We start from the raw sequence: 55,806 nt of genomic DNA, 5'->3' as shown, positions 1-55,806 counted from the left end.
CGGTTCAGCAGGCGTTTACGGTTCAGCAGGCGTTCAGGACGGACTGCAGCGCGCTCTTCTCGGCGGAGTCGACGGAGAGGCCCCAGCTGTGCTTCACATGCACCCACATCCGGGCGTAGGTGCAGCGGTACGCGGTGCGCGGCGGCAGCCACTCGGCCGGGTCGAGGTCGCTCTTGGCCTGGTTCACGTTGTCGGTGACGGCGATGAGCTGGGGGCGGGTCAGGTCGTTGGCGAACTGCTGGCGCTTGGAGGTGGTCCAGGAGTTGGCGCCGGAGCGCCAGGCCTCGGCCAGCGCGACGACGTGGTCGATGTCGAGGTCGGAGGCGGCGGTCCAGGTCGCGCCGTCGTACTCGGAGTACCAGCTTCCGCTGACGGCGGCACAGCTGGAGTCCTGGACGACGTTCACGCCGTCGCGCTTGAGGACGGTCTCGCGGGTGTTGCAGGCGCCCGAGACGGTGCTCCAGTGCGGGAAGAGGTCCCGGCTGTAGCCGCTGGAGGATCCCTCGGGCTTGACCGTGAGCTGACCGAGGTAGGTCCGGGCGGTGTCGGCGCTGATCGGGGTGGGCGGGGCCGCCTGGGCGGCGGGGGCGGTGGCCAGGAGGCCGGTTGCGGTCAGAACGGCCGCGGCGAGCGTGACACCTATTCGACGCGCGTAGACACCGGACATGTGAACTCCCTTGATGTGGGGGGACCTTGGCCGGACGCCCGGTCGGGCGGCTCGGCGGCTCGGTCATCGTGGCGGCGCCAGGTTTCCTGGGGGAATGCGCCAGGTAACAGCGTGGCGACATGAGCACGTCACTTCAAGGGGTTGTGACGCATCGGCAGTTCACTTCTGCGTCCGAAGTGTTGGGGTGGGTCCGTAGGGTTGGGGTGTGCTGCTGCCCGTCAACGCCACATTTGGTGCGGTTCTGGCCGCCCTGCTCGCCGTCGGCGCCACCGTCGCGGCTCTCGCCCAGCTGGGCCGGGGTCGGGCCCACCTCGCCGCGGGCGCCCGCGCCGCCGTCCAGCTGCTCGTCGTCTCGCTGGTGATCGGCTGGGTGATGCGGTCGGTGCCGCTGCTGCTCGGCTTCCTGCTGCTGATGTACGCGGTCGCGGTACGGACCGCCGGACGCCGGCTCACCACCAACGGGTCCTGGTGGTGGGCCGCGGTGCCGCTCGCGGCGGGCGTCGTCCCGGTCGTGGCCGCGCTGCTGCTCACCGGGCTCGTACCGGTCAAGGGCGTCGCCCTGATCCCGGTCACCGGCATCCTGATCGGCGGGGCGCTCACCGCGACCGTACTGGGCGGGCGCCGCGCGCTGGACGAGCTGGCGGCGCGGCGCGGGGAGGTGGAGGCGGGGCTCGCGCTCGGGCTGCCGGATCGGGACGCCCGCCTGGAGATCGCCCGACCGGCCGCGGCCGACGCGCTGCTGCCGGGGCTCGATCAGACCAGGACGGTCGGGCTCGTCACCCTGCCGGGCGCGTTCGTGGGCATGCTGCTCGGCGGCGCGTCACCCGTACAGGCGGGTGCGGTGCAGCTGTTCGTGCTGGTGGGGCTGATGGCGGTACAGGCCGTGGCGGTGGCCGCCGTCCTGGAACTGGTCGCCCGGGGCCTCCTGCACCGCGAGGAGGCGACGACGGCGGGCGCCGGGCGCGTGTGACGCGAGGGAAGAGTGCGCACCCCGGGCTATGAGCGCCCGCAGCCATGACGGCCGCGGGGCGAACCGAAGGCCTGGACGGCGTCCCGAGGTCGTGACGCGCGGCGGGGAGCCGCCCGGCCAAGGGCGCCACGGCCCGGCGGGTGCCCGACCTCGGACGCCTCACCCGGTATGTGCCGCCGAGGCGCGCTCGGACTGGGGAGTCTCGCGGCCGTGAGGGGCCGCCGGGATGCGCCCGGACGAGCATCGCGGCCGTGACGGGCCGCCGGGGCGCGCCCGGACGAGCCGCTCGCCATGGGGGTGCCGCCGGCCTCGCCGGGCCGCCTCCCGCCCGGGCCGTGCCGTCGGGCTACGCGGCGGAAGAGGCGACGTGCAGCAGGAACGAGCCGTCTGCCGTCGGCTCCACCCGCAGTTCCGTCAGGTCCTGTACGTGGACGTCGGGGGCGAAGGCCGCGGCGCGTGGGCCGACGCCCACCACCCGCATGCCGGCCGCGCGGCCCGCCTCGATGCCGGCCTGGCTGTCCTCGAAGACCAGGCAGTCCGCCGGGGCGAAGCCCAGCTCCGCCGCGCCCTTGAGGAAGCCCTCCGGGTCCGGCTTGCTGGCGCCGACCCGTTCGGCCGTGACCCGCGTCACGGGGATCGGCAGCCCGGCGGCGCCCATACGGGCCTGCGCGAGGGCTTCGTCGGCCGAGGTGACCAGGGCGTGCGGCAGCTCGGCGATGGCGGCGAGGAAGGCGGCCGCGCCGTCGACCGGGACGACCCCGTCGAGGTCCGCGGTCTCCTCGGCGAGCATCACGCGGTTGTCGGCGTGGTTCAGCTCCATGGGCCGGTCCGGCAACAGCGCCGCCATCGTGGCGTAGCCCTGGCGGCCGTGGACCACCTTCAGCGCCTCGTCCGGGTCGAGGCCGTTGCGCTCCGCCCAGCGGCGCCAGCAGCGCTCCACCACCGCGTCCGAATTGACGAGTGTGCCGTCCATGTCGAGGAGGAAGGCGCGGGCGGTCAGCATGGGCGGTCTCCTGGACAGGGGAAAAGAGAACGAAGTGGACCCGCCCGCCGGTCAGGGAGTACGAGCGGGGCCACTTTGTTTCTTCACGATACAAAACTTTGGCGGTCCCGCGCCAGTCCGCCCCCTCCGCGGCTCTCCTGCCGGGTCCTAGTCCGGCGCGCGGCCCTCAGCGGCGCTCCCGTTCGCCGGTCGTCTCGGCCTCCAGTGCCCGGCGCGTGTTCGGCCCGTAGACGCCCATGGGGTCGTCCCAGATGTCGTGCCTCCACTGGTATTCGGCCACGGCGTTCTCGACCCGTTCGCCGTACCTGCCGTTCATCGGGCCGCGGTACAGCCCCACCTCGTAGAGGCGGCTCTGGAGCTGGGCGACCTCGGGGCCGGAGTCGCCACGCCGCAGCGTGCCCGCGGCCGGGGCCGTGGTGGGCGCCTGGCTCGCCGGCTGCGACGCCGACGGCGGGGCGGAAGGCGTTGACGAGGACTTCGAGGGGGACGGTTCGGCCGGGGCGGAGGACGCGGAGGCGCTCGGTGACGCGCTCGACGGCGACGGCGAGGCGGACGGGGAGGCGGACGCCGACGCCGAGGCCGAGTCCGAGACGGACGGGGAGGCGGACGGCGAGACCGACTCCGACGGCGCCTGGGAGACGGCGGTGGCCGGCCCGCCCGTCGCCGTCGCGGGCAGTGCGGCCGGGGCGTCCTTGCTGTCGAACAGGCCTCCGGCGAACGCGGCGGCGGCGAACACGACGACCACGGCCGCCGCGACGCCCACCATGGCGCCGGTCCGCCGACGGCGCGGCTCCTCGTCGTACGTACCGAGCTCGTACGTGCCCGACTCGCACACCCCCCGCTCATGCCCACCGGGCTCGTACGCACCGGAGCCGGAGCCGGATCCATATGCACCGGAGCCCGGGCCAGGGCCAGGGCCGCCGTCACCGGTGCCGGGCGGCGGCGCGCCCAGGAACAGCGGCATCGTCTGCTCCGCGGCGGGTGCCGGTTCCGCGGGTACGGGTTCCGCGGGCCCGGTCACCAGCGGGATCGGCGCGGTGGGCGCCTCCGGTTCCTGCGGCGTCCGCGGGCCCAGATTCACGTACGGGCGGATGCGTAGCGGGTCGAAGGCCTCCGCCGCCGCGATGTCGTCCGCCTTCCGCGCCGCGAGGTCGGCCGCCCGCGCACAGCCGCAGGCCGGCCCCGGTCTGCCGTCCGGGCTCGGCGGCGTACCGCACTCAGGACACACGTGTGCCGCCACAGTGGTTTTCCCTCCCCTTGAAACTGCCAGCGATTATGCAGGCCACCCCCGGTCCGCCCAAGGCACCCGCCCTCCGGTCCCTCCTACCGCACCCCTCGGCAGGCCATAACGGGACAGAGCCACCACGATGGAGGGTGCAGTCGAAGGCCAGCGAGGCCAGCGATGGCCAGCGAAGGGGATGTCCATGGCGCAGGAAGTACGCACCCCGGCCGCCGGACCGGTGCCGGGCGAGGGCCGTAGCCACCGCACGGTGCTGGTCGCCATCGGGGCGCTGCTGCTCGGCATGCTGCTCGCCGCCCTCGACCAGACCATCGTCTCCACCGCCCTGCCGACCATCGTCAGCGAACTCGGCGGCATGGAGCATCTGTCCTGGGTGGTCACCGCCTACATGCTCGCCTCCACCGCCGCGACACCGCTGTGGGGCAAGCTCGGCGACCAGTACGGCCGCAAGAAGCTCTTCCAGGCCGCCATCGTCATCTTCCTCATCGGCTCCGCGCTCTGCGGCATCGCCCAGAACATGCCGCAGCTCATCGCCTTCCGCGCCGTCCAGGGCCTGGGCGGCGGCGGACTCATGGTGCTGTCGATGGCGATCGTCGGCGATCTCGTCTCGCCGCGCGAACGCGGGAAGTACCAGGGTCTGTTCGGCGCGGTCTTCGGTGCCACGAGTGTCCTCGGGCCACTGCTCGGCGGGCTGTTCACCGAGCACCTCTCCTGGCGCTGGGTCTTCTACATCAACCTGCCCATCGGCGTCGTCGCGCTCTTCGTCATCGCCGGCGTCCTGCACATCCCGGCGCACGGCACCCGGCACCGCATCGACTACCTCGGTACGTTCCTCATCGCCTCGGTCGCCACCTGCCTGGTCCTGGTCGCCTCACTCGGCGGCACCACCTGGGCCTGGGGCTCGGCGCAGATCATCGCCCTCGCCGTCCTCGGAGCCGTACTCCTCGTCGTCTTCGTCCTCGTCGAACGGCGCGCGGCCGAACCCGTCCTGCCGCTGAAGCTGTTCCGGATCCGCACCTTCACCCTCGTCTCCGTCATCAGCTTCGTCGTCGGCTTCGCCATGTTCGGCGCGATGACCTATCTGCCGACGTTCCTCCAGGTCGTCCAGGGCGTCACCCCCACGATGTCCGGGGTGCACATGCTGCCGATGGTGCTCGGCCTGTTCCTGACCTCCACCGGTTCCGGGCAGATCGTCGCCCGCACCGGCCGCTGGAAGGTCTTCCCCGTCGCCGGCACCGGCCTCACCGCCCTCGGGCTGCTCCTGCTCCACCAGCTCCACGAGACCAGCTCGACCTGGGAGATGAGCCTGTACTTCTTCGTCTTCGGCGCCGGTCTCGGCCTGGTCATGCAGGTCCTCGTCCTGGTCGTGCAGAACGCCGTGCCGTACGCGGACCTCGGCGTCGCCACCTCCGGAGCCACGTTCTTCCGCTCCATCGGCGCCTCCTTCGGAGTCGCCGTCTTCGGCACGGTCTTCGCCAACCGCCTCACGGACAAGCTGCGATCCGCGCTCGCCGGACAGCAGGTGCCGCCGGGCGCGGACGCCGACCAGCTAGCCGCCGACCCGCGCGCGATCGCCCAACTCCCGCCCGAGCTGCGCCCGTCGGTGCTGCACGCGTACGCGACCTCCATCACGGACGTCTTCCTGTACGCCTCGCCCGTCGTCCTGGTCGCGTTCCTCGTCGCCTGCTTCCTGCGCGAGGACAAGCTGCGTGGCTCGGTCACCGCGCCCGACACCACCCAGACCCTCGCCAGCAACCCCGTCGAGCGGTCCTCGTACGAGGAGTGCGCCCGCGCCCTGTCGGTCCTCGGCTCGCGGGAGGGACGCAAGGCGGTGTACGAGAAGATCACCCGCCGTGCCGGTCTCGACCTGCTGCCCGCCGCGAGCTGGCTGCTGCTGCGGATCAGGCGTCACGGCACGGTCGAGCCGGCCCGGCTCGCCGAGCAGACGTCCGTACCGCTGCGCGCCGTCACCGAGGCGTCGCGGCAGGTCGAGGAGCGCCGTCTTGCGCGCCGCGAAGGGCTCCAGCTGATGCTGACCGACGAGGGCGTGGAGGTCGCGGCCAGGCTGGCGAAGGCTCGCGAGGAGTCCCTCGCCCAGCTGCTCGGCGACTGGTGGAGCCCCGACCGGCCGACGGATCTGATCAAGCTCGTGGAGGAGCTGACCGCGGAGCTGAGCGGGTCGGACGACGAACGCCCCTACGGCCCGCCGCCGCCCCGCGACCACCACGCCTGACGGCCGCCGCCCCCCGGTAGGACCCCGGCCGCCTGCCCACACCTGGCCGACCGCTCACACCGCGGCTACGCCGGGCCGCCCGCTCACACCCGGGCGGCGAGCTCCTTCCCGTACCAGATCTCCATGTACGGGCCCTCGCAGTACGCGGGGATCTCCGCGTAGCCGTGCCGTGTGTACAGCGTCCGGGCCTCGATGAGGTCGAGCCGGGTGTTGAGGACCATGCGGCGGGCGCCGAGGCCCCGGGCCGCGTCCTCCAGCGCCCCGAGGAGCAGGCCCGCGCCGCCGGTGCCCCGGAACGCGGGGCGGAGGAACACCCGTGTCAGCTCGGCCCGTTCCGCGTCGAGCAGCAGCACACCACCGCAGGCCGCCGGCGATCCGCCGTACCGCCCGACGAGGAACTCACCGGTGGGCGGTGCGAGTTCCTCCGCGCCGTCGCCGGTGAGCCCTTCGTCCATCTCCGCCTCGGTCGCGGGGCGCCGCCAGTAGCGGCTCGCCACCTCGTCGTAGTAGTCACGGCGAAGGGCGGTCGCGTCGGCGGTGTCGTACCGCTCCGGGGTGATGATCCACTGCATGCGGGCATTGTGACCGGGTCTGGCCCGGCCACGCCCCTCAATTCTTCGGGCCGGCCTGCTGCACGACCTCGAAGGACCACAGCGTGGACGCGGACGCGGCCGGCTTCGGCCGCTCCCCGCCCTCGCCGCCGGGGCCGCCCTGACCGCCGCCCTGGTGGGCCGCCTTCATGGGGCCCTCCATCCACGCCTGGAAGTCCTCCTCGCTGCGCCAGCGGGTGTAGACGAGGTACTGGTCGGTGCCCTCTACCGGCCGCAGCAGCTCGAACCACTCGAACCCGTCGGACCCCTCCACGGCCCCCGCCCGCGAGGCGAACCGCTTCTCCAGGACCTCACGCTGCTCGGCCGGCACGGTCAGGACATTGATCTTCACGACGCTGGGCACATGACACCTCTCACCGAACGGGCGGGCCCACCTGGGCCCCTTCACGAGCAGTCTCTTACATCGGGCCGTCGAATCGGCGTGAGGACGAGTTGAGTTTCCTCCCCCGCTTCGTCCGTAGCAGTAGGAGCGGGGTCATGGACGCCGCGGAAGGCTCGACAGAGAGGCTCGACGAGGCTCGACCGAAAGGAACAGTTCGCATGGGTACGATCACCAATGGCCGCACCAGCAAGCCGTACGAGAACAGCAACGCCCCCGGGCTCGCCTGGCGCAAGGCGAGCCGCACGGACCTGGACCCCATCCTCAAGGACTGCGTGATCCTGGCCGTGGCACCCGCCGCCCTGGGCCATCCGCACCCTCACGTCCCGGACGGTACGCGCATGGTGGCGCTCTCGGACGACAAGGACCCCGACAGCCCGGTGCTCCTCTTCACCCGCGCCGAGCTCACCAAGTTCGTCCAGGGTGTCAAGGACGGGGAGTTCGACGACTTCCTGGCCACCGACGAGGAGATGGACGCCGCCTCCCTGGCGGCTGCGGTCTGATGCCGCCGGATCGCAGCCGCCGCCCCGGCCACCGTGGCCACGGCGGGGCGTCGTTCAGGCCCCTCAGGCCGCCGCTGCCGCGCGCCGGCGGACCCGCACGGTCACGAACGTCGCGAGCCCCGCCACCGCCACACCCGTCACGGTGAGCAGCCACGCCGGGAAGCCGCCGACCTTCAGCAGCCGGTCGCGGTAGATGGCGCGGCGGTAGGGGGTGTCCTCGGCGGTCGCGGTCAGTTCATGGTCGCCGTTGATCCGGGACGGCTCGGGGAAGTACTGCTCGACGGCGGTCAGGAAGGCCGGCTTCCCGCCGGTCAGGGCCGCGAGCGGGCTCTCCGGCTCCTCCGGCTCGACGGTCCCGGCGAACGTCACCTCCGGCGCCGCGCCGCCGATGCCGTTCTTCGGCTCCATGCGGTGCTCGGCGAGGACGTACAGGCCGAGCGACTGCGGGGACTTGGCCAGGCGGGAGAGTCGCATCGGGTATACCAGCCGGTCGCTGGCGAAGCGGATCTTCAGCGGATCGAGGGTGCCGCCGAGCGTCTGGCCCTGCTCCTTGGGGGCGAGGCGGACGGCGACGTACTCCCACTTCTGCTCGACGTACGGCTTCACCTCGGTGGCGAGCCGGTCCGGCAGTTCGAAGCCGTTCGCCTCCAGCCAGCCGCGCAGCGCCTCCGGGTCGGTGGCGGTGAGCCGGGCGACGTCGAAGGCGCCGAGGCGCTCCCGGCCGACGACACCGACCGGGGGCGCTGCGGCCATGGGCGGGGCGCCGGCCGAGGCGCCGTCGGTGTTGCCGGCGAAGGGCAGGTCGCGCCAGCGCGGCCAGAAGTAGTGGCGCGTCCGGAGCTCGGGCCGGGTCCGCCGGTAGAGGTCGCTGAAGAGGCGGTGGTCGCCGAGCTCGACGGTGGCCCGGCTGGGTACGGGCATGATCCAGGCCGCCCGCGGCGCGTTCCCGCCGACGGTGAAGCGCATCACGATCTGTTCCGTACGGCCGTCCCAGTGGACCACCGACGTCTCACGGTCGACGCCGAACCGGGTCGACGGGTCGGTGACCATGGCGCCGCAGCCGCAGGCGTACGCCGGGCTGATCAGCGACCCCAGCTGCATCGCCAGCAGCGCGAACACCAGTGTCAGGATTCTTTGTTTCCCCCGCATGACGGCTCAGACGCCGGTGAGGAAGATCCGGTTCCGGAACCTTGTGGAGGGGAGTCGCGGGAGGCGAGGGCGGGGCGTGGGGGTGAGGCCCCCGCCTCCCGAGCAGGGGGAGCGCTCCGGCGGCGCCGGTCAGCCGGGGACCCGGACGCGGAGCTCCTTGATGCCGTTGAGCCAGGCCGCGCGCAGCCGGCGCGGGTCGCCGACCGCCTCCAGGTCGGGCAGTGCGTCGGCGAGCGCGTTGAAGATGAGGTCGATCTCCTGGATGGCGAGGGACTTGCCGAGGCAGAAGTGCGGTCCGCCGCCGCCGAAGCCGAGGTGCGGGTTGGGGTCGCGGGTGATGTCGAAGACCTCGGGGTGCTCGAAGACCTCGGGGTCGTGGTTGGCGGAGGAGTAGAAGAGCCCGACCCGGTCGCCCTTCTTGATCTTCTGGCCGCCGAGTTCGGTGTCCTGGGTGGCCGTGCGCTGGAAGGACACGACGGGTGTGGCCCAGCGGACGATCTCCTCGGCGGTGGTGGCGGGGCGCTCGCGCTTGTACCGCTCCCATTCCTCGGGGTGGGTGAGGAAGGCGTGCATGCCGTGGCTGATGGCGTTACGTGTGGTCTCGTTGCCGGCGACGGCGAGGAGCAGGACGAAGAAGCCGAACTCGTCGGAGTTGAGGTTGCCTTCGCCTTCCGCCGCGACGAGCTGGGTCACGATGTCGTGGGCGGGGCACTCCTTGCGGGCGGCGGCCATGTTCATCGAGTAGCCGATGAGTTCCATGGCGGCGTCGGCGCCGACCTCCTCGGTGATCGCGTACTCGGGGTCGTCGTACGCGACCATCTTGTTCGACCAGTCGAAGATACGGGCCCGGTCCTCCTGGGGGACGCCGATGAGTTCGGCGATGGCCTGGAGGGGGAGTTCGACGGCGATCTGCGTGACGAAGTCGAAGGAGCCGTCGGCGGCGGTGTTTTCGCGCGCCTCCTCGACGATGCGGTGGGCGCGGGCGCGCAAGGCGGTTTCCAGACTCCGTATCGCCCTCGGGGTGAAGCCGCGCTGGACGATCTGGCGGACCCGGGTGTGCTCGGGCGGGTCCATGTTCAGCATGATCAGCCGCTGGACCTCGATCTGTTCGCGGGTGATGTGCTCGTTGAAGCGGATGACGGCCGTGTTGGCGGTGGAGGAGAAGAGCTCCGGGTGTGTGGAGACGTACTTGACGTCCGCGTGCCGGGTGACGGCCCAGTACCCCTCGTCGTCGAAGCCCGTGATGCCGCGCGGCTGGGCGCACCACCACACCGGAGCGGTCTGCCGCAGCTGGGCGAACTCCGGGAAGGGTATGCGGCTCTGGAGCAGATCGGGGTCGGTGAAGTCGAACCCGTCGGGGAGCGCGGGACAGGGCATCGGCGTCTCCAGTGTCTGACGGACCATCAGAAGGTGTCCGAAAGGTAGTAACGAGTTCTACAAGTAGCAAGAGCCGCAGCCGGAACTGTTGCGCGCGGAATGGCTTGTAGGGGCGTGCACAACCCTTGCGTACCGCGGGTAGCACTCATAAGACTGCACTCAGAACTAGAACGCGTACTAGTTCACCGCGCAGCGGGCGCCGGGACGCCCCCGCCGGTGTGCGAGGAGAGGACGAGCCCATGGCCGCGGAACCCGTCATCGTCGAAGCCGTACGCACCCCCATCGGCAAGCGCCACGGCGCGCTCGCCAACCTCCACCCCGCCTACCTCCTGGGCGAGACCTACCGAGAACTCCTCGGCCGGACCGCCATCCAGCCCGACTGCGTCGAGCAGATCGTCGGCGGTACGGTCACCCACGCCGGCGAGCAGTCCATGAACCCGGCGCGCAACGCCTGGCTCGCCATGGGACTGCCGTACGAGACCGCCGCGACGACCGTCGACTGTCAGTGCGGCTCCTCGCAGCAGGCCAGCCACATGGTCGCCAACATGATCTCCGCCGGGGTCGTCGACATCGGCATCAGCTGCGGGGTCGAGGCGATGTCCCGTGTGCCGCTGGGCTCCGGCTCCAAGCACGGCCCTGGGAAGCCCTGGCCGGACGAGTGGAACGTCGACCTGCCGAACCAGTTCGAGGCCGCCGAGCGGATCGCTCGCCGCCGCGGCCTGACCCGGGAGCGGGTCGACGCCCTGGGGCTGATCTCCCAGGAGCGGGCCGCCGTCGCCTGGAGCGAGGAGCGGTTCAAGCGGGAGACGTTCGCGGTCCAGGTCCCGACGACCGAGGAGGAGCAGGCCGCCGGACAGGGCATGTGGCGCCTGGTCGACCGCGACGAAGGGCTGCGCGACACGTCGATGGAGGCGCTGGCGGGGCTGAAGCCGGTCATGCCCACCGCCGTGCACACCGCCGGCAACTCCTCGCAGATCTCCGACGGGGCCGCCGCCCTGATGTGGGCGTCCAAGCGGATGGCCCGCGCGCTCAAACTGAAACCGAGGGCCAGGATCGTCGCCCAGGCCCTCGTCGGCGCCGATCCGCACTTCCATCTGGACGGGCCGATCGACGCGACCCGGGCCGTGCTCGGCAAGGCGGGGATGTCCCTCAAGGACATCGATCTGGTCGAGATCAACGAGGCGTTCGCGTCGGTGGTGCTGAGCTGGGCGCAGGTCTTCGAGCAGGACCTGGACGGGCTCACGAAGGTCAACGTCAACGGCGGCGCGATCGCCCTCGGCCATCCGGTCGGCGCGACCGGGGCCCGGCTCATCACCACGGCCCTGCACGAACTGGAGCGCAGCGACAAGGAGTTCGCGCTGATCACGATGTGCGCGGGCGGGGCGCTGGCGACCGGCACGATCATCCAGCGCCTGTGACGCCACGCACATGACCGCCTGTGAGGCCGCGCACATGACGCCGTCCCAGGGCATCACGCCCCGCGCGTGACGCCGTCCCGGACATGACGAAGCCCTGGTGGGCGACCTTCGCGGTCACCCACCAGGGCGTGTCGTCACATGCGGCGGCTTCGTACCGGCGGCTTAGTACCAGCCGTTGGCCTGCCAGAAGGACCAGGCGGCGTTCGGGCTGCCGTAGCGGTCGTTCATGTAGTCCAGACCCCACTTGATCTGGGTGGCGGGGTTGGTCTTCCAGTCGGCACCGGCGGTGGCCATCTTGGAGGCCGGCAGGGCCTGGACCAGGCCGTACGCGCCGCTGGAGGGGTTGGTGGCAGTGTGCTTCCAGTGCGACTCGTGCTCAACGATCTTGCTGAACGAGGCGAACTGGTCGGCCGGGACGATCTTCCGGGCGATCTCCTGCGGAGTCGCGGCCGAAGCCGGCGCGGTCGTGCCGAGCACCGCTCCCGAGGCGCCCAGCAGCACGGCTGCGGTGACGGCGACGGACTTCTTGCGGGTGGTGACACGAGCGGCGAGCGAGCGGAACACAGATCGACCTAACGTCGGGGACATTGGCTGTCGCCAGGCAAGCCGGAACCACACCAGGGGGTGGGGGAGTTGGCTGCCGGCACCACGCTGCGGCGGTGCCCGGCGACGTCATCCAGACAAGCAGGCCGGGAAGCCCGCTGCAACGACCCCTCTTACTAGCCCGCATCGCATCCCCGGCAAAGGTCCCAAGACGGGCATATTGCGCATATGTGCAGGTCGCGGGTCGATTTCCGGGCCCTCAGGGCCCCCTAAAAGATCTACTACTCCCCCTAGGGGAGGACTAAGGTCCTGTGGGGCGCCTCACCGTGCCGGGACCCTCCGCTGTGACCTGCGCCTCAGGGGCAGGGCCCTCAAATGTGACCTGGGCCTCGAAGTTGGCTCTCCTGGTCGCCCTTCGCAGCGCCTTCAGCAGCGTCCCGCCGACGGTCAGCGTCAGTACGACGGTCAGGGCCGCGCGCCCCAGATCCCAGCCCATCGAGGTCGCCAGGCAGTACGCCGCGAACCGGACCAGGTTCTCGTGGACCGGCTCGCCCGGCTGAAAGGCGATGCCCGTACCGATCCCCTGCAGCAGCACCCAGCCCTGCAGATTCATGACCGTGCCGTACGCGAACGCCGCCACGGCCCCGTACCCCGCCAGCATCAGCAGCTCGCCCCGGCCGCGCAGCCGCTCCGGGCCCGGCAGCAGCCCCGCGCCCATCGTGAACCACGCCATCGACAGCATCTGGAACGGCATCCACGGCCCGACCCCGCCCGTGAGCAGCGCGGACGCGAACATCGTCACCGCGCCCAGGACGAAGCCGAAGCCCGGCCCCAGGACCCGGCCGCTCAGCACCATCAGGAAGAACATCGGCTCCAGACCGGCCGTCCCCGCCCCCAGCGGCCGCAGCGCCGCGCCGACGGCGGCGAGGACGCCCAGCATCGCCACGGCCTTCGCGTCCATGCCCGCGTCCGCGATCGTGGCCACCACGACCGCGACCAGAAGCGGCAGCAGCGCAGCGAACAGCCACGGGGCGTCGGCCGCGTGATCCGTGACCGCGCTGTCACCGTCCGCGAGCAGCGGCCAGCCGAAGGCGACCACCCCGACCGTGGTGATCAGCGCGAGCGCGGCGGCAGAGCGCGGCCCGAGGCGCAGCGGCCGGGCGCCGCTCTTCCCGTCCGTCCCGCTCATCGCAGGGCCTCCCGGACCTGTCCGACGGTGAGCCACGGCCCCGGCGCGAGGATCTTCGCCACCTGCGGCGCGAAGGCCGGCGAGGACGTGACGACCTCCGCCGCCGGGCCGTCCGCCACGACCTCCCCGTCGGCGAGGATCACCACCCGGTGGGCCAGCTCGGCGGCGAGCTCCACGTCGTGCGTGGCGAGGACGATGCCGTGCCCCTCGGCGGCCAGCCCGGTCAGGATCCGCACCAGCCGGCCCTTGGCGGCGTAGTCGAGACCCCGCGTCGGCTCGTCGAGCAGCAGCAGCGGGGGGCGGCCGGTGAGGACGACGGCGAGCGCGAGCGTCAGCCGCTGCCCCTCGGACAGGTCCCGGGGATGCGTGTCGTCCGCCACGCCCGGCACCAGCTCCGACACCAGGGCCCGGCAGGTCCCCGGCGGGGCACCCGCGTCGGCGTCGGCGGCGGCGCACTCGGCGGCCACGGTGTCCGCGTACAACAGATCGCGCGGCTCCTGCGGTACGAGCCCCACCTCCCGGATCAGCTCCTGCGGCGCGGTCCGGTGCGGCACCCGTCCCCCGACGAGGACGCTGCCGGAGGTGGGCGCGAGCGTGCCCACGAGCGCGTTGAGCAGCGTCGACTTGCCGGCGCCGTTACGCCCCATGAGCGCGACGGTCTCGCCGGCCCGGACGCGCAGATCCACCCGCCGGAGCGCCTCGACGCGCCCGCGGCGGACGCCGAGGGCGTCGACGGCGAGGAGCGGGGAGGGGGTGGAGGTGGGTACGGGCGCCGGGGCGTCGGTGCGGCGTCGCCAGAACCGGGAGATCCCCCCACCCCGCCCCTTCCCGAAACCCTGCCGGGGCCTGGTGGGGGGCTCCTCGACGGGGGCTGCCGCCCCCGCGCCCTGCGGCGGGGTATTCAGCCCCGCCGGGGTTCGAAGCGTGGGGGGTCGGGGGCCCGGCCGGGGGTCGGTGGGCGCGGGCATGTTCAGCCCCGCCGGCGTTTGAGGCGCGGGGGTCTGGGGGCGGAGCCCCCAGTTACGGGAAGGGGCGGGGTGGGGGAGAAGCCCCGCAGGGCCCCCACCCGCCGTCGGCCCAGGCGCCGCGGGGTCGGACGCCGGCGGGGTTGAACCCCCACCCCGCCCCGCCGTCGGCCCCGCCGGCCCAGGCCCCGCCCCCGGCGCCGTCGGCCCGGACGCCGCGGAGCCGGACGCCGGCGGAGCCGAACAACCGGTCGGCCCCGTCGGCCCAGCCGCCGCGGGCGCAGGCGCGCGGCCCGCCAGGCGGGCGCGCAGATCCCCGGCGCGCCGCCGGGCATCCCGCACCGTCAGCGGCAGTGGCGACCACCCCGCCAGCCGCCCCAGGTCCACCACCGGCGGAAACACCGGCGACAGCGACATGATGTCGGCCGGTGGGCCCATGACCCCCTCCGGAAGGAGGACCACCCGGTCCGCGTACTGCACCACCCTCTCCAGCCGGTGCTCCGCCATCAGGACCGTCGTGCCCAGGTCGTGCACCAGCCGCTGGAGCACCGCGAGGACGTCCTCCGCCGCCCCCGGGTCCAGCGCCGACGTCGGCTCGTCGAGGACGAGGACCTTGGGGTGCGGGGTCAGCACGGAACCGATCGCGACCCGCTGCTGCTGCCCACCCGAGAGCGTCGCGATCGGACGGTCGCGGAGCTCCGCCAGGCCCAGCAGGTCGAGCGTCTCCTCCACCCGGCGCCGCATCACCTCCGGCGCGAGCCCCAGCGACTCCATCCCGTACGCGAGCTCGTCCTCGACCGTGTCCGTGACGAAATGGGCAAGGGGGTCCTGCCCGACCGTCCCCACGACGTCCGCCAGCTCCCGCGGCTTGTGCAGACGCGTGTCGCGGCCGTCGACCGTCACCCGGCCCCGCAGCGTCCCGCCCGTGAAGTGCGGCACAAGACCCGACACCGCCCCGAGCAGCGTGGACTTGCCGACCCCCGACGGGCCGACCAGCAGCACCAGTTCCCCCTCCGGCACCTCCAGGTCCACGGCCGCCAGCGTCGGAGCCGACGCGCCTGTGTACGTCACCGAGACGTTCTCGAACCGGATCACGACGACTCCTTCGGCACCGGGGCCACGAACGCGGGCACCAGGCCCACCAGTACGGAAAGCGCCGGCCACAACGGCAGCTGCGGCGCGGTCAGCGGGACGACCCCCGGGTGCAGGGCCCCCGGGTCGTACGCCGCCGCCCAGATCATCAGCGCGGCGACGGCCACGCCGGACCCGGCCACCAGCCAGGCGCGTACGCCCCACCGGTCGGGCCGGTAGCGGGTACGGACCGACCTGCGCCCACCGAGGGCGAGGCCGCCCGCCGCCGCCAGCAGACCGCCCACCAGCACCGGAAACCCGTACCCCGCTCCGGACGCCGCGAGCAGCCCGTACGAACCGGCGCACACCCCAAGCAGCCCGCCCAGCGTCAGCACGTTCGTCGTCCGCCGCACCGCCGCCGGGACCTCGGCCGTCCGCCCGTACCCCCGCGCGTCCATCGACGCGGCCACCGCGATCGACCGCTCCAACGCGCCTTCCAGCACCGGCAGCCCGATCTGGAGCACCGCCTTCACGCCGCCCGTCGGCCGCCCGCGCAGCCGCCGCGCCGTCCGCAGCCGCACCACGTCCGCGACCATGTTCGGCGCGAACGTCATCGCCACCACGACCGCGACCCCGGCCTCGTACAGCGCTCCCGGCAGCGACTTCAGCAGCCGCGCCGGGTTGGCGAGCGCGTTCGCCGCGCCCACACAGATCAGCAGGGTCGCCAGCTTCGCGCCGTCGTACAGCGCGAACACCAGCTGCTCGGCGGTGAACCGGCCGCCGATCCGCACCCCTTGCACCCAGTCGGGCAGCGGCACCTCCGGCACGGTGAAGAGCACATGCGTCCCCGGGATCGGCGAGCCGAGGGCCATCGTGAAGACGAGCCGGACCGCGACCACGAACAGCCCCAGCTTCACGAACGCGCCGTACGAGCGGGCCCATGGCGCGTCCGTGCGCCGGGCCGCCACCACATATCCCGCCACGCCCACGAGCAGACCGAGGAGCAGCGGATTGGTGGTGCGGGACGCGGCGGTGGCAAGCCCAAGCGCCCACAGCCACCAGGCCCCGGCGTGCAGGGCGTTGCTCCGGTTCGCCTCGGGGGCGCGCAGCGGGCGGAGCGTCGTCCCGGACGGGAACGCCATCAGCGCTGTCGGCGCCGGCGGGCCTGCCACAGCGCCCCGCCCGCGAGCGCGGCCACGGCCACGATCCCCGCGTACGCACCGACCGACGGGCCGCCGTCGTCGTTGCCGTCGGCGGCCGAGGCGGCGGGGGAGGGCGACGAGGCCGCCGGGGCGGACCCGGTCTTCTCCGCCACCTGTTCGCCGCAGCCCGTCCGCGGATATCCGGCGATCCCGCACAGCAGCGCCTGGTCGTTGTAGCGCAGCGGCTTGGCGACGGCCGCCAGCGCCTCCGCGGCGGTCGCCTCGGGCGCCACCTGCGCGCAGCCGGTCTTCGGCTCGGGCGGTGTCTCGCCCTTGGGCGCGTCGGCCGGGGCCCCGAAGTCGACGACGACCCCGACCCGCTTCATACCGTCCTTGGCCGGCACGGCGGCGCACAGGGCGGCGAAGTCGGGGGCGGTACGCGGCCGGGACGAGTCGGCCGAGTCCTCGCTGACGGAGAAGCGGTAGCCGGTGACGTCGCCGTCGGCCGGGCGGGCGGTGGCCGGGCCCTGCGTCGCGTACGCCCAGGTCCCGCCCGCGCCGCCCTGCCAGAACGACCAGTAGCGGTATCCGGCGGCCTGCGCCGGCCCGGCGCCGAGCCCGGTCAGCACGGCACCCAGGGCCAGCGCCGACAGGAGCCGGCGCGCGGCCCTCACTGCTGCTTCCCCTTGCGGCGGCCGCTGAGCAGGAAGCCCACGCCGACACCGGCGAGCAGGCCGATACCGACGATCCACCACACGTTGAAGTCCTCGTCCTCGGCGGTGTCGGGGCTGCCGGTGGGGGCCTGCGGCGCGGGCCCGGTGGCGTTCAGCTGCTCGACGAGGTCGGTGCCGCCGAAGTCACGGAGGTTGGCGCCCATGGCGTGCGCGGCGAAGACCAGCTGGGCGTAGGCGGCGGGGCCGTTCTCCTTCGCCCAGGCCGGGGAGTTCTTCTCCAGCCAGCTCAGTGCGGGCATGGCCTGGGGGCCGTGCCCGGCGGCGGCGAGGGCGACCACGGCGTCGGCGGTGTTGCCGAAGTCCGGCTTCGGGGTGGGGTCGGTGGCGCCGGGCATCGGCGGCTGGACGAGGTGGCCGGTCTTCGCGAGCGCGGTGGCGAGGTAGGAGGCGCCGTTGCGGGCGACCCGCTCGGCGGTGCGCTCGTCCATGTCCTCGCAGGTGGGCTTCTGATCCGGCTTCACACCACGGGTGTTCATCGGCTTGCCGAGCCCGGCGAGGGTGGCGGCGGCGGTGGCGTCGCCGTTGGCGAAGAGCTTGCCGGTCTTGTCGGGCTGGTAGGCGAAGGCGCCCGGGCCGTCCTTGTCGGCGCACGGCTTGGCGAAGGTGATCAGTGCGTCGTACGGGCTCTTGCCGGCCGCGGACTTCACGGCGCCCGGCTGCTGGCCGAGGGCGGCGAGGGTGCTGACGACGAGCGCGGTGGAGTTGGCGTCGCTGGGGCTGCCGGGGTTGTAGCCCCAGCCGCCGTCCTTGTTCTGCGCGCCCTTGAGCCAGCCCGCTCCGGCGGCGACGGCCGCGCTGACCGGGTGCACGGCCGGGCTCGGCCCGGCGGAGGCCGTGGTGGCGGCGGTCGCGGTCGCCGGGTTCCGCTCGATGCCGTTGAGCGCCTGCACGGCGACGGCGGTGGCGTTGACGTCCAGCATGGTGGCCGGGTCGCAGGTCTTGGCCGGGTCGGGGCGGTACGAGGCGAAGGCGCCGCTGCCGCACTGCTGGCCGAGCAGCCAGTCCACGGACACCTGGGCGGGCTTCACCCCGGCCGTCTGCTGGGCCAGGAACGCGAGGGACTGCCGCCAGACTCCGTCGTACGTCGGGTCCTTCGTGCCGTACAGGCCGGCCGGGAGCGTCGGTGTCGTCGGCTTCGGGGAGGGCGCGGCGGTCGCGGCGGGGGCGACGGCTCCGACGGCACCGGTGCACAGCAGTGCGGTGGCGACGAGCGTGGCGGCGCTGCGGCGGACGGTGGTCATGGCGGTGCTGGCCTCTCCTGCGGGGGCCGGGGCACCGGCACACGGAGGCACCAGGCTCCGGCTCCGTATACCTCGACGGTGCCTGCCCACCGGGCGGATCCCGGCGGACGCGAGCCGGTCACGTACCCGTGCGAGGCGTTCCGACTCACCGTCCCGTCGACTGCTGACTCCGACTGTCGACGACGGCTCACGGCTGCGGGGTCAGTGCCGGATTTGCACCGGCTTTCCCCCGTACGGGCAAGATGACGACTCGCACACTCTACCGGCCCGTACTCCGGGCGGCCGGGGGGATGCGAGGCGCCTCACACGCACCCCCGGCGGGACGTGACGGAACCACGCCGGGGGCGGGTTCGACCTGCTGGAGCAGGCGGCGCGGTTCCCCTCCGAGTCGGAGCGGCAGAGCGGCGCCCACCGGTGGGCGATGAACCACTGGTGGCGCTTCCCCGTGACCCTGGTGCCCATCGGCGCGATGGTCTGGCTGCACGTCTACCGGAAGCGCCTGATGGCCGTGCCGGTCGTCGGGGTGCGGCTGTGGTCGGCGGGGGTCGGTCTCTACTGGATCGCGCTGCTCGCGGGCACGGCCCCGCACGTGGCGTGGGTCATGATCGTGGCCGAGGACATGCCGTACGAGGCCGGCGACCACTTCCTCATATGGGTGGCCGTACCGATGGGCCTCGTGGGAGTGGTGGTGTCACCCGTCCTGCTGATCGCGTCGGTGCTCCGGATCGTGCGGGCGTGAGCCGCCGACCGTGAGCAGCCAGCAGGGCGCCCGGGCTCACACCGCCACGTACGTCACCGGGTCGGTGCCCGGCACCGCCTCCGCGCGGCCCAGCTTCACCAGCCGCCGCAGATGGGCCTCGGCCTCGCTGACCGCGATGTTCCTCGATCCGTAGGGGATCTGGTCCCAGGGCCGGTTCCACTCCATCCGCTCGGCGAGCTGCCAGGGGGTGAGCGGGGTGGCCAGCAGGGACAGCAGGCCGGTCAGCCGCTCCTCGTGGTGGCGCAGCAGCTCGCCGACCCGGCCGGCCGCGTCGGTGAAGGCGTGCTGGTGCGCGGGCAGCACCTCCGCCACGCCGAGCCGCCCGATCCGCTCCAGCGAGGCGAGGTAGTCGCCGAGCGGGTCGGTGACGGTCGCGTCGTCCGGGTCCTCGTACAGGCCGATGTGCGGGGAGATCCCGGGCAGCAAGTGGTCGCCGGAGAAGAGGCGGCCGTGGCCGGGCAGCCGGGCCGGGTGGTCCTCTTCCAGGTGCAGGCAGACGTGGCCGGGGGTGTGGCCGGGCGTCCAGATCGCGCGCAGCCGCCGCCCGGCCAGGTCGAGGAGTTCGCCGGGCACGATCTCCCGGTCGGGGAGGGCGGACCGGAGTCCGGGCAGTGTGCGCATCCGGCCGCCGGAACGGGCCGCCCGCAGCGGGGCGGTGTGCTCCGGCGGGGCGCCGACGGCCTCCAGCTTGCGCGCGAGGTAGTCGAGCCAGTCGCCCGGTTCGGAGGCGCGGGTGCGGCGGACGACGGCCGTGTCGGCGGCGTGCATGGCGATCCACGCCCCCGAGGCCTCCCGTACCTGGCCGGACAGCCCGTGGTGGTCGGGGTGGTGGTGGGTGATCACGACGCCGTGGATCTCGCCCACGGAGGTTCCGAGGGCGGTGAGGCCCCCGGTGAGCTCCTCCCAGGAGGCCGGATCGTCCCACCCGGTGTCGACGAGGACCGGCCCGCGGTCGGTGTCGAGGAGATGGACGAGGGTGTGTCCCAGCGGATTGTCCGGAATGGGCACCTTGATCGACCAGACACCGCCACCGTGCTCGACCACCTGGCTCATGGGCCCTCATCTCTCCACGACGGCACGGCACTTGCTCGGTACTTGCTCGGCCATTGCCCACTATAACTAGAACTGGTATCAGTTCTGATGCCCAGTCAGACACATAGCGGGTTCCGGGAGGCAGTCGGTCATGACCGAGCTTGTGGAGCACGGAAAGCTGTACATCGGCGGCGAGTTGACCGATCCGCTCGGCAGCGACGTCATCGAGGTGATCTCCCCGCACACCGAACAGGTCATCGGCCGCGTCCCGCACGCCTCCACCGCCGACGTGGACCGCGCCGTCGCCGCCGCCCGGGCCGCCTTCGACCGCGGGCCCTGGCCGCGGATGACCCTGGACGAGCGGATCGCCGTCGTCACCCGCATCAAGGACGCCATCCTCGTACGCCACGAGGAGATCGCCCGCCTCGTCAGCTCCCAGAACGGCTCCCCGTACTCCTGGAGCGTCCTCGCCCAGGCCCTCGGCGCGATGATGGTCTGGGACGCGGCGATCACCGTCGCCCGTGACTTCCCCCACGAGGCCGAACGCGCCGGTGTCCTCGGGCCGATCCTGGTGCGCCGCGAACCGGTCGGGGTCGTCGCGGCGGTCGTGCCCTGGAACGTGCCGCAGTTCACCGCCGCCGCCAAGCTCGGCCCCGCGCTGCTCTCGGGCTGCACGGTCGTCCTCAAGCCCTCGCCCGAGTCGCCGCTCGACTCCTACGTCCTCGCCGAGATCGCGCGGGAGGCCGGACTGCCGGAGGGCGTCCTGTCGATCCTGCCCGCCGACCGCGAGGTCAGCGAGTACCTCGTCGGCCACCCCGGCATCGACAAGGTCTCCTTCACCGGCTCGGTCGCCGCGGGCCGGCGCGTCATGGAGGTGGCCTCCCGCAACCTCACCCGCGTCACCCTCGAGCTCGGCGGCAAGTCCGCCGCCGTCATCCTGCCGGACGCCGACCTGGACACCGCCGTCGCGGGGATCGTCCCGGCCGCCTGGATGAACAACGGCCAGGCCTGCGTCGCCCAGACCCGCATCCTCGCGCCCCGCGGCCGCTACGACGAGATAGCCGAGGCCCTCGCCGCGGCCGCCGGAGCCCTCGTCGTCGGCGACCCGCTCGACCCGGCCACCCAGGTCGGCCCGCTCGTCGCCCGCCGCCAGCGGGAACGCTCCCTCGACTACATCCGCCTCGGTCAGGAGGAGGGCGCCAAGATCCTCGCCGGCGGCGGCCGCCCGGCCGGCCTGGACCGCGGCTGGTACGTCGAGCCCACGCTCTTCGGCGGCGTCGACAACACCATGCGCATCGCCCGCGAGGAGATCTTCGGACCGGTGATCTGCCTCCTCCCGTACGGCGACGAGGACGAGGCCCTGCGGATCGCCAACGACTCCGACTACGGCCTCAGCGGCAGCGTCTGGACCGCCGACGTCGACCACGGCATCGACTTCGCCCGCCAGGTGCGCACCGGCACCTTCAACGTCAACACCTTCAGCCTCGACATGCTCGGCCCGTTCGGCGGCTACAAGAACTCCGGCCTGGGCCGGGAGTTCGGCCCCGAGGGATACGGCGAGTACCTGGAACACAAGATGATCCACCTGCCGGCCGGGCACGGAGGTGCGTGATGGGAGACCGCTGGCACGTCGAGGTCGACCGGAGCGTCTGCATCGGCTCGGCCATGTGCCTGAACCACGCCCCGGACGGCTTCACCCTCGACACCGCCCGCCAGTCGCACCCCCGCCACCCGGACTCCGACGCCAACGAGAAGGTCCTCGCGGCGGCGGAGGGCTGCCCGGTCGAAGCCATCACGATCACCCTGCTGGACAGCGGCGAACCGGTCTTCCCGCCCGAGGAGTAGCCGTCCCGGGCCCCGTGCGACACTCCTGCGGCACCGCCGGGCGAACCGTGCCCGGCGGTGGTCGAACAGAGGTGGGGAACGATCAGGCGCAGGACAGCGACACCGCGGGCCGTCGTGGCGGCAGCGGCCATGGCTGTGATGCTCGGGGCCGCGGGCCGCGGGCTGCGGTCCGGGGCAGCAGGGCGGGGCGTCCGCAGCGCCCTCGGCACGGGCCGAGGACTCCGGGCCGTTCACGAAGGACCGGGTGCGTACGGACCTCGACACGTCGGCCGCGGACGCCGGGGCTCCGCCCACCGACCCCGATTGGGCCGAAATGGCCGCGAACGCCCCGGCCGGCTCGAAGCGGGCATGCTGGGTCGAGTACCGGGGCTACGGCACGGATGCCGACCCGATCGGGCTCAGCCAGTACGAGGCGGCGGCCGACGAGCTGCGCGAGCGCGGCTGGCAGCAGGCCAAGGCCGACGACGCGACGCCCGGTCAGGCCCGGTCGCTCCTCAAGAAGCGCGGCTGGACTCTGGTGGCGGAGTTCCGGGACACCCGTGGGGCGGGCCAGCTCAACCTGATGGCTTTCGAGGACGCCTGCGTGAAGCGGTACGGCGGCGGCGCGAGCGCGAACCCCGGCGTGGGTCCGCTCGGCTGACCGCCCGGCCTTCCATGCCGACCGCGCGGAGCAGGCGCGGTGGGTCCCGTTTCCACGTGCAAAACTGTCCCGTGTAAACGGGGGCAAGAGGCCTTCGTGCGTGCGTATTTGGGAGAGTTGTGCGCAAGGCGAAGTGGGCGGCCACGGCTGCCGGTGTGGTGCTGCTGGTCGCGGGGTGCGGAAGCGAAGGCGGTTCGGGCAAGGGTGGGGCCACCGGTGCGCCGTCCCAGGGTGCCTCGGCTCCGGCCGAGGAGAACGGCGGCGGCAGCCTCGACGCCGCCGCCGTGAAGAAGGAGATAGCGGACGCGGCCACCGCCGCCGGCTTCACCGAGAAGCCCGGCGACGACGTCCCGCCCACCCTCAAGGACTGCATGGTCTCCTGGTCGCCCGAGACCAAGCAGGCCGCCGACCCGAAGAAGTCGTACGAGGACACCGTCGCGGCCCTCACCAAGGGTGGCTGGAACCAGGGCCAGAAGTTCGAGCAGGGCCCGTCCACCATCAACTCCCTGGACAAGAGCGGCTGGACGGTGAAGGCCAACTACTCCGGCGCGCCGGTCGGTACGAAGCAGACCTTCGTGATCGTCCACTTCGTCGCCACCGACAACGGCGCCGCGTGCGAGGCGCTGTTCAAGGCGGACCTGGAGAAGAACAAGAAGTCCTGACCCGCCCCGTCCTGACGGATCCCGTCCTGACGGACCGCTCAGCGGCGTCCGCGGCCCTTCGGGGTCGCGGCCGCCGCGTCCGGCGCCGTCAGGTCGATCAGCCGGCACACCGTCTCGATGTCGATCTTCACCTGCGCGATCGACGCCCGCCCCGAAAGCCATGTGATCAGCGCCGAGTGCCACGTGTGCTCGATGACCCGGACCGCCGACAGCTGCTGCGGCGTCGGATGGTCGAGCCCCATCGCGTCCAGGATGATCGCCGTCGTCTGCCGCGAGACGGTGTCCACCTCCGGGCTCACGCTCCGGTCGGCGAAGGTCAGCGCCCGTACCATCGCGTCCGCCAGATGCGGCTCACGCTGCAACGCCCGGAACGCCCGCATCAGGGTCTCCGCCACCCGCTCCGCCGGGTCCTCGGCCGCCGGGGGCCGCTTGCGGAGCGTGGAGTGCATGTGGTCCAGCTGGTCCTGCATCGTGGCGACCAGCAGATGGATCTTGGACGGGAAGTAGCGGTACAGCGTGCCCAGCGCGACCCCCGCCGCCTCCGCGACCTCGCGCATCTGCACGGCGTCGAACCCGCCCCGCCCGGCCAGCTGCGCACTGGCGTGCAGGATGCGGCGGCGACGCGCCTCCTGGCGCTCTGTCAGGGGAGGTGACGCAGGTCTGTCTTCCGCTGTCATGGGTCCCGTTCCGTGGGGTTTGGCTCGCGACAGTATGGCTCAGGACGGTCGGCCACCCGCCGTGGCGCGAATCACCTGATCCGGCTCTTACGCCGGCACTACCTGCCGGTAGATTCGAAGCTCCTTGAACGATCAAGTGTGGAACTTGTTCTAGATTAGCGCGAGCGGTTACGCTCCCGCGAAACGCAAGCAGAAGGGGGCCGCGAGTGACCGCTGAGGCCATAGATGCAGGCCCCCGCGCCGGTGCCGTCACCGGCGCCCGGGCCGAGGGTGACGGCCCCCTGCGCATCGCGCTCCTCACGTACAAGGGAAACCCGTTCTGCGGCGGTCAGGGCGTCTACGTCCGGCACCTCTCCCGCGAGCTCGCCCGCCTCGGGCACCACGTCGAGGTCATCGGCTCCCAGCCGTACCCCACCCTCGACGAGGGCGTCCCGCTCACCGAGCTGGCCAGCCTCGACCTCTACCGCCAGCCGGACCCCTTCCGCACACCGGCCCGCGACGAGTACCGCGACTGGATCGACGCCCTCGAAGTCGCCACCATGTGGACCGGCGGCTTCCCCGAACCGCTCACCTTCTCCCTGCGCGCCCGCCGCCACCTCGCCGCCCGCGCGGGCCAGTTCGACGTCGTCCACGACAACCAGACCCTCGGCTACGGTCTCCTCGGCGGCCCCGGCGCCATCGGCGCCCCGCTGGTCACCACGATCCATCACCCCATCACCGTCGACCGGCAGCTCGAACTCGACGCCGCCACCGACTGGAAGCGCCGCGCCTCCGTCCGCCGCTGGTACGCCTTCACCCGCATGCAGAAGCGGGTCGCCCGCCGCCTGCCCTCCGTCCTCACCGTCTCCGGCTCCTCCCGGCAGGAGATCGTCGACCACCTCGGCGTACGCGCGGACCGCATCCGTGTCGTCCACATCGGCGCCGACACCGACCTCTGGTCGCCCGACCCGTCCGTCGCCGAGGTCCCCGGCCGTATCGTCACCACCTCCAGCGCCGACGTCCCCCTCAAGGGCCTGATCCACCTCGTCGAGGCCCTCGCCAAGCTCCGCACCGAGAACCCCGCCGCCCACCTCGTCGTCGTCGGCAAGCGCGCGGAGGACGGACCCGTCGCCCAGGCCATCGAGCGGTACGGCCTCGAAGGCCACGTCGACTTCGTCAAGGGCATCACCGACGCCGAACTCGTCGACCTCGTACGCAGCGCCCAGGTCGCCTGCGTGCCCTCCCTCTACGAAGGCTTCTCCCTGCCCGCCGCCGAGGCGATGGCCACCGGCACCCCGCTCGTCGCCACCACCGGCGGCGCGATCCCCGAGGTCTCCGGCCCCGACGGCGAGACCTGCCTCGCGGTGCCCCCGGGCGACGCCGGCGCCCTCGCCGCCGCCCTCGGCCGGGCGCTCGCCGACCCCGCGCTGCGGGCCCGCCTCGGCGCCGCCGGCCGCGACCGGGTTCTGGCCAACTTCACCTGGGCCCGCGCCGCCCAGGGCACCGCCGAGCTGTACCGCGAGGCGATCGCGGGCCGGCACGCCAAGGGCCGCGCCGCGGCCAGGATTCCGGGCCTCTCCACGGCCCCGGGTACGGGTACCCCCCTTGGGAGCAATCGCTGATGCTGACCGTCGACTTCACCCGCTTCCCGCTCGCCCCCGGCGACCGCGTGCTCGACCTGGGCTGCGGCGCCGGCCGGCACGCGTTCGAGTGCTACCGGCGCGGCGCCCAGGTGGTGGCCCTCGACCAGAACGGCGAGGAGATCCGCGAGGTCGCCAAGTGGTTCGCGGCGATGAAGGAGGCCGGCGAGGCCCCCGCCGGAGCCACCGCCACCGCCATGGAGGGCGACGCGCTCAACCTCCCCTTCCCCGACGAGTCCTTCGACGTCGTGATCATCTCCGAGGTCATGGAGCACATCCCGGACGACAAGGGCGTCCTCGCCGAGATGGTCCGCGTGCTCAAGCCCGGCGGCCGCATCGCCGTCACCGTCCCCCGCTACGGCCCCGAGAAGATCTGCTGGGCGCTCTCCGACGCCTACCACGAGGTCGAGGGCGGCCACATCCGCATCTACAAGGCCGACGAGCTCCTCGCCAAGATCCGCCAGGCCGGACTCAAGCCGTACGGCACCCACCACGCCCACGCCCTGCACTCCCCGTACTGGTGGCTCAAGTGCGCGTTCGGCGTCGACAACGACAAGGCCCTGCCGGTCCGCGCGTACCACAAGCTGCTGGTCTGGGACATCATGAAGAAGCCCGCCCTCACCCGGGTCGCCGAGCAGCTGCTCAACCCGGTCGTCGGCAAGAGCTTCGTCGCCTATGCCACCAAGCCGCACCTCCCCAAGGCCGACGCGTGACATCTCCGGGCCGTACCGAACACCTCGTCCTGCCCGGCGTCCTCACCGCCGACCAGGCCACCCGCACCGTCGCCGGAATCCTCGCCGCCCAGCGCGAGGACGGCGCCATCCCGTGGTTCCGCGGCCACCACCTCGACCCCTGGGACCACACCGAGGCCGCCATGGCCCTGGACGCGGCCGGCGAACACACCGCCGCCGAGCGTGCCTACGAGTGGCTGGCCCGGCACCAGAACGACGACGGATCCTGGTACGCCGCCTACCACGACGGCCAGTGGGACCAGGTCACCGACCACGGCCGGGAGACCAACTTCTGCGCCTACCTCGCCGTCGGCGTCTGGCACCACCACCTCGCCACCGGCGACGACGCCTTCCTGGAGCGCATGTGGCCGGCCGTGTACGCGGCGATCGAGTTCGTCCTCGACCTCCAGCAGCCCGGCGGCCAGATCGGCTGGAAGCGCGAGGCCGACGGCACCCCCGTCACCGACGCGCTGCTGACCGGCTCCTCCTCCATCCACCACGCCCTGCGCTGCGCCCTCGCCATCGCCGAGACCGTCGAGGAGCCCCAGCCTGACTGGGAGCTCGCCACCGGCGCCCTGGGCCACGCGATACGCAGCCACCCCGAGCGGTTCCTCGACAAGAGCCGCTACTCGATGGACTGGTACTACCCGATCCTCGGCGGCGCGGTCACCGGCCCCGAGGCCAAGGCCCGTCTCGAAGCCGCCTGGGACGACTTCGTGGTCCCCGGCCTCGGCGTCCGCTGCGTGCTGCCCAACCCGTGGGTCACCGGCGGCGAGAGCTGCGAACTGGCCCTCGCCCTCTGGGCGATGGGCGAGTCCGACCGCGCCCTGGAGATCCTCCAGGCCATCCAGCACCTGCGCGCCGAGGACGGCCTCTACTGGACGGGCTACGTCTTCGAGGGCAACAAAGCGATATGGCCCGAGGAACTCACCACCTGGACGGCGGGCTCCCTCCTCCTCGCGGTCGCCGCGCTCGGCGGCGACGAGGCGACGACGGCGGTCTTCGGCGGGGAACGCCTGCCGAAGGGCCTGGAGCCCGACTGCTGCGGCTGACCGGCCGCACGGCGTCGCAGACGACCGGCCGCGATGTGCGGCCGCACGCCCCGGGGATGAACGGCAGCACGGCCCGGGTCCCCCACGGACCCGGACCCGCGCTCGGCCCCCCTGCTCGGCTTCTGCTCGGCCCCTGCTCGGAACGGTCAGTGGCGGCGCAGCAGTCGCCCCGCCACCATGTGCCCGACCACGAGGTACACCACCGCGGCGAGACCGTATCCCGCCACCACACGCGCCCACGCCGTGTCGAAGGTGAACAGGTCGTGCGACCAGCCGGCCAGGAAGCGGGCCACGTTCTGGACGAACTCCACCAGACCGTTCGCCCGGTTGGCGTCCAGCAGGTACATCAGGATCCAAAGGCCGATGATCGCGGCCAGGACATCGGCGACGACGCTGATCACCCGCGCCGCCTGCGTGGTGTTGCTCCGTCGATGATTCATGCGATTCGCCTTACCGCCACACGCCGCCGGAAACCCGTTCGGCTCCACCCGACTGGTGAGGCCGCCACCGAGGGCCGAGGCTGACACCGAAGCCCCTGGGAGGTGCCGCCGTGCCCCGAACCGCCCCGCACCGCCGTGCCGCCGTGGCGCTGCTCCTGTGCTGCACCCTGCTGCTCACCACGGCCGCCTGCGGAGGCGACGACGGGGGCGGCTCGGCCACCCCGACCGGTACGACCGAGACCCAGCGGTTCGCGAAGACCCGCTTCGTCGCCAACGCGGGCCTCGCGGCGGGCGCCACGTACCAGTGGATCGTGAAGCCCTACCGCGCGGGCACCTTCAAGAAGGGCGCGGACGGCCGCACGTCCGCCCTGATCAAGGCGGGCCTCGCGGGCGCCTTCGCCTACAACCGCCTCAAGGCGGCGGCGAACAACGCCAAGGGCGACCCGCTCCTGTCGAAGGCGCTCGCCCCGATCACCGCCGGCATCGACTCCCTCAAGAACCTCGGCACCAAACTCCGCAAGGGCGAGGCGACGGAGGCGGACATCGGCTCGTTCGAGAACGTCATCACGGACGTGAAGGACGCGGGCCGCAGCGCGGGCGCCGAGGTCACGGACAAGGTCCCGAGCCTCTCCCAGCTCCGGGGGTGACTCACCGGCAGAGATCCGCGAGCACCCGCAGCGCCGCCGGGTCCGGGGCCGTCACCAGGAGGTCCGTCACCGGGCCCTTGCGCCAGAGTTCCAGGCGTTCCGCGATGCGATTCCGAGGGCCGACGAGCGAGATCTCGTCGGCGAAGGCGTCCGGAACGGCCAGGACCGCCTCGTCCCGGCGTCCCTCGGCGAACAGGTCCTGGATGCGCCGGGCCTCGGGCTCGTAGCCCATCCTCGCCATCAGGTCCGCGTGGAAGTTACGGGTCGCGTGGCCCATGCCGCCGATGTAGAAGCCGAGCATCGCCTTGACCGGCAGCAGACCGGCGGCGACGTCGTCGCAGACCTGTGCGCGCACCAGAGGGGCGACCCGGAAGCCGGGCGGGAGGCGGTCCGGGAGGGCGTAGACGTCGGGGCGGGTCGGTGACCAGTAGAGGGGGAGCCAGCCGTCGGCGATCTCCAGCGTCTGCGCGATGTTCCGCGGGCCCTCCGCACCCAGCAGCACGGGCAGTTCGGCCCGCAGCGGATGAGTGATCGATTTCAGCGGCTTGCCGAGGCCGGTGCCGTCCTCACCCCGGTACGGATGGGAGTGGAACCGCCCCTCCAGCGACACCGGCCGCTCCCGCCGCAGGGTCTGCCGGATCACGTCCACGTACTCCCGCGTCGCCGTCAGCGGGCTCTTCGGGAACGGTCGCCCGTACCACCCCTCCACGACCTGCGGCCCGGACAGCCCAAGACCCAGCGTCATCCGCCCACCCGAGAGGTGGTCCAGCGTCAGCGCGTGCATGGCGGTGGCAGTGGGGGAGCGGGCGGCCATCTGGGCGATGGCGGTGCCCAGTTCGATACGGGAGGTGTGCGCCGCGATCCAGGTCAACGGGGTGAACACGTCCGAGCCCCAGGCCTCGGCGGTCCACACGGAGGCGTAGCCGAGCCGCTCCGCCTCCCGGGCGAGGTCGAGATGGCCGGGATTGGGGCCCCGGCCCCAGTAGCCGAGCGCGAGTCCAAGACGCATGAGCCCACCTTTCTGACGGCCAGTCAGGCAAGGGGGGACTGTACGACAACGGCCCCCCGCCCGGAAGGGCGAGGGGCCGCTGCCACAGAGAACTCAGCCGCGCTGGATGCCCGTCGTGTCCTGGAGAACACCACGACGGCCGTCCTGCGTCTGGGCGACCAGACCGGAGCCGCGCTGCTCCACCGCGAGGTACCAGGTCCCCGGCGCCAGCTCGGCGATCGGAGCCGGCGAACCGTCCTCCCCGTACAGCGGACGCGCCACCGGCACCGCGAACCAGAACGGCGCGAAGTCCGACGCGGGAGCGCCCTGCCCGGCGGGCTGCGGCTGAGCCGTCTGCGCGGCCTGCGGCTGCGGCGCGGGCTCATGCTGCGGCTGCCCCGGCTGCGCGCCGAACGGCTGCGGCTGACCCGGCTGGGCGCCGTACGGCTGCTGCTGGGCACCCGGGTAGCCGTAGCCGCCGGGAACGCCCGGCTGCTGACCGTACGGAGCCGGAGCCTGCGGACGCGGCGCACCCACCAGCGGAGCCTTCAGCGCCGGCACAAGCGGCCCGGCGACCGCGGCGGCGGCCAGCAGCAGCGCGGCGATCAGGCCCATGACCAGACCGGCACCCGCGTTGTTCGACTCGAAGATCCACATGAGGATGTTCCACGCCGAGGCGACGGCGAAGACGACACCCACCTGACCGAGTTCGAGACCGGCCACCTTGCGGGTCTGCGGCAGACCGTGCGAGACCACGATCAGCGCGGCACCCACGATGCCGAGGAAGAAGCCGCCCCACCCGAGGGGAGACACCTCCCACGAGTTGGTGGACGTGCAGAAGCTGCCTTCGCAGTCGGCGATGTCCAGGAAGGAGGCGATGAAGAGCAACACCGCTGCTCCGATCACCACGCCATCGCCTCGAGTGAGCGAGCGGATGTTCACGTGTAAAAGTCCTTCGTCGGTCGTCTCGTCGGGGGTGGCGCAAAGGCACGGGGGCGGCCCCCATCGTACGGATGGTGTGCGCGCCCGGGGGCAGCCCCCGCATCCCCCCGGCAGAAAAGAGAATCTATCGTCTGGCCGGTCTACCCCAGCAGGTAGGTGCTGATACCGTCGGCGATTCCCTGCGCCGCTTTCTGACGCCACGCCGCATTCGTCAGCAATGCGGCGTCCTGCGGATCCCGCATGTTGCCGCACTCCACGAACACCTTCGGGACCTTGGACAGGTTGAGCCCGCCGAGATCCTTCCGTACGTCCAACCCCGTACCCCCGCCGACATAGTTGGAAGGCCGGCTGCCGGTCGCCAGGACGAACCTCCCGGCGATCCGCTCACCGAGCTCGCGCGACGGCCCGACGATGTCCGCCGTGTCCGCCGCACCCCCCTTGACCTGCGCCGGCAGGATCACATGGAACCCCCGGTTGCCGACCCCCGAGCCATCGGCGTGGACGGAGACGACGGCATCGGCCCTGACGGCGTTCCCGATCCGGGCGCGCTCGTCGATGCAGGGGCCCCAGGGACGGTCGTTGTCCTGGGTGAGGAGAACGGTCGCCCCCTGGTCACGCAGCACCTTCACGATGCGGTGTGACACGTCGAGTGTGAATTCCGCCTCGGTGTAGGCCGGACGGGTGGAGGTCCGGTTGGTGGACGTGCCAGTTGTATCGCATTCCTTGTGGTTTGTGCCGATGTTCACGGATTTGTTGATTTCTCGTGAATGATCGAAGTTCCCAGGGTTGTGACCAGGGTCGATCACGACGACCTTCCCGGAGAGGGGGCCCTTCCCGGGAGGAGGAAGCGTCGGCGTGGGCGGCGCAGGCGTCGGCGACGAGACCGGGGCCGAGGCCGACGGCTTGGGCCCGGCGGCCGGGCTCGACGTCGCGGGCGCGCTCCCCGTCGCGGTCGCGCTGCGGCTGGGCGGCGGCACCACCGACCCGGGCGGAGCCCCCGGCCCCGCAGAACCCACCGCCTGCCAGATCAGCCAGCCCGCCATCGTGAGCGGAGCCAGCGCGATGACCGCCACCATCAGGTTCGACCGGGCAAGGCGCCGGGGGGTGGGGGACTGTTCCTCGTCGTACGGCACGCCGAGACCCTAGTACTACGACTCCGGTGGCGTCAGATCCCCGGACCGGTGCGACGGAGCACACGGAGCGAATCCGTCACGGACACCTCACCGAACGCGCCGGACTCAAGCGCCCGCACATAGATCCGGTACGGAGCCTGCCCACCGTCCGCCGGGTCCGGGAACACGTCGTGGATCACGAGCAGGCCCCCCTCGGCGACCTTCGGCGCCCAGCCCTCGTAGTCGTTGGTCGCGTGCTCGTCGGTGTGCCCGCCGTCGATGAAGACAAGCCCCACCTCCCCGCCCCACACCTTCGCCACTTGCGGCGACCGCCCGACGACCGCGACGACGTGGTCCTCAAGGCCTGCCTTGTGCAGCGTCCGGCGGAAGGTCGGCAGGGTGTCCATCTGTCCCACCTCCGGGTCCACGACCGCCGGGTCGTGGTACTCCCACCCCGGCTGCTGCTCCTCGCTGCCCCGGTGGTGGTCGACGGTGACCGCGACCGTACCGGCCTCCCGGGCGGCGTCGGCCAGCAGGATCGTGGAGCGCCCGCAGTACGTCCCCACCTCCAGCAGCGGCAGCCCGAGCAGCGTGGCCTCGACGGCCGCCGCGTACAGCGCCAGCCCCTCACCGACGGGCATGAACCCCTTGGCCGCCTGGAAGGCGGCGAGCGTCTCCGGCTTGGGCTCGCGCGTCGGCACCGACGCGGGCGCTTGCGCGGGGATGGACGCGGGCTGCGCGGGCTGCTCGGCCATGGGGGTCTCCTACTGTGCGGGCTACTGGGCGGTACGGTCCGGGGCGCCCATTATTGCCTCGCGCGCATGCTGCTTCGCGCGCGACGCCGCGGCTTCGCGTCGCACTCGAACCACACCGTCTTCCCGGCCGCCTGCCCGTCCCCCGGACCAGGCACCCCCACCGGTCCGTCACGGCCTCGACCAGCAGGAGCCCCCGCCCGTCCTCGGCGAGCGGATCGCTCGGATGCCGGGGCCGTACGGCGCCCGCGCACGCGTCCGTGACCTCCACCCGCAGCCCCGACGGCCGCCGCATGATCAGCAGCGTGCACTGGCTGCCGGGGACGTGCCGTACGACGTTCGCGACGAGCTCGGTGAGCGCGAGCTCGGCGTCGTCGACCAGCTCGGGCATGCCCCAGCGGCCGAGGAACGTACGGAGGATCCGGCGAATGTGCCGCGCGGAGTGGTCACCGACGGTGAAGCCCATGCGATAGATGGCCTCAATTTCTGCCGGTGGGAGGCCAGTTGCGTGATTCATGTCACCAGAGTGCGACGAATTGGTTACGCTCGGCTACGGCTTGAACCGAACGCCGCAAGGTGTGAGCTTGGGGGTGCCGTCGACCATGGTCAACATCCGCGACCTGGATCCCAGCGCGTCGCCGCTGGACTACTACGGATCAGAACTCCGCCGGCTGAGAGAGGACGCCGGGCTGAATCAGGCGCAGTTGGGGGCGTGCGTGTTCTGCACGGCGTCCCTGATCGGACAGATCGAGAACGCACGGAAGGTGCCGACACGGAAGTTCTCGCTGAGGCTGGATGTGGCGCTGGAGACGGGAGGTGTGTTCGAGCGCCTGATCGGGCTGGTGCTGCGGAGCCAGCTGCCGGCGTGGTTCCAGCCGTTCGCCGACCTCGAGAAGAAAGCCGCGTACATCTCCACGTACCAGGCCCAGTTGGTCTACGGCTTGCTCCAGACGGAGGAGTACGCACGCGCTGTACTGGGTGTACGGACGGAAGGGGACCTCGACGGGAAGGTGGCCGCTCGGATGGAGCGCCAGCGCATCCTGGCGAAGAAGAACCCACCTTTGATCTGGGTGGTGTTGAGCGAGGCGGTGCTCCACCAGGAGATCGGTGGCAAGGATGTCATGCGAAACCAACTGGAGCGTCTGTTGGAGACGAAGGACCAGGAGTGGGTGAAGGTGCAGATCCTGCCCTTCTCGGCGGGCGCGCACGCTGGTCTGCCTGGATCCTTCACGCTCCTGCGCTTCGAGGATGACCCGGACATCGTCTACAGCGAGGACTTCGTGCAGGGTCACATGACGGCCAATCCGGACGCTATCAGGGAAGGTTCGCTCCGATACGATCATTTGCAGGCGGCCGCACTCTCGGTCGAGGAGTCAGCGGCGCTGATCGCCCGAGTGATGGAGGAGCGTTATGGGAACGAACCACGACCTGACGGGCGCACGGTGGCGTAAGTCTTCGTACAGCAGCGACACGGGTGGGGAGTGCGTCGAGTGCGCCCCCCTCGGCGCAGCGGCCTGGCGTAAGTCTTCGTACAGCGGTGACACCGGTGGTGATTGCGTCGAGTGCGCTCCCCTCGGGGCAGCTGCCTGGCGTACGTCCTCGTACAGCGGCGACACGGGCGGCAACTGCATCGAGGTCGCCGCCCAGCCCTGCCGCGTCGGGCTCCGTGACTCCAAGAACCCCGACGGGCCGGCCTTCGTCGTCGACGCGGCCGCCTGGGCCACGTTCGTCACGGCGCTCAAGGGCTGAAACGGGCCGCACCCCTCGGGGTGCGGTCGTCCGGCGCTGGTGGAACATTTGGATGTATGAGGTGCAAGCGGGACCCCTGCGCCTGTCCCCGCTGGCTACAGCTGCTGTGGCTGTTGCTTGTGCTGGGGTGGGTGGGATGGCTCCTGAAGGAGCTCAGGCGGCTGTGTCGGCTTGCCGGTCGTGAAGTGCCCAGGCCCGCCGACGGAGTGGTCCCGCCCTGGGCGTACCGGCAGCCGGATCCCCTGATCTACAGCCAGCAGTATCTCGACGCGCAGGGGCTCGCGTTCACCTGGGACAACCCCGATATCCACGTCGAACTCGCCTCGGCCCCCGGCACCCCGGTCGACGCGCACGCCCTCCAGCCGGACACCGACCACGTCGTCGTCGCCCGTATCTGGAACGGCTCGACCACCGGCCCGGCGCCGGGGCTGCCCGTGCGCGTCAGCTATCTCGCGTTCGGCGTGGGCACCACCCGGCACGACATCGGCATGACGAAGGTCGATCTGCCGGTGAAGGCGGCGAGCGGGTGCCCCGCCTTCGCCTCCGTGCCGTGGCGCACGCCGGCCGCCGCCGGCCACTACTGCCTTCAGGTCGAGCTGCTGTGGGACGACGACGCCGAGCCCGGCAACAACCTGGGGCAGAGCAACACCGATGTGAAGGCGCTCAACTCACCGCATGCCGCCTTCACTTTCCCCCTCCGCAACGACCGGGCCAACCGGGCCGTCGTCACGCTGACCGCCGACGGCTACGCGATCCCGCCCGTCGAGCCGTGCGGGCAGGACCGATCCCCGCTGGACCGGCACCGTCCGGAGCGCTGGCCGGTCCCGAGGGGCTGGCAGGTGGCGGTGGAGCCCTCGCGGACGGAGCTGGCGCCCGGGGAGGAGACCGAGGTCACCGTGGACGTCACGGCGCCGGACGGGTTCGCCGGACGGCAGGCGATCAACGTACGGGCGGGCACCGACAACGGGCTTCTCGGCGGTGTGACGTTGTACGTCGACGGTACGGGGTGAGAGGAGCCCGCCATGGTGGACGTCGGAGCGGTCATCACGCCTCCTGGGCAGTACACGCACTGTGTCGACCGCGAGGACTACACGGGAGGCCCGAAGGATCTGCTCGACGCGGGGCTTCCGGCGATCCTGGAGTTCGGGCTCTGCCAGTACCTGATGGGCGGCAAGCTGGTCTGCCTCGGCGGCGACCGGTGCGCCATCGGCGTCGTGGCCGGGCTCGAAGCCGTCGGGGCCGGCAAGAAGGGCCTGAACGCGATCGACAACGACTTCTCGTTCAACGTGCTCCTCGCGCCGTACCAGGTCCAGGACTTCGCGGTGTACGGGCCGCCGGCTCCCGCGTATCCCCGTGTCGTCGACCCCCGCCCGGTCTACGACGATGCCGTACGCCACGGCCCGTTGGGCTGGCTGATGGCCGACACGCCCAACTCCCCGCCGCTGCCGCCCCCGGTGGACCAGGCCGGATCCGTCATGCAGGATCCGCTGACACAGGGCAGTGCCGCATGGCCGGTGGACGGGTACGGCGTGATGTGGAAGTTCGAGGGAGGAACTCTCGTACCGGACCCCGAGACTCACCCCGAGAAGCTCAACGGCGACAACCTGCACAAGCTGTACGACGATCCCGGGCTGGGAAGCGGGGGCTACCCGCCCGCGGCGGGGGAGTGGCTGCCGCTGCCCGTCATGCACTGCGAGTGTGAGGGATCCAGGATCTTCTTCGTGTGCCAGGCGATGAAGCCCTTCCTGGACCTGCTCCAGCTGAAGCCGCCCGGTGGCGGGCCGAGCCCGGGCGCGGTCTGCCGCGCGGTGGCAAAGCGGCTCCCCTGGCCGGTCAACAAGGTGGTCAAGGCGGTCTGCAGCATCCTTGAGGACATCATCGCCATCCCGATGGCCCTCGCCCTGGCGCCCTGGATCGCGGCGGCGTTCGCCGCGGCGTGGGAGGCGGCGCAGGCCTTCGACGACCTGTTCGTCACCGGCCCGGTCGCCAAGCAGATCCAGGTGGGGGATGTCGTCATCGTCCATGGTCGCTGGGTCTGGGACGCGGGCCACTCCGGCCAGACCGAGCTGCATCCGGTCAAGACGATCCTGAAGCTTCAGACGTCCTCGGGTGAACTGCCGTCGGAGATCCGGCCGCCAGGCCCGTACGACCCGAGGGACCAGCACAGCATCCCGCCCGCCGAACGCGCGGAGATCGAAGCCACCCACGAGCGGTGGTGCCGCCTGGTGAGCCAGGCCCCACCACCACCCGACCCGCGCCACCCGCAGGGGCTGTCCGCCCCGCAGCTGGCCGCTATGGGGCCGGAAGCGCTGACCGTGTGGGGCGCGCAGCACCAGCCGGAGCACTCCTGGACGATCCATCCCCTGATCGACGGCTGCCATGACGAACCCTGACCCCGCGCGCCCTCTCCTGTGCGTAAAGTGCCTGGCCCGCCTCGCCTTCGCGGTGGCGGTGATCTCCACGGCAGTCTCCCGCCGGGGCCGCCGCCTGACACACCAGGACCGCCGGACGAACCGTTGTTGCGGCTGAGGTCTGGCGTGACCCTGCTTTCCATCAGGAGCGCCAGGTCGTCTGCAAAGGTGGACGCGACCAGAGGGCGGTGGTTGCCGCGCCAACGCCGATGACTCCGATGGCCGAGGTGATGGAAATGACCGAGTCGGCCGGGTGCAAAATCCAGGCCCAGGTTTCAGGCGCGCCGCTGGGTGCCCATCCGGTGGCTGCGAGTGCGAGGGGAGTGATGGCCAGGACGGCACCGGCGAGCTGCGGACCGAGGATTGGGTACAACAGGAGCGCGATCCCGATGTAGCCGGCCGAGTTGCGCCCCAGAACAATCGAGAGATCCGACTGCAGAGCGATGTGGCTGGCAGTCGTGATGAGTATGGCCATGGCGGCGGTACAAACGCCCAGGGCGGCATTCCAGGAAGCCATGCTGCGCACGGCAGTGCTCTCGGTCTGGTTGTTGGCACGATCAAAGCCGTAGAGGAGCGTGACAGCGGGCATCAGGGTCATGAGGTGAGCGAGGAGGAAGGTACCGGACTGTCCGGCCAGAACAGGCAAGGGGAGTTCGATGTTGCCAAGGAATAGACCGCAGGCGATCGTTGCCAGGATGGCCGCTGCGATGAGGGGCACGGCGCGGGCTTTGCGCCACCAGATCATCGCTGGGCTCCTGGAACGCCGAGTTGAGGTGGGATGTTGCAGGAGCTCCGCCCCATTTCACTGCCGCGCAGCTTGAAGCCGCTGACGCCCACGAGCCGGTAGGCACAAACACAGCTGGGCGTGGGACCCCACCCCCGGGCCGCCCTCCGGGTGTGAAAAGGCGGACGGGGGACGGGCGGTCAAGGATGGAGCGCAGCGGAATCGGCGAAGCCGACGCGACGAAGGAGCGCCCTTGAGGGGCCGGCTCCGGGAGCCACACTCGGAAAGAGGGCGGACCCACCCGACACCCACGACCCCGGCCCACCCCGACCCCGCGAAGAAACCGAACCCGTACTCCTGACCTTCCGTCAGATTGAAACCTGTTCTAGTCTGCCCAGCCATGGGCATCGGAATCACCGAAGAACACCGGGAGCTCGCCCGGTCAGTCCGTGGCTGGATCGCCCGCGCCGTGCCTCCCGAGGAGGTGCGCAAGCACCTCGACGTGCCCGGGACCGGGAGCGGATCCGGGCGCCCCGGCTACTGGACCGCCGCCGGCGCGCAGGGGCTGCTCGGGGTGCATCTGCCCGAGGCGTGCGGGGGCGGGGGCGGTGGGCTCGGGGAGCTGGTCGTCGTGGTGGAGGAGGCCGCGCGGGGCGTGCTTCCCGGGCCGTACCTGCCGCACGTCCTCGCCGCCGCGCTCCTGCACCGGGCCGGCCGCAGCGAACTGGCCGCCCCTCTCGCCTCCGGCGAGCGGATCGGCGCCGTGGCCCTGGGCTCGGGTTCCCTCACCGCCACCCCGGTCGAGGGCGGCGCGCTGCGGATCGACGGGACCGCGCCGCCCGTTCTCGGGGGCGCGCAGGCCGACGTACTCCTGCTCGCCGCCCGGCAGGAGGGCCACACCCGCTGGCTGGCCGTCGACGCCGGGGCCCTCGCCGTCCGCGCCCACGACAGCGCCGACCCGACCCGGCCCACCGCCGAGGTCACCGCCCTCGGCGCGGTCGTCCCCGCCGACCGGGTCCTGGGCGCCCTGGACTCCGTACACGTACGGGACCTCGCGGCCGTGCTGTTCGCGGCGGACGCCTGCGGGACCGCCGCGCGGGCGCTGGAGACCGCGGCCGAGTACGCCAAGGTGCGGGAGCAGTTCGGCAGCCCGATCGGACGGTTCCAGGGCGTGAAGCACACTTGCGCCGACATGCTCGTACGGCTGGAGCAGGCCCGCGCCCTCACCTGGGACGCGGCCAGAGCGGCCGACCATGCCGACCACGCCGCCAACGCGGACCACGCCGACAGCACCGGCCACGCCGCCAACGCCGACAGTCCCGACGGTGACGTACGCGGCCTGACCGCCGCGCTCGCCGCGTCTGCCGCCCTGGACGCCGCGTACTCCTGCGCCAAGGACTGCATCCAGGTCCTCGGCGGCATCGGCTTCACCTGGGAACACGACGCCCATCTGTATCTGCGCCGCGCCGTCGTCGCCCGGCAGCTCCTCGGTGCGGGCGACTCCCACCGCCTGCGGGCCGTCGCCCTCGCGGCGGCCGGGGCGCGCCGGGAGCTGCGGCTCGACCTGCCGCCGGAGGCCGAGCCGTACCGCGTCGCGGCGCGCGAGGCCGTCGCCGTCGCGGTCGGGCTCGACCCGGCCGCCGCCCGCCGCGCCCTCGCCGCCACCGGCCATGCCGCCCCGCACCTCCCGCCCCCGTACGGCCTGGGCGCCGGGCCGGTCCAGCAGCTCGCCGTACAGCAGGAGCTGGCGGCGGCGGGGGTGGCCGTGGCCGAGCTGGGGATCGCCACCTGGGTCGTGCCGTCCCTGATCGCGTACGGCTCCGACGCGCAGAAGGAGCGTTTCCTGCTGCCGACCCTGCGCGGCGAGTTGCAATGGTGCCAGCTCTTCAGCGAGCCGGGCGCCGGGTCCGACCTGGCGTCGCTGCGGACCCGGGCCGACCGTACGGAGGACGGCTGGCGGATCAACGGGCAGAAGGTGTGGACGAGCGCCGCCCAGTGGGCCGACTACGGCATCCTGCTGGCCCGTACGGACCCGGACGCCCCCAAGCACAAGGGGCTGACGTACTTCCTCGTCGACATGAAGCGCACCCCCGGCATCGAGATCCGGCCACTGAAGGAGATCACCGGGGACGCCCTCTTCAACGAGGTGTACTTCGACGACGCGCCGCTGCCGCCGGACGCGGTGGTGGGGACGGTCGACGACGGCTGGCGCGTCGCCCGTCACACCCTCGGCAGCGAACGGGTCCACATGGCCGACCAGGTCGCCTTCGACACCGGCCTGGAGGCCCTGCTCGCCCGCGTCCCCGAGTTGGACGACACCTACCGGGCCCGGATCGGCGCCCTGGTCGCCGAGGCGCACGCGCTCGGCTGCATCGGGCTGCGCACCACCCTCCAGCAGGTGTCAGGGCTTGAACCCGGCGCGGGCGCCAGCGTCCGCAAGCTCGTCCAGACCGTCCACCAGCAGAGGATCGCCGAGCTGGCACTCGAACTCCTCGGTCCGGCGGGGGCGTTGCGTGAGGGGCCGGGGGAGCGGGCCGTGCACGGCCTGCTCATGTCCCGCTGCCTCACCATCGCCGGAGGCACCACGCAGGTCCAGCTCAATGTCGTCGCCGAGCGCATCCTCGGCCTGCCCCGCGACTGAACCGCGATTGAACCGTGCGCGACTGAACCGCGACCGTGAAGGAGTCTTCGTGAAGAGCTACATCGTCGGAGTTGGTACGACGAAGTTCGAGAAGCCCGAGTCCCGTGACTGGCAGTACTGGGACATGGTGCGGGAGGCGGGCGGCGCCGCGCTCGCAGACGCCGGGATCTCCTACGAGCAGGTCGAGCAGGTCCCGGTGGGCTACTGTTTCCAGGCCTCCACGGCCGGCCAGCGCGCGGCCTACGAACTCGGCCTGACCGGCGTCCCCGTCTACAACGTCAACAACAACTGCGCGACCGGCGCGACCGCGCTCATGATGGCCCGGCAGTTCGTGGAGGGCGGGATCAGCGACTGCGTACTGGCCCTCGGCTTCGAGAAGATGGCGCGCGGCGCTCTGGGGGGAGGATCCGACGGCGGAGACTTCAAGACGTCGCCGGTCGCCCGCCACTACGGCATCATGGCCGCCTCGCACGGCTTCGAGATGACACCGCCCACCGCGCAGATCTTCGGCAACGCGGCCCGCGAGCACATGGCGAAGTACGGTACGACCGAGGCGCAGCTCGCCGCCGTGGGGGCCAAGAACCACCGGCACTCCGCGCACAACCCGCAGGCGCAGTTCCAGGACGTCTACACCGTCGACGAGATCCTCGCCGCCAGGACCGTCCACGCGCCGCTGACCAAGCTGCAGTGTTCGCCGACCTCGGACGGCTCGGCGGCCGCCGTCGTCGTGTCGGAGCGTTTCGTGGAGCGGCACGGCCTCGCGGAGAAGGCCGTGGAGATCGCGGGCCAGGCGATGACGACGGACACGCCCGCCTCTTTCTCGTCGGGGACCTGCGTCGACGCGGTCGGGCAGCCGATGTCCCGGGAGGCGGCCCGGCAGGCGTACGAGCGGGCGGGCCTGGGCATCGAGGACGTCGACGTCGTCGAGCTGCACGACTGCTTCTCCATCAACGAGCTGCTGACGTACGAGGCGCTCGGCATGTGCGAGCCCGGGGAGTCCGGGGAGCTGGTGGAGTCCGGGGCGACGACGTACGGCGGGCGGTGGGTGGTCAACCCGTCCGGCGGGCTGATTTCCAAGGGCCACCCGCTGGGGGCGACCGGACTCGCCCAGGCCGCCGAACTCGTCCGGCAGCTGCGTGCGGAGGCGGGCGCCCGCCAGGTGGAGGGCGCCCGCGTGGGCCTCGCGCACAACATCGGACTCGGCGGGGCGGCCGTGGTCACGCTGTTGCGGAGGCAGGCCTGAGGGTCAGAAGGCGGGGGTGCCGAAGAAGAGGGTGCCGGCCGCCCGTGGATCGTCGGAGAGGAAGAACTCCCGCCAGGAGCGGACGGACTCCTGGCGGCTGATCGTGCCGTCGCCGTCGGTGTCCAGGGCGTGGAAGACGTTCATCGCGTCCGGGGCGGTGATGTCCCAGACCTCGAGCCACCGCTGGTACTCGCCCTTGTCGATCAGTCCGTCGCCGTCGGTGTCGATGATGTCGAAGACGGCGTGCGGCAGGGCCTCGACCAGATTGAACCGGCTGGTGTCGAGCACGGTCGCGCGCAGCGCCGCCGTGTACTCGGCCTTGTTGAGGCGCTCCTTGCCGCCCGCGTGGCGGCGCACCTCCTGCCAGGCCATCGCGTACGCGGCCTTCAGCGCCTGGCCCTCCTGGCCGTCCCGCTCCGTCTTGTACGCGTCCAGGATCCGCTCGACGATCAACTGGTGGTCGGCCCACTCGACATAGCCGTCGGCGTTCACGTCGGTGGCCTCGAAGAGCCGCTCCAGCCGGGTGTCCCTGGAGGTCGTGGTCGTCATCTTTGGGGTCCTCTCATGACCGAACGAGCGGGTGACGTGGCGCGCGCCGCTGAACACTGCCCAGGCCGGGCCCCCCGACACGGCACCCGTTCAGGTCCACCCATGTGGGTGATCTTGGGTGCGGCCCGGGTCGACGGCATCTGCTGCCCCGCCGCTCGTAGCCCTGGCCGATCAGCCCTGCTCCGCCCGCCAGATCTTGATGTCCCCGGCCATGAACGCCAAGTGCGGCAGTGCCGTCGACTTGACCTGGATCACGAGCAGGGCGATGTCCCCGGAAGGGTGCTTGACACAGATGGCGCTGCCCTTCGACGCCCGGGCCAGCGGAACCGTCTGGCCGGCGCCGCGGCCGAGGGCCGTACGGCACGTCGCGTTCCTTGATCGCCACCGGCCGTCCGCCCGGCGTGTGCGACAGACAGACCCGGCCCATACCGCCCGCGCCGAGCCGGGCGGCGAGGCGGTAGCCGCCCACCAGGCGCGGATCGTCCTCCCGTAGCGGCTGGAAAACCGAGGCCGTTTCCCTCATCAATCCCCCCATGATCCCCTGATCCCCTTGAGCAACGCTCAGTTGATCATGAAATCGACCTGGCATGCGAGGAAGGTCGCCGAGCGTGCCACCCGACCCGATCTGACGACACGTCAGGAGCCTTCACAAGTGATGGGGGGTGCGTTATACATAGGGGCCAACCGGCCTAGAACGCGTTCTAGAACGGACGCGGGGGCGGCCGGTCCCGTACGGCCTCGGTGCGGCCGACGGTGCGGACGGCCGCGCCGAGGTCTTCCACTCCTCGACCCTCGTAGGAGCAGCAGCCACATGCCCATCGATGCCGCGAAGGCGATCGCCGCCGAACCCAGGAGCGCGGAGATCACCTGGGACCACAAGGACGTCCAGCTCTACCACCTCGGCCTCGGCGCGGGTGTCCCCGCCACCGACCCCGACGAACTGCGCTACACCCTGGAGTCCAAGCTCCACGTCCTGCCCAGCTTCGCCACCGTCGCCGGCGCCGGCATGGGCTTCGTCGGCGGACTCGGGGCGCCCGGCATCGACGTCGACCTGGCCGCCGTCCTGCACGGCGGCCAGACCATCACCGTGCACCGCCCCCTGCCGGTCGCCGGCCGGGCCACCACCACCTCGCGCGTCGCCGCCGTCTACGACAAGGGCAAGGCCGCGATCCTCGTCCTGCGCGCGGAGGCCGCCGACGCCGACGGCCCGCTGTGGACGAGCGACGCGCAGATCTTCGTACGCGGCGAAGGCGGCTGGGGCGGCGACCGCGGGCCCTCGTCGCGCACCGAACTCCCCGACCGCGCCCCGGACCGCACCGTCGAACGCCCCATCCGCGAGGAGCAGGCGCTGCTCTACCGGCTGTCCGGCGACTGGAACCCGCTCCACGCCGACCCCGAGTTCGCCAAGCTCGCCGGCTTCGAGCGGCCCATCCTGCACGGCCTGTGCTCGTACGGCATGACCCTCAAGGCGGTCGTCGACACCCTCCTCGACGGGGACGTCACCCGGGTCCGCTCGTACAGCACGCGCTTCGCCGGGGTGGTCTTCCCCGGCGAGACCCTGCGGATCCGGATGTGGACCGGGGAGGGCCGCGTCCAGGTGTCGGTGACGGCCGTGGAACGGGACGACGCGCCGGTCCTCGCCGACACCGTCGTCGACCACGCGTGACCGTCGGCCATTCGTGACCGTCGGCCATTTTGATGATCGTCGACCATTCGTGATTGGAGCCGCACCATGCGCGCAGCCGTACTGCACGAGACAGGTCAGGACAAACTCGAGGTCCTCGACGACATCGAGGCGGTGGGCTTCGGCCCCGGCAAGGTCAGAATCCGGGTCCGGGCCACCGGACTGTGCCACTCCGACATCTCCGCGATGAGCGGGGTGCTGCCCCAGCCCGCGCCCTTCGTCCCCGGGCACGAGGGCGCGGGCGAGATCATCGACGTCGGCGACGGCGTCACCGGCCTGAGCCCGGGCGACCGGGTCCTGCTGTGCTGGCTGCCCGCCTGCGGCACCTGCCCCTCCTGCAAGCGCGGCCAGAGCCAGCTGTGCCTGGCCGGCTTCATGAACGCCGGTGTCCCCAACTTCAAACGCCCCGGCGGCGATGTCTTCGGCTTCGCCGGCACCGGTACGTTCGCCGAGGAGGTCGTCGTCGACGCGGGCTGCGCCGTACCGATCCCGGACGACGTGCCCTACGACATAGCCGCCCTCATCGGCTGCGGCGTCACCACAGGACTCGGCGCGGCCATCAACACCGCCAAGGTGGAGGCCGGTTCGTCGGTCGCCGTCATCGGCTGCGGCGGCGTCGGCATCTCCGCCGTCCAGGGCGCCAGGCTCCAGGGCGCGGCGCAGATCGTCGCCGTCGACCCGGTCGAGTCCCGGCGGGAGGCGGCGCTGCGGTTCGGCGCGACGGAGGCGGTCGCCCCTGACGCGCTCGCCGACGCCAAGCAGCGGATCACCGGCGGCGAGGGCTTCGACTACGTCTTCGAGGTCGTCGGCAAATCGGCGACGGCCCGCACGGCCTACGAGACCACCCGGCGCGGCGGCACGCTCTGCGTGGTCGGAGCGGGCGCGCTCGACGACTTCCTCCAGCTCAACATGTTCGAGCTGTTCTTCGACGAGAAGCGGATCCTGCCGTCGATGTACGGCGGCGGGGACGTGCAGCGCAGTTACGAACGGGCCATCGCGCTGTGGCGGGCGGGCCGGATCGACCTCGCCTCGCTGATCACCCACCGGGTGCCGCTGGCCGGCATCAACGAGGCGCTGGACCAGATGCGTACGGGTGCGGCGCTGCGTACGTGCATCGAGATCTGACCCGCACCGCGATCCGACCCGTACGTGTACCGCGATCCGACCCCCATCAGGACTGAGAGGACTCTGCCGGATGTCACTGCCTCTTGAGGGCTTGAGCGCGATCGTCACGGGCGCCGGGCGCGGCCTCGGGCGCGCCGAGGCGCTGGAACTGGCCCGGCTCGGCGCGGCCGTCGTCGTCAACGACTACGGACGGCCCGGCCGGGACGGCTCGGGCGAGGTGTCCGCCGGGCCCGCGGAGCAGGTCGCGGCGGAGATCGTCGCGGCGGGCGGCCGGGCCGTGGCGCACGTCGGCGACGTCTCCGACCCGGACGCCGCCCGCGCGCTGGTGGACCTGGCGGTCACCACGTACGGAAAGCTCGACATCCTGGTCAACAACGCGGGGATCCTGCGCGACCGGATGGTCTTCTCGATGAGCGAGGAGGAGTGGGACTCGGTGATCCGGGTCCACCTCAAGGGCCACTTCAACACCACGCATTACGCCTCCGTGCACTGGCGTGAGCGGTCGAAGGCGGCGGGCGGGCCGGTGTACGGGCGGATCGTCAACACCTCCTCGGAGGCGTTCCTCGCGGGCTCGGCGGGCCAGCCGAACTACGCGGCGGCCAAGGGCGGGATCGTGGGCCTGACGACGTCCACGGCGGCGGCGCTGGCGAAGTACGGGGTCACGGCGAACGCGATCTGTCCCCGGGCCCGTACGAGGATGACGGAGGACGTCTTCGCCGGCTTCGCCGAACCCGCCTCGGGCGAACTGGACCCGCTGGCCCCCGAGCACGTCTCGCCGCTCGTGGGCTATCTGGTCTCGCCCGCGGCGGCGAAGGTGAACGGCCAGGTGCTGGTGGTCCACGGCGGGATGGTGGCGATCGTGGAGCGCCCCCGGGTCGCGGCCAAGTTCGACACGGCGAAGGAGGCTTTCACGTACGAGGAACTGGACGGCGTCCTGACCCCGTACTACGACGCCCGCCCGGCGAACGAGACGTTCGCGGCAACGGAGGTGCTGGGTCTGAAGAAGGGGTGACGGGCCCTTGGGCGGGCGGCGGGGTCGACACGCGAGGGGCGCTCTCAGTGGTGAGCGCGGGCGGCGGGGTCGACATGGGAGGGGCGCTCTCGGTGGTGAGCGCGGGCGGCGGGGTCGACATGGGAGGGGCGCTCTAGGTCGTGTGCGCGGGCGGCGGGGCTGACACGCGATGGGCGGCTCTCGGTCGTTCCCGCGTCAATCGAGGCCCCGCTCCCGACCCGAGCGGCGCGCGGCCTCCGGCCGAGCCTGCCCGCGCGGCCTGCGCCGTCGGCGGCCGCGGGCTTCCCGCGGGCCGTCCCCGGTGGGCACACGCCCCACCCGCCCCCGGCGGGTGGGGCTTTCCGCCCGGCTGCTACTCCGCGTCGTCGCGGCGGTGGCGGCCGTGCGGGCGGGCCGACTGGTCGTCCTGGGACGACGCTCCCCCGCGGTGCTTGCCGGAGCCGACCGGTCGAGTCTGGTCGGTGGTGGCGTCTGACATGCTGGAACTCACCCCGTAGTGATCGCTGTTGTGCAAAGCCGTGAGTCTAACCAGCGGCACTCCGCCGCCCGCTCAGCGGCGCCTGCTGCAACGGCACGGGTCTGCACACGGCGGGTTTCGCCGCCGCCTGTACGCCCTGCGCGCCCTGCGTGGCCACCGCGCCGGGCGCGGCCGGTGCCGCCTCGACCGGCGCCTCCACCGGCGCTTCGAGGCGCGCCAGACCGCACCGCACCGCCGCCGTGACGTACGGCAGGCGCAGGACACCGGACCGGGTCCACAGACCGGCCCCCGCGAGCCATCCGCCGGGCGCCGCGACCTGGTGGAGCCGGCGCGCCGAGGGGCGCCACAGCCCCACCCAGCTGCCCGCCGCCCCGTCGATCCGCAGCGCCACCGCGCAGTTCTCCGGCATCAGCATCTGCCCCGGCTGGATCGCGAACGGCGTCACCGCCGCGTCCGGCAGCCGCAGGCACTCCGGGAAACGCACCGGCCGCGAACTGCCCAGCACCCCCCACCCCAGCCGGTGGTGACCCGGCGACGGGGCGTCCGAGCGGATCAGCAGCAGCCCGCTGTCCGGGTCGGCGAGCAGCAGCCGGTCGTCGCTCTCCTCGGTGATCTGGAGCAGCTCGGTGACCTCGCCGCCCCGCTCCAGGTCGACCGCGACCGACTTCACCGGACCGTCGTCCAGCCGCCGGTCGACGGCGAGCATCCGGCCCGTACGGTCCAGCCACACCCCACCCGTGCAGCGACCCTTCACCTCGGCCACCAGCTCAGGACCGAACGCGCCGCCCGCCACGAGCCAGATCGCCGTGGCGCCCGGGCCGGGCACGAGGGCGTAGGCGCAGGTGCCGTCCGGCGACGGCGGCAGCAGGGTCAGGCCCGTCGACTCGACGGCGCCCAGCGGCAGTTCGCCGGTGCGGGGACCCGTCGGGTACAGCAGCGAGAAGGTGTACCGCTCCTGCACCCGGCGTCCGATCAGCACCCGCCCGTCCGCCATCGGCACCACCCGCGTGTCGGGCTCCTCGGGCTGGCCGAGCGGCAGGGGGACCGCGTACGGCTCCGGGCCGTCCAGCGTCCACCGTTCCGGATAAAGGGCGTCCCCGTTCCCCGCCAGGCGCGCGGCGTACGCGCCGTCCGCAGTGATCGTGAACCCCGTGGGCCGCAGCGTGCCGTCTTCCTCCGCGGCGGCCTCGATGGCACAGGCTGTCATCGGGTCGTCACCTCCGGCCACCGAAGCTAGTTTTCGCACTTCCAGCCGGACAACGCGAGACTTCCCTCTTCACACATAAGGGTGGCCATCGACCGATTCGCGCCCCCGAGAGGGGGCGATTGTGCTGAAGAGGAACGAGGTGCTTAAGGTAAGGCAGCCCTAACCTTCATGTTCCGTTTCCTTGTCAGGAGCGCCCATGTCCCTGCGTCGTCGCGGCGGTGCCGCCGTCGTAGCCCTCGTCGCCGCACTCTCCCTCGCGGCATGCGGAGGTCAAGAGTCCGGTTCCGCTTCCGGTTCCGACCCGGCCAAGGCCGGCGACGGCGGCAAGAAGTCCGTCGCGACCGGCGGCAAGGACTTCGGCGACGCGGCCAAGAAGACCGCGGCCATGGGCACCGACGCCAAGCCGGGACAGTTCCCCCGCACCGTCACCCACGCCCTGGGCAAGACCGAGATCAAGGCCGCGCCCAAGCGGGTCGTCGTCCTCGACGTCGGCGAGCTCGACAACGTCGTCTCCCTCGGCGTCAAGCCCGTCGGCTACGCCCCCAGCGAGGGCGACGACGGCATCCCCGGCTACCTGAAGAAGGACGCCGGCGAGCCCAAGAGCGTCGGCACCATCAACAACCTCAACCTCGAGGCCATCGCCAACCTGGAGCCCGACCTCATCCTCGGCAGCCAACTGCGCGCCGCCGACAAGTACAAGGAACTCTCCAAGATCGCCCCGACGGTCTTCTCCATCCGCCCCGGCTTCACGTGGAAGGAGAACTACCTCCTCAACGCCGCGGCCCTGGACAAGACCGCCGACGCCAAGGCGAAGCTCGCCGCCTACGAGACCAAGGCCAAGAAGCTCGGCACCGACATCGGCCCGAAGAAGCCGACCGTCTCGATGGTCCGCTACCTCCCGGACCGTATCCGCCTCTACGCCAAGGCCTCCTTCATCGGCACCATCCTCGAGGACGCCGGCCTGCCCCGGCCCAAGAACCAGCAGATCAACGAGCTCGCCGCCGAGGTGAGTCCGGAGAAGATCGACGAGGCCGACGCCGACTGGATCTTCACCGGCGTGTACGGCGACCCGAAGGCCACCAAGCGCGACACCGCCCAGGCCAACCCGCTCTGGAAGAACCTGAAGGCCGTCAAGGGCGGCCAGGCCAAGGACGTCCCGGACGAGACCTGGTACCTCGGCCTCGGCGTCACCGCCGCCGACGAGGTCCTCGACGACCTCCGCGGCGACCTCGTCAAGTAGACCCCGTCCCCGGCGGGGAAGTCGTCGAGCAAGCGCGCGCAGGAAGCGGAGCACGGAGGACAGGTAGCCTTTCCTCCGTGCCCCGCCTCTCTGAAGTCATCGCCGCGCTCGACGCCCTCTGGCCCCCCGAGCGGGCCGAGCAGTGGGACGCCGTCGGCACGGTCTGCGGCGACCCCGACGCGGAGATCGACCGCGTCCTCTTCGCCGTCGACCCGGTCCAGGAGATCGCCGACGAGGCGATCACCCTGGGCGCCCAGCTGATCGTCGCCCACCACCCGCTCTACCTGCGCGGTACGACGACGGTCGCCGCCTCCCACTTCAAGGGCCGGGTCGTGCACAGCCTGATCAAGCACGACATCGCCCTGCACGTCGCCCACACGAACGCCGACACCGCCGACCCCGGTGTCTCCGACGCCCTCGCCGGCGCCCTCGACCTGCGGGTCACCGGGCCCCTCGTCGCCGAGAACAACCTCGGCCGGATCTGCGAGCTCGACCACCCGGAGACCCTGTCGGAGTTCGCGGCGCGCGCCGCGAAGCGGCTGCCCACCACGTCGCAGGGCATCCGGGTCGCCGGCGACCCCACCATGATCGTGCGCCGGGTCGCCGTCGCCGGCGGATCCGGCGACGGCCTCTTCGACGCCGTACGGGCCGCGGGCGTGGACGCCTTCCTCACCGCCGACCTGCGCCACCACCCGGCGTCCGAGGCGGTTCAGCACACTCCGCTGGGCCTGGTCGACGCCGCCCACTGGGCCACCGAATGGCCCTGGTGCGAGCAGGCCGCCTCCCAGCTCGACGAGATTTCCGACCGCAATGGATGGGGCCTGCGGGTCCACGTCTCGAAGACGGTCACCGACCCCTGGTCCTCCCACCACAATTCTGGAGCCCCCAACTGAACGCCGCGCCCGCCGACCAGATCCGACTCCTCGACGTCCAGGCCCTGGACGTACGACTGCAGCAGCTCGCCCACAAGCGCAAGTCGCTGCCCGAGCACGCCGAGATCGAGTCGCTGAACAAGGACCTCACCCAGCTGCGCGATCTGCTCGTCGCCGCGCAGACCGAGGAGAGCGACTGCGCCCGCGAGCAGACCAAGGCGGAGCAGGACGTCGACCAGGTGCGCCAGCGCGCCGCCCGTGACCAGCAGCGCCTGGACTCCGGCGCGGTCACCTCCCCCAAGGACCTGGAGAACCTCCAGAAGGAGATCGTCTCGCTGGCCAAGCGCCAGGGCGACCTGGAGGACGTCGTCCTGGAGGTCATGGAGCGCCGCGAGTCCGCCCAGGAGCGGGTGACCGAGCTCACCGGCCGGCTGGAGTCCGTCCAGGCCAAGGCCGACGACGCGACCGCCCGCCGGGACACGGCGCAGGCCGAGCTCGACGGCGAGGCCGAGTCCGTACGCAAGGAGCGCGAGCTGGTCGCCGGGTCGATCCCGGCCGACCTGCTGAAGCTGTACGAGAAGCTGCGCGAGCAGCAGGGCGGTGTGGGCGCGGCCCGGCTGTACCAGCGCCGCTGCGAGGGCTGCCACATCGAGCTGAACATCACCGAGCTGAACGATGTGCGGGCGGCCTCCGCCGACACCGTCGTGCGCTGCGAGAACTGCCGCCGGATCCTGGTCCGTACGTCGGAGTCCGGCCTCTGATGGCTTCGGGGGAGCTGCGTGAGCTGATCGTCGAGGCCGACGGCGGCTCCCGGGGGAACCCGGGCCCGGCCGGCTACGGCGCGGTCGTCCTCGACGCGGCGACGGGCGAGCCGCTCGCCGAGACCGCCGAGTACATCGGGGTCGCGACGAACAACGTCGCCGAGTACAAGGGCCTGATCGCGGGCCTGCGGGCGGTGAAAGAGCTGGCGCCGGACGCGCGGGTGCGGGTCCGGATGGACTCCAAGCTGGTCGTCGAGCAGATGTCGGGACGCTGGAAGATCAAGCATCCGGACATGAAGCCGCTGGCGGCGGAGGCCGCCCGGATCCTGCCGGCCGGGCAGGTCCGCTACGAGTGGATCCCGCGCGAGCAGAACAAGCACGCGGACCGGCTCGCCAACGAGGCGATGGACGCGGGCAAGCACGGCAGGCAGTGGCAGCCCTCCGCCTCGACCGCCGCCCTGGACACGGCGGCGGCCCGCAACGCCGCCGCCGTCCCCGCCCCGCCGTCGGGCCCGCCCGGCGACGCGACGGCGGGCGCGGCGAAGGCGAGGGCGGCCCTGGCGGGGGCGACGACGGCTCCGGTCGGCGGTGCCGCCGTTGGTACGGCTGCGTCCGGGGTGACTGGCGTGGCGCCGTGGGCCGGAGCTGCCGATGCGCAGGCTGCGGCTGAGCGGGCTGCCGCCACCGGCGCCGCACCCGGCTGGGGGCCCGACATGGGGGCGCCGGCGACATTCGTACTACTGCGGCATGGGGAGACCGCGCTCACTCCGGAGAAGCGGTTCTCCGGGAGTGGTGGGGCCGATCCCGAGCTGTCCGGCGCCGGATGGCGCCAGGCCGAGGCCGTCGCCGCCGCGCTCGCCGCACGCGGCACGATCCAGGAGATCATCAGCTCACCCCTCACCCGCTGCCGGCAGACCGCCGAGACCGTGGCCGCCCGCCTCGGCCTGGACGTGCAGATCGACGACGGCCTGCGGGAGACCGACTTCGGCGCCTGGGAAGGGCTGACCTTCGCGGAGGTACGGGAGCGCTACCCCGACGACCTCGACGCCTGGCTCGCCTCCCCGAAGGCGGCCCCGACGGGCGGCGGCGAGAGCTTCGCGACCGTCGCCCGCCGCGTGGCGGCGACCCGGGACCGGCTGACGGCTCGTCACGCGGGCCGCACGATCCTCCTCGTCACCCACGTCACCCCGGTCAAGACCCTGATCCGCCTCGCCCTCGGCGCCCCGCCGGAGTCACTGTTCCGCATGGAGCTGTCGGCGGCCTCGCTCTCCGCAGTGGCGTACTACGCCGACGGCAACGCCTCCGTACGCCTCCTGAACGACACGTCGCACCTGAGGTGAGGCGGTGGGGTGGGGATCGCGGCCGCGCCAGCCGCGCCGCCGCACCTCCCGCCCGAGGTGACATGGTGACGTGCAATGTCACGGGTGGGGGAGGGCGGTGTCCCGATGACGTGCAATGTCACAGGGCGGGGCGGTGGTGATTCGGTGGCGTGCAATGTCACCGGTGGTGTGGCGGTGTCTCCGTGACGGGCAATGTCACGGGTGGTGTGGCGGTGTCTCCGTGACGGGCAATGTCACGGGTGGTGTGGCGGTGGCCCCGTGACGCGCAATGTCACCCGTGGCCCTGCGGTGACGCCATGACGTGGCATGTCACCGGTGACGTGGACGCCTTCCGGACCGCCGCCGGCGAGCACCTCGCCGCGGACCCCGCCCGGAACACCGTGCTGCTCACCGTCAGCGAGGGCGCACGCCGAGCGCCCGTCGACGGCGCACGTTACGGCTGGTGGACCGAGCCGGACGGGCGGGTGACCGGGGCCTTCCTGGTCACCCCGCCCCATCCGCCGGCCCTCGGCCCGATGCCCGACCGGGCCGCCCGCGCCCTCGCGCGCGAGCTGCCGGATGCCACCGGCGCACGCGGCGAGTACGCACCCGCCCACGCGTTCGCCGAGGCCATGGGCCAGAACTGGACGACGGCCCGGCGGATGCGGCTCTTCCGGCTCGGTACCCTCACCCCGCCACATCCCTCGCCACCAGGACGGGCACGGGCCGCGGTCACCGCCGACGTACCGCTCGCCCTCGGCTGGATGCGCGGCTTCGCCGCCGACATCGGCGAGGACCCCGACGCCGACTACGCCCCGAACATCGAGGCCCGCGTCGCCGACGGCCGCCTCCACCTCTGGGAGACCGACGACGGACCGGTCGCGATGGCGAGCATCTCGCCTCTCGTCGCGGACCAGGCCCGGCTCTCGCCCGTCTACACCCCGCCCCCCTGGCGCGGCCGGGGCTTCGGGGGAGCCGTCACCAGCGCCGTCAGCCGGGCGGCCCTGGACGCCGGAGCCCGGCAGGTGCTGCTCTTCACCGACCTGGCCAACCCGACGAGCAACGCCCTTTACCAGCGCCTCGGTTACCGTCCCCTGGTCGATCACGTGGCACTTACCACCACCCACACCCCGCGTCACACCTGACACGTAGGCTACGTGGCATGCGCACACTCATCGCGGTGCACGGTGAAGGCGCCGACGGCGCCCACGAGTTGAGACGCTGGCTGAGTGCGGTGCCGCAGCTGCGGGGCCGCATACACAGCGGCGCGACGCAGGCCGAACCCCCCGCCGGCGCCATGGGCCTGGCGACGGACGCCCTGCTCGCGGTTCTCGCGCCGGGCGGGGTGGCCGCGGTCTTCGCCGGGGCGGTCGTCGCCTGGGCCCAGACCCGCAGGGGCAGCCAGACGATCACCATCACGCGCCCTGACGGCACCCAGGTCACCGTCTCCACCACCCACGTACGCGGCCTGGACGCCCAGCAGTCGGCGGACCTGGCCCGCCAACTCGCCACGGACATCACGGGACCACCCGCGGCCCCGGGCCAAACGGTGCCCCCCGACGCCCCGCCCGTCACGCGCCCTGCCCCGCCCGCCCCGCCTCCGGCGCTCCCCGGCGCCTCTGCCGATACCTCGCCCTCCCCCGACGCCCCGCCCGTTACGCGCCCTGCCCCGCCCGCGGCGCTCCCCGGAGCCTCGCCCGACACCTCGCCGCCCCCCGCCCTCCCGGGCCCCGGCACCCCGGCCGACGCCCCGCCCCCCACCCCATGACCGGCGGCCTCGCCGAGGACGGGGCGCGGGCGGTCATCGTCGGGACCGGGGCGCACGCGCCCGGCTCCGCGCTCCCCGGGCTGCCGTCCGTCGACACCACCCTCGACGACCTGCGACGGCTCCTGCGCGACGTCTGCGGCATGGCCGACGACCGCATCCACCGGGTCCCGGCGACCGCTCGCCCCGACGAGATCGTGGCCGCCGTGGAGCGGGCCGTCGACGAGGCGACGGGAGTGGTGCTGTTCCTCTACGCCGGGCACGGGCTGCTCGGCCCCGGCGACGAGCTGTACTTCGCCACCCGTACGAGCCGGTCCGCCGAGCAGATCGCGGACGCCGTCCCGTACCACACGCTCAAAGGGCTGCTCGGCCGCGCCGCCGCGGGCAGCGTCGTCGTCCTCGACTGCTGCTTCTCCGGCCGGGCCGGGGCACCCACCGGCGCCCGGGCGGCCGACCCGTTCGTCTCCGCACGCCCCACCGGCAGCTTCCTCCTCAGCTCCGCCGCGTACTTCGCCCTCTCGTACGCCCCCGAGGGCGAGCGGCACACCCTCTTCGGCGGAGGGCTCGTCGAGCTCCTCGAATCCGGTGACCCCACCGGCCCGCCCCATCTCACCCTGGACCACCTCCACGCCGCGCTGGACCGGAAGTTCAGAGGCGGGCTCATCCAGCCGCAGCGGCAGAGCGAGGGAACGCTTGGCGCCCTCGCCGTCGCCCCCAACGCCGCCTACCGGCCCCCGCCCCCGGCCGGCCCGGACGGCGCCCCGCCCGCCGACGTGCCCTGCCCGTACCCCGGCATGGAGGCCTTCCGCGCGGAGGACAGCGGCTACTTCCACGGCCGCGACGCGCTCACCGACCGCCTGGTGACCGCGCTGACTGACACCGACGTGCCGCATCCGCTGGTCCTCGTCGGCGCGTCCGGCGTCGGCAAGTCGTCCCTGTTACGGGCCGGACTCCTCGCCCGCCTCGAGCGCGCCCCCGAGCCCTGGCCGACGCTCCTGCTGTCCGCGCCGGGCCCCCGTCCGCTGCGCGCGCTGGCCGAACTGTGGGCCCGGGCCACCGGCCGCGACCCGGACGACGTACGGGCCGCGCTCGACGACGGCCGGCTGGCGCCCCCGCTGCCGGGGCGTACGGCCTGCCGGCTGCTGGTCGTCGACCAGTTCGAGGAGGTATTCACGCGCTGCGGCGACGCGGAGGAGCGCGCCCGGTTCATCGCGGTCCTCACCGCCGGCGCCCCCGGCCACCCCAAGGTCGTCCTGAGCCTGCGCGCCGACCACTACGGCAGCTGCCTCGACCACCCCGCCCTCGCCGGCGCCCTCGAACACCACCAGCTGACCGTCCTGCCGATGACCGAGGACGATCTGCGCACCGCCGTCGAACAGCCCGCCTCGGCCGCCGGTCTGACCCTGCAGACCGGCCTCGTCGACCGCCTCCTGCACGACCTGCGCCAAGGCGGCCCGGCGGGCCTCGCCGGACTCCCCTTCCTCGCCCACGTGCTGCGCGAGACCTGGCTGCGCCGCAGCGGCGCCACCCTCACCCTCGCCGGATACCAGGCCACCGGCGGCATCTGGCAGTCCGTCACCACTACGACGGAGAAGCTGTACCAGTCGCTCGACCAGCGCGGCCGGACGGCCTTGCGCGAACTGCTCCTGCGCATGGTGCACGTCGGCGCCGACGCCTCCGAGGACGCCGTACGCCGCCGCATCCCGACCGCCGAGCTGCTGTCGGCGGGTCGCGCCATCCTCGACCGGCTCGTCGAGTCCCGGCTCGTCACCCTCGACCAGTCCAGCGCCCAGATCTCCCACGAGGCCCTCCTGCGCGCCTGGCCCCGCCTGCACCGCTGGATCGACGAGAACCGCGCCGAACTCGTCCTGCGCCAGCAGCTCGCCGACGACGCCGACGAATGGAACTCCGCCCACCGCCACCCGGGCTACCTTTACCGCGGCCCCCGCCTGGCAACCGCCGCGAGCCTCCTGCGCCGCAACCGCCTCACCCGCCCCCTGGACATCGACTTCGTCGAGCGCGGCCTTGCGGAGGAGGCAGCCGAACGCCGGAGGGAAGCCCACAGCACGCGCCGCCTCAAGCGGGCGCTGGGCGGTGTGGCGCTGGCCCTGTGCGTGGCGCTGATCGCCGCGTTCATCGCGTACGGCGAGCAGAACGAGACGGAGGAGCAGCGCCGCATCGCGGAGCAGCAGAGCGTGGTGGCGACGTACCGGGCACTGAAGGCGGAAGCGGAGACGCTCCGCCCGACCCAGCCGCAGACGGCGCTGCGGCTGGCGATCGCGGCGTACCGGATCCAGCCGTCGGCGGAGTCGCGTACGGCGCTCTTCGACGGGCTGGCCCAGGGGCACTTCGCCGGGCGGGTGACGGTCGAGGACCGGTCGTGGGACGTCCGCGTCCTGGGCGGCGGCGGCCGTCTCCTTGCCCTCGATCGTCTCCGCGAGGGACGGCGGCTCGAGCTGTGGGACGTCGGCACACCGGGTCGGCCGGGCCGTCGGCTCGCGGCCTTCGACGCCTGCCCCGACGACGTCAAGGCCGCCGACTTCAGTCCCGACGCCCGGACACTGGCCGTGGCCTGCAAGGACGGGACGGTGAGCCTGTGGAGCCTGCGTACGCCCGCGACACCGCGCCGCACCACCGTCATGCGCGCGCCGGGGCTACCCAAGCACGCCAACGCGATCAGGTTCGGCCCGGA

54 protein-coding genes and 1 riboswitch (1 of these 55 cut by a window edge) are annotated in these 55,806 nt (G+C 72.4%); of the genes, 29 read left to right on the top strand and 25 right to left on the bottom strand.

The features are described from left to right. Positions 1–22 precede the first annotated feature (22 nt). Positions 23–667, bottom strand: coding sequence for an HNH endonuclease family protein (locus IEZ01_RS10010; RefSeq protein ID WP_019885970.1), 645 nt, complete (start codon positions 665–667; stop codon positions 23–25). Positions 668–872: 205 nt separating this feature from the next. Between IEZ01_RS10010 and IEZ01_RS10005 the strand changes: the two genes are divergently transcribed. Beyond that, positions 873–1,637, top strand: a complete 765-nt coding sequence (locus tag IEZ01_RS10005) for an ABC transporter permease (RefSeq protein WP_189201143.1) — start codon at positions 873–875, stop codon at positions 1,635–1,637. A 346-nt stretch (positions 1,638–1,983) separates the two neighbouring features. Here IEZ01_RS10005 and IEZ01_RS10000 read toward each other — a convergent pair whose 3' ends face one another. Together IEZ01_RS10000 and IEZ01_RS09995 are read right to left on the bottom strand one after the other, a co-directional pair. Continuing rightward, positions 1,984–2,640, bottom strand: coding sequence for an HAD-IA family hydrolase (locus IEZ01_RS10000; RefSeq protein ID WP_019885968.1), 657 nt, complete (start codon positions 2,638–2,640; stop codon positions 1,984–1,986). Positions 2,641–2,806: 166 nt separating this feature from the next. Next, a complete protein-coding gene (locus IEZ01_RS09995; RefSeq protein ID WP_189201140.1) occupies positions 2,807–3,880 on the bottom strand; it encodes a peptidoglycan-binding domain-containing protein in 1,074 nt (357 codons plus the stop codon). Positions 3,881–4,064: 184 nt separating this feature from the next. Here IEZ01_RS09995 and IEZ01_RS09990 point away from each other — a divergent pair, with 184 nt between their 5' ends. After that, entirely contained in the window at positions 4,065–6,113 is a 2,049-nt protein-coding gene (locus IEZ01_RS09990; protein ID WP_189201138.1) for an MFS transporter, read from the top strand. An 83-nt stretch (positions 6,114–6,196) separates the two neighbouring features. On the opposite strand, the gene IEZ01_RS09985 is transcribed toward IEZ01_RS09990, so the two are convergent. Together IEZ01_RS09985 and IEZ01_RS09980 are read right to left on the bottom strand one after the other, a co-directional pair. Continuing rightward, entirely contained in the window at positions 6,197–6,685 is a 489-nt protein-coding gene (locus tag IEZ01_RS09985; protein WP_189201136.1) for a GNAT family N-acetyltransferase, read from the bottom strand. 37 nt (positions 6,686–6,722) lie between these two features. Then, positions 6,723–7,067 carry an antibiotic biosynthesis monooxygenase family protein gene (locus IEZ01_RS09980; RefSeq protein ID WP_019885963.1) on the bottom strand — a complete coding sequence of 115 codons (345 nt, stop codon included), beginning with the start codon at positions 7,065–7,067 and terminating at the stop codon, positions 6,723–6,725. Between the two features lie 197 nt (positions 7,068–7,264). Between IEZ01_RS09980 and IEZ01_RS09975 the strand changes: the two genes are divergently transcribed. Beyond that, positions 7,265–7,606 (top strand): DUF397 domain-containing protein, encoded by a 342-nt coding sequence (locus IEZ01_RS09975; protein WP_019885962.1) that lies wholly within the window; start codon positions 7,265–7,267, stop codon positions 7,604–7,606. Between the two features lie 63 nt (positions 7,607–7,669). On the opposite strand, the gene IEZ01_RS09970 is transcribed toward IEZ01_RS09975, so the two are convergent. Together IEZ01_RS09970 and IEZ01_RS09965 are read right to left on the bottom strand one after the other, a co-directional pair. Further along, positions 7,670–8,755 (bottom strand): DUF2330 domain-containing protein, encoded by a 1,086-nt coding sequence (locus IEZ01_RS09970; protein WP_028797478.1) that lies wholly within the window; start codon positions 8,753–8,755, stop codon positions 7,670–7,672. 129 nt (positions 8,756–8,884) lie between these two features. Beyond that, a complete protein-coding gene (locus tag IEZ01_RS09965; RefSeq protein ID WP_019885960.1) occupies positions 8,885–10,132 on the bottom strand; it encodes a cytochrome P450 in 1,248 nt (415 codons plus the stop codon). 239 nt (positions 10,133–10,371) lie between these two features. Between IEZ01_RS09965 and IEZ01_RS09960 the strand changes: the two genes are divergently transcribed. Next, positions 10,372–11,550, top strand: a complete 1,179-nt coding sequence (locus IEZ01_RS09960) for a steroid 3-ketoacyl-CoA thiolase (protein ID WP_019885958.1) — start codon at positions 10,372–10,374, stop codon at positions 11,548–11,550. 162 nt (positions 11,551–11,712) lie between these two features. Here IEZ01_RS09960 and IEZ01_RS09955 read toward each other — a convergent pair whose 3' ends face one another. The 6 genes from IEZ01_RS09955 to IEZ01_RS09930 form a co-directional block, all read right to left on the bottom strand. Then, positions 11,713–12,138: an aggregation-promoting factor C-terminal-like domain-containing protein gene (locus tag IEZ01_RS09955; protein WP_189201134.1), complete on the bottom strand. Its 426-nt coding sequence runs from the start codon at positions 12,136–12,138 to the stop codon at positions 11,713–11,715. A gap of 256 nt (positions 12,139–12,394) precedes the next feature. Continuing rightward, complete coding sequence (locus IEZ01_RS09950; protein ID WP_019885954.1) at positions 12,395–13,282, bottom strand: ECF transporter S component; 888 nt, start codon at positions 13,280–13,282, stop codon at positions 12,395–12,397. Next, positions 13,279–15,342 (bottom strand): ABC transporter ATP-binding protein, encoded by a 2,064-nt coding sequence (locus tag IEZ01_RS09945; protein ID WP_189201132.1) that lies wholly within the window; start codon positions 15,340–15,342, stop codon positions 13,279–13,281. Before IEZ01_RS09945 ends, IEZ01_RS09950 begins: the two co-directional genes overlap by 4 nt. After that, positions 15,339–16,460 carry an energy-coupling factor transporter transmembrane component T gene (locus IEZ01_RS09940; RefSeq protein WP_028797477.1) on the bottom strand — a complete coding sequence of 374 codons (1,122 nt, stop codon included), beginning with the start codon at positions 16,458–16,460 and terminating at the stop codon, positions 15,339–15,341. Before IEZ01_RS09940 ends, IEZ01_RS09945 begins: the two co-directional genes overlap by 4 nt. Next, a complete protein-coding gene (locus tag IEZ01_RS09935; RefSeq protein WP_019885949.1) occupies positions 16,460–17,134 on the bottom strand; it encodes an SCO2322 family protein in 675 nt (224 codons plus the stop codon). The genes IEZ01_RS09940 and IEZ01_RS09935 overlap by 1 nt, the downstream gene beginning before the upstream one ends. After that, positions 17,131–18,435 carry an SCO2321 family membrane protein gene (locus IEZ01_RS09930; RefSeq protein WP_189201130.1) on the bottom strand — a complete coding sequence of 435 codons (1,305 nt, stop codon included), beginning with the start codon at positions 18,433–18,435 and terminating at the stop codon, positions 17,131–17,133. The genes IEZ01_RS09935 and IEZ01_RS09930 overlap by 4 nt, the downstream gene beginning before the upstream one ends. A 134-nt stretch (positions 18,436–18,569) precedes the next feature. Further along, positions 18,570–18,663: riboswitch (cobalamin riboswitch) on the bottom strand. Between the two features lie 217 nt (positions 18,664–18,880). On the opposite strand from IEZ01_RS09930, the gene IEZ01_RS09925 reads away from it, so the two are divergent. Next, the gene (locus IEZ01_RS09925) at positions 18,881–19,174 is read left to right on the top strand and encodes a hypothetical protein (RefSeq protein WP_189201128.1); all 294 of its coding nucleotides are present in this window, start codon (positions 18,881–18,883) and stop codon (positions 19,172–19,174) included. A gap of 36 nt (positions 19,175–19,210) precedes the next feature. On the opposite strand, the gene IEZ01_RS09920 is transcribed toward IEZ01_RS09925, so the two are convergent. Then, positions 19,211–20,248, bottom strand: coding sequence for a Strvi_7410 family MBL fold metallo-hydrolase (locus IEZ01_RS09920; RefSeq protein WP_019885944.1), 1,038 nt, complete (start codon positions 20,246–20,248; stop codon positions 19,211–19,213). A gap of 130 nt (positions 20,249–20,378) precedes the next feature. On the opposite strand from IEZ01_RS09920, the gene IEZ01_RS09915 reads away from it, so the two are divergent. The 4 genes from IEZ01_RS09915 to IEZ01_RS09900 all read left to right on the top strand — a co-directional run bounded on the left by IEZ01_RS09915 (position 20,379) and on the right by IEZ01_RS09900 (position 23,374). Further along, entirely contained in the window at positions 20,379–21,839 is a 1,461-nt protein-coding gene (locus tag IEZ01_RS09915) for an aldehyde dehydrogenase (RefSeq protein ID WP_019885943.1), read from the top strand. Further along, a complete protein-coding gene (locus IEZ01_RS09910; protein WP_019885942.1) occupies positions 21,839–22,072 on the top strand; it encodes a ferredoxin in 234 nt (77 codons plus the stop codon). The genes IEZ01_RS09915 and IEZ01_RS09910 overlap by 1 nt, the downstream gene beginning before the upstream one ends. Before the next feature lie 244 nt (positions 22,073–22,316). Continuing rightward, positions 22,317–22,712: a hypothetical protein gene (locus IEZ01_RS09905; protein WP_189201126.1), complete on the top strand. Its 396-nt coding sequence runs from the start codon at positions 22,317–22,319 to the stop codon at positions 22,710–22,712. Positions 22,713–22,831: 119 nt separating this feature from the next. Continuing rightward, positions 22,832–23,374 (top strand): hypothetical protein, encoded by a 543-nt coding sequence (locus IEZ01_RS09900; protein ID WP_189201124.1) that lies wholly within the window; start codon positions 22,832–22,834, stop codon positions 23,372–23,374. A 38-nt stretch (positions 23,375–23,412) separates the two neighbouring features. On the opposite strand, the gene IEZ01_RS09895 is transcribed toward IEZ01_RS09900, so the two are convergent. Next, on the bottom strand, positions 23,413–24,051 hold the full coding sequence (locus tag IEZ01_RS09895) for a TetR family transcriptional regulator (RefSeq protein WP_028797476.1): 639 nt from the start codon (positions 24,049–24,051) through the stop codon (positions 23,413–23,415). A gap of 206 nt (positions 24,052–24,257) precedes the next feature. Between IEZ01_RS09895 and IEZ01_RS09890 the strand changes: the two genes are divergently transcribed. The 3 genes from IEZ01_RS09890 to IEZ01_RS09880 are packed head-to-tail and all read left to right on the top strand — an operon-like array spanning position 24,258 to position 27,453. Beyond that, entirely contained in the window at positions 24,258–25,652 is a 1,395-nt protein-coding gene (locus tag IEZ01_RS09890) for a glycosyltransferase family 4 protein (RefSeq protein ID WP_189201122.1), read from the top strand. Beyond that, on the top strand, positions 25,652–26,383 hold the full coding sequence (locus IEZ01_RS09885; RefSeq protein ID WP_189201120.1) for a class I SAM-dependent methyltransferase: 732 nt from the start codon (positions 25,652–25,654) through the stop codon (positions 26,381–26,383). The genes IEZ01_RS09890 and IEZ01_RS09885 overlap by 1 nt, the downstream gene beginning before the upstream one ends. Next, positions 26,380–27,453, top strand: a complete 1,074-nt coding sequence (locus IEZ01_RS09880; RefSeq protein ID WP_189201118.1) for a prenyltransferase/squalene oxidase repeat-containing protein — start codon at positions 26,380–26,382, stop codon at positions 27,451–27,453. The genes IEZ01_RS09885 and IEZ01_RS09880 overlap by 4 nt, the downstream gene beginning before the upstream one ends. 146 nt (positions 27,454–27,599) lie before the next feature. On the opposite strand, the gene IEZ01_RS09875 is transcribed toward IEZ01_RS09880, so the two are convergent. Continuing rightward, positions 27,600–27,893 (bottom strand): hypothetical protein, encoded by a 294-nt coding sequence (locus tag IEZ01_RS09875; protein ID WP_028797475.1) that lies wholly within the window; start codon positions 27,891–27,893, stop codon positions 27,600–27,602. A 110-nt stretch (positions 27,894–28,003) separates the two neighbouring features. On the opposite strand from IEZ01_RS09875, the gene IEZ01_RS09870 reads away from it, so the two are divergent. Next, positions 28,004–28,540, top strand: a complete 537-nt coding sequence (locus tag IEZ01_RS09870; protein ID WP_019885931.1) for a hypothetical protein — start codon at positions 28,004–28,006, stop codon at positions 28,538–28,540. A 1-nt stretch (position 28,541) separates the two neighbouring features. On the opposite strand, the gene IEZ01_RS09865 is transcribed toward IEZ01_RS09870, so the two are convergent. The 5 genes from IEZ01_RS09865 to IEZ01_RS09845 all read right to left on the bottom strand — a co-directional run bounded on the left by IEZ01_RS09865 (position 28,542) and on the right by IEZ01_RS09845 (position 32,725). Further along, complete coding sequence (locus IEZ01_RS09865; protein WP_189201116.1) at positions 28,542–29,549, bottom strand: LLM class F420-dependent oxidoreductase; 1,008 nt, start codon at positions 29,547–29,549, stop codon at positions 28,542–28,544. 93 nt (positions 29,550–29,642) lie between these two features. Then, positions 29,643–30,470, bottom strand: coding sequence for a DUF5336 domain-containing protein (locus tag IEZ01_RS09860; protein WP_189201114.1), 828 nt, complete (start codon positions 30,468–30,470; stop codon positions 29,643–29,645). A 140-nt stretch (positions 30,471–30,610) separates the two neighbouring features. After that, complete coding sequence (locus IEZ01_RS09855) at positions 30,611–31,546, bottom strand: N-acetylmuramoyl-L-alanine amidase (RefSeq protein WP_189201196.1); 936 nt, start codon at positions 31,544–31,546, stop codon at positions 30,611–30,613. 89 nt (positions 31,547–31,635) lie between these two features. Continuing rightward, on the bottom strand, positions 31,636–32,223 hold the full coding sequence (locus IEZ01_RS09850) for a class I SAM-dependent methyltransferase (protein WP_189201194.1): 588 nt from the start codon (positions 32,221–32,223) through the stop codon (positions 31,636–31,638). Continuing rightward, positions 32,210–32,725, bottom strand: a complete 516-nt coding sequence (locus tag IEZ01_RS09845) for an ATP-binding protein (RefSeq protein ID WP_308427160.1) — start codon at positions 32,723–32,725, stop codon at positions 32,210–32,212. Before IEZ01_RS09845 ends, IEZ01_RS09850 begins: the two co-directional genes overlap by 14 nt. 211 nt (positions 32,726–32,936) lie before the next feature. On the opposite strand from IEZ01_RS09845, the gene IEZ01_RS09840 reads away from it, so the two are divergent. From IEZ01_RS09840 to IEZ01_RS09825, 4 genes are all read left to right on the top strand, one after another. After that, positions 32,937–33,785, top strand: a complete 849-nt coding sequence (locus tag IEZ01_RS09840) for a helix-turn-helix domain-containing protein (RefSeq protein WP_189201192.1) — start codon at positions 32,937–32,939, stop codon at positions 33,783–33,785. Then, positions 33,745–34,083, top strand: a complete 339-nt coding sequence (locus tag IEZ01_RS09835; protein ID WP_189201112.1) for a DUF397 domain-containing protein — start codon at positions 33,745–33,747, stop codon at positions 34,081–34,083. Before IEZ01_RS09840 ends, IEZ01_RS09835 begins: the two co-directional genes overlap by 41 nt. A 185-nt stretch (positions 34,084–34,268) precedes the next feature. Then, a complete protein-coding gene (locus IEZ01_RS09830; protein ID WP_189201111.1) occupies positions 34,269–35,093 on the top strand; it encodes an NEW3 domain-containing protein in 825 nt (274 codons plus the stop codon). A gap of 12 nt (positions 35,094–35,105) precedes the next feature. Beyond that, entirely contained in the window at positions 35,106–36,476 is a 1,371-nt protein-coding gene (locus tag IEZ01_RS09825) for a hypothetical protein (protein WP_189201109.1), read from the top strand. Between the two features lie 160 nt (positions 36,477–36,636). Here the strand turns inward: IEZ01_RS09825 and IEZ01_RS09820 are convergent, their stop codons facing one another. Next, positions 36,637–37,239 (bottom strand): hypothetical protein, encoded by a 603-nt coding sequence (locus IEZ01_RS09820; RefSeq protein ID WP_019885919.1) that lies wholly within the window; start codon positions 37,237–37,239, stop codon positions 36,637–36,639. A 379-nt stretch (positions 37,240–37,618) separates the two neighbouring features. Here IEZ01_RS09820 and IEZ01_RS09815 point away from each other — a divergent pair, with 379 nt between their 5' ends. Further along, complete coding sequence (locus IEZ01_RS09815; RefSeq protein WP_189201107.1) at positions 37,619–39,859, top strand: acyl-CoA dehydrogenase family protein; 2,241 nt, start codon at positions 37,619–37,621, stop codon at positions 39,857–39,859. Positions 39,860–39,908: 49 nt separating this feature from the next. Continuing rightward, positions 39,909–41,102 carry a thiolase C-terminal domain-containing protein gene (locus IEZ01_RS09810; RefSeq protein WP_019885917.1) on the top strand — a complete coding sequence of 398 codons (1,194 nt, stop codon included), beginning with the start codon at positions 39,909–39,911 and terminating at the stop codon, positions 41,100–41,102. A 3-nt stretch (positions 41,103–41,105) separates the two neighbouring features. Here IEZ01_RS09810 and IEZ01_RS09805 read toward each other — a convergent pair whose 3' ends face one another. Continuing rightward, positions 41,106–41,651 (bottom strand): EF-hand domain-containing protein, encoded by a 546-nt coding sequence (locus IEZ01_RS09805; protein WP_019885915.1) that lies wholly within the window; start codon positions 41,649–41,651, stop codon positions 41,106–41,108. A gap of 811 nt (positions 41,652–42,462) precedes the next feature. On the opposite strand from IEZ01_RS09805, the gene chsH3 reads away from it, so the two are divergent. The 3 genes from chsH3 to IEZ01_RS09790 all read left to right on the top strand — a co-directional run bounded on the left by chsH3 (position 42,463) and on the right by IEZ01_RS09790 (position 45,472). Further along, positions 42,463–43,317: an enoyl-CoA hydratase ChsH3 gene (chsH3, locus tag IEZ01_RS09800; RefSeq protein ID WP_189201105.1), complete on the top strand. Its 855-nt coding sequence runs from the start codon at positions 42,463–42,465 to the stop codon at positions 43,315–43,317. A 66-nt stretch (positions 43,318–43,383) separates the two neighbouring features. Further along, positions 43,384–44,460: a Zn-dependent alcohol dehydrogenase gene (locus IEZ01_RS09795; RefSeq protein WP_019885911.1), complete on the top strand. Its 1,077-nt coding sequence runs from the start codon at positions 43,384–43,386 to the stop codon at positions 44,458–44,460. Between the two features lie 70 nt (positions 44,461–44,530). Further along, positions 44,531–45,472: a 3-oxoacyl-ACP reductase gene (locus IEZ01_RS09790; RefSeq protein ID WP_189201103.1), complete on the top strand. Its 942-nt coding sequence runs from the start codon at positions 44,531–44,533 to the stop codon at positions 45,470–45,472. Between the two features lie 352 nt (positions 45,473–45,824). Here IEZ01_RS09790 and IEZ01_RS09785 read toward each other — a convergent pair whose 3' ends face one another. Both IEZ01_RS09785 and IEZ01_RS09780 read right to left on the bottom strand, forming a co-directional pair. Next, positions 45,825–45,986 carry a hypothetical protein gene (locus IEZ01_RS09785; RefSeq protein WP_189201202.1) on the bottom strand — a complete coding sequence of 54 codons (162 nt, stop codon included), beginning with the start codon at positions 45,984–45,986 and terminating at the stop codon, positions 45,825–45,827. A 10-nt stretch (positions 45,987–45,996) separates the two neighbouring features. After that, positions 45,997–47,157: a hypothetical protein gene (locus IEZ01_RS09780; RefSeq protein ID WP_189201101.1), complete on the bottom strand. Its 1,161-nt coding sequence runs from the start codon at positions 47,155–47,157 to the stop codon at positions 45,997–45,999. Between the two features lie 196 nt (positions 47,158–47,353). Here IEZ01_RS09780 and IEZ01_RS09775 point away from each other — a divergent pair, with 196 nt between their 5' ends. The 7 genes from IEZ01_RS09775 to IEZ01_RS09745 form a co-directional block, all read left to right on the top strand. Continuing rightward, entirely contained in the window at positions 47,354–48,397 is a 1,044-nt protein-coding gene (locus IEZ01_RS09775; RefSeq protein ID WP_189201098.1) for an ABC transporter substrate-binding protein, read from the top strand. Between the two features lie 77 nt (positions 48,398–48,474). Beyond that, positions 48,475–49,290 carry a Nif3-like dinuclear metal center hexameric protein gene (locus IEZ01_RS09770; RefSeq protein ID WP_019885906.1) on the top strand — a complete coding sequence of 272 codons (816 nt, stop codon included), beginning with the start codon at positions 48,475–48,477 and terminating at the stop codon, positions 49,288–49,290. Next, positions 49,287–50,030, top strand: coding sequence for a zinc ribbon domain-containing protein (locus IEZ01_RS09765; RefSeq protein WP_189201190.1), 744 nt, complete (start codon positions 49,287–49,289; stop codon positions 50,028–50,030). The genes IEZ01_RS09770 and IEZ01_RS09765 overlap by 4 nt, the downstream gene beginning before the upstream one ends. After that, positions 50,030–51,370: a bifunctional RNase H/acid phosphatase gene (locus IEZ01_RS09760; protein ID WP_189201096.1), complete on the top strand. Its 1,341-nt coding sequence runs from the start codon at positions 50,030–50,032 to the stop codon at positions 51,368–51,370. Before IEZ01_RS09765 ends, IEZ01_RS09760 begins: the two co-directional genes overlap by 1 nt. Positions 51,371–51,666: 296 nt before the next feature. Further along, positions 51,667–52,494 carry a GNAT family N-acetyltransferase gene (locus IEZ01_RS09755; protein WP_019885901.1) on the top strand — a complete coding sequence of 276 codons (828 nt, stop codon included), beginning with the start codon at positions 51,667–51,669 and terminating at the stop codon, positions 52,492–52,494. 17 nt (positions 52,495–52,511) lie between these two features. After that, a complete protein-coding gene (locus IEZ01_RS09750; RefSeq protein WP_189201094.1) occupies positions 52,512–53,117 on the top strand; it encodes an effector-associated constant component EACC1 in 606 nt (201 codons plus the stop codon). After that, positions 53,114–55,806, top strand: partial view of a caspase, EACC1-associated type gene (locus IEZ01_RS09745; protein ID WP_189201092.1) — the 5' portion only. The gene runs 1,720 nt beyond the window's last position; 2,693 of the gene's 4,413 nt are visible here — the first part of the coding sequence; the start codon lies at positions 53,114–53,116; the stop codon falls past the right edge of the window. The genes IEZ01_RS09750 and IEZ01_RS09745 overlap by 4 nt, the downstream gene beginning before the upstream one ends.

The organism is Streptomyces purpureus, assembly GCF_014648195.1.
GTDB lineage: Bacteria > Actinomycetota > Actinomycetes > Streptomycetales > Streptomycetaceae > Streptomyces > Streptomyces purpureus.
Note: the sequence above shows the minus strand (reverse complement) of the source record. Positions and strands in the feature narration are given on the sequence as shown.

Excerpts from the sequence above, each read along its gene's own strand:
- IEZ01_RS09795 (WP_019885911.1), top strand. The coding sequence starts at position 43,384 with ATGCGCGCAGCCGTACTGCACGAGACAGGTCAGGACAAACTCGAGGTC.
- IEZ01_RS09845 (WP_308427160.1), bottom strand. The coding sequence starts at position 32,725 with ATGCCCGAGCTGGTCGACGACGCCGAGCTCGCGCTCACCGAGCTCGTC.
- IEZ01_RS09820 (WP_019885919.1), bottom strand. The coding sequence starts at position 37,239 with ATGATCTGGTGGCGCAAAGCCCGCGCCGTGCCCCTCATCGCAGCGGCC.
- IEZ01_RS09815 (WP_189201107.1), top strand. The coding sequence starts at position 37,619 with ATGGGCATCGGAATCACCGAAGAACACCGGGAGCTCGCCCGGTCAGTC.
- IEZ01_RS09895 (WP_028797476.1), bottom strand. The coding sequence starts at position 24,051 with ATGACAGCGGAAGACAGACCTGCGTCACCTCCCCTGACAGAGCGCCAG.
- IEZ01_RS09930 (WP_189201130.1), bottom strand. The coding sequence starts at position 18,435 with ATGACCACCGTCCGCCGCAGCGCCGCCACGCTCGTCGCCACCGCACTG.
- IEZ01_RS10010 (WP_019885970.1), bottom strand. The coding sequence starts at position 667 with ATGTCCGGTGTCTACGCGCGTCGAATAGGTGTCACGCTCGCCGCGGCC.
- chsH3 (WP_189201105.1), top strand. The coding sequence starts at position 42,463 with ATGCCCATCGATGCCGCGAAGGCGATCGCCGCCGAACCCAGGAGCGCG.
- IEZ01_RS09855 (WP_189201196.1), bottom strand. The coding sequence starts at position 31,546 with ATGGTGGCGGTCATCGCGCTGGCTCCGCTCACGATGGCGGGCTGGCTG.
- IEZ01_RS09940 (WP_028797477.1), bottom strand. The coding sequence starts at position 16,460 with ATGGCGTTCCCGTCCGGGACGACGCTCCGCCCGCTGCGCGCCCCCGAG.
- IEZ01_RS09750 (WP_189201094.1), top strand. The coding sequence starts at position 52,512 with ATGCGCACACTCATCGCGGTGCACGGTGAAGGCGCCGACGGCGCCCAC.
- IEZ01_RS09950 (WP_019885954.1), bottom strand. The coding sequence starts at position 13,282 with ATGAGCGGGACGGACGGGAAGAGCGGCGCCCGGCCGCTGCGCCTCGGG.
- IEZ01_RS09755 (WP_019885901.1), top strand. The coding sequence starts at position 51,667 with ATGACGTGGCATGTCACCGGTGACGTGGACGCCTTCCGGACCGCCGCC.
- IEZ01_RS09920 (WP_019885944.1), bottom strand. The coding sequence starts at position 20,248 with ATGAGCCAGGTGGTCGAGCACGGTGGCGGTGTCTGGTCGATCAAGGTG.
- IEZ01_RS09990 (WP_189201138.1), top strand. The coding sequence starts at position 4,065 with ATGGCGCAGGAAGTACGCACCCCGGCCGCCGGACCGGTGCCGGGCGAG.
- IEZ01_RS09960 (WP_019885958.1), top strand. The coding sequence starts at position 10,372 with ATGGCCGCGGAACCCGTCATCGTCGAAGCCGTACGCACCCCCATCGGC.
- IEZ01_RS09760 (WP_189201096.1), top strand. The coding sequence starts at position 50,030 with ATGGCTTCGGGGGAGCTGCGTGAGCTGATCGTCGAGGCCGACGGCGGC.
- IEZ01_RS09775 (WP_189201098.1), top strand. The coding sequence starts at position 47,354 with ATGTCCCTGCGTCGTCGCGGCGGTGCCGCCGTCGTAGCCCTCGTCGCC.
- IEZ01_RS09790 (WP_189201103.1), top strand. The coding sequence starts at position 44,531 with ATGTCACTGCCTCTTGAGGGCTTGAGCGCGATCGTCACGGGCGCCGGG.
- IEZ01_RS09975 (WP_019885962.1), top strand. The coding sequence starts at position 7,265 with ATGGGTACGATCACCAATGGCCGCACCAGCAAGCCGTACGAGAACAGC.
- IEZ01_RS09965 (WP_019885960.1), bottom strand. The coding sequence starts at position 10,132 with ATGCCCTGTCCCGCGCTCCCCGACGGGTTCGACTTCACCGACCCCGAT.
- IEZ01_RS09780 (WP_189201101.1), bottom strand. The coding sequence starts at position 47,157 with ATGACAGCCTGTGCCATCGAGGCCGCCGCGGAGGAAGACGGCACGCTG.
- IEZ01_RS09840 (WP_189201192.1), top strand. The coding sequence starts at position 32,937 with ATGGTCAACATCCGCGACCTGGATCCCAGCGCGTCGCCGCTGGACTAC.
- IEZ01_RS09915 (WP_019885943.1), top strand. The coding sequence starts at position 20,379 with ATGACCGAGCTTGTGGAGCACGGAAAGCTGTACATCGGCGGCGAGTTG.
- IEZ01_RS09875 (WP_028797475.1), bottom strand. The coding sequence starts at position 27,893 with ATGAATCATCGACGGAGCAACACCACGCAGGCGGCGCGGGTGATCAGC.
- IEZ01_RS09850 (WP_189201194.1), bottom strand. The coding sequence starts at position 32,223 with ATGCCCGTCGGTGAGGGGCTGGCGCTGTACGCGGCGGCCGTCGAGGCC.
- IEZ01_RS10000 (WP_019885968.1), bottom strand. The coding sequence starts at position 2,640 with ATGCTGACCGCCCGCGCCTTCCTCCTCGACATGGACGGCACACTCGTC.
- IEZ01_RS09955 (WP_189201134.1), bottom strand. The coding sequence starts at position 12,138 with ATGTCCCCGACGTTAGGTCGATCTGTGTTCCGCTCGCTCGCCGCTCGT.
- IEZ01_RS09910 (WP_019885942.1), top strand. The coding sequence starts at position 21,839 with ATGGGAGACCGCTGGCACGTCGAGGTCGACCGGAGCGTCTGCATCGGC.
- IEZ01_RS09835 (WP_189201112.1), top strand. The coding sequence starts at position 33,745 with ATGGGAACGAACCACGACCTGACGGGCGCACGGTGGCGTAAGTCTTCG.
- IEZ01_RS09985 (WP_189201136.1), bottom strand. The coding sequence starts at position 6,685 with ATGCAGTGGATCATCACCCCGGAGCGGTACGACACCGCCGACGCGACC.
- IEZ01_RS09825 (WP_189201109.1), top strand. The coding sequence starts at position 35,106 with ATGGTGGACGTCGGAGCGGTCATCACGCCTCCTGGGCAGTACACGCAC.
- IEZ01_RS09885 (WP_189201120.1), top strand. The coding sequence starts at position 25,652 with ATGCTGACCGTCGACTTCACCCGCTTCCCGCTCGCCCCCGGCGACCGC.
- IEZ01_RS09970 (WP_028797478.1), bottom strand. The coding sequence starts at position 8,755 with ATGCGGGGGAAACAAAGAATCCTGACACTGGTGTTCGCGCTGCTGGCG.
- IEZ01_RS09865 (WP_189201116.1), bottom strand. The coding sequence starts at position 29,549 with ATGCGTCTTGGACTCGCGCTCGGCTACTGGGGCCGGGGCCCCAATCCC.
- IEZ01_RS09805 (WP_019885915.1), bottom strand. The coding sequence starts at position 41,651 with ATGACGACCACGACCTCCAGGGACACCCGGCTGGAGCGGCTCTTCGAG.